The sequence below is a fragment of the Methylobacterium sp. J-076 genome, from assembly GCF_022829405.1.
Lineage (GTDB): Bacteria > Pseudomonadota > Alphaproteobacteria > Rhizobiales > Beijerinckiaceae > Methylobacterium.
The window spans coordinates 1-57671 of sequence record NZ_JAKSXW010000090.1 but is presented as its reverse complement, the minus strand read 5'-3'; the positions used below and the strand labels follow the sequence as shown (position 1 = coordinate 57671).

The window sequence follows — 57671 nt, the reverse complement described above, 5'->3', positions numbered from 1 at the left end:
CTGACGACAGATCACACTGAGCAACTCGCCGTTGAGCTTCAGCAGCTGGGTGATCTGATTGAGGTTTCGGTTCAGCGGACTGAACTCGCTGCTCTCGGCAGGAGCCGCCGCGGCCTTCAGCACCTGCTCCAGCATCTTGGTGTGATCTTCAGCGGTTTGAATGAGGGCGTCCATCGCCTGGGATAGCGCCGAGAGCTGGTCGCCGAGGCGCTCGAGTGTCCAGGGAGCGGCGGCACCCGGATGGATCGGTGTCGTCTTGCCAGGCATCGCGATCGCCTCCTTCGTATCTGCACCAAGGGGTGCCTTGGTCTGTGGGTGGAATTCTTGGGGTGGGTTTGGCGGGTTGGAAGCGGGTCGCGCACAGATCCGCCACCGGTCGCCTACGCCTCGCGGGCGGGTCCGAAGTTTGGGAGTGTCGTTTGGGGGGCGAGTGGCCGGCCGTTCAGAGATTGGTTTTGAACGGCCCGTGACGCCCGAGGCATCGCGCGTGGATCAGAGGTCGCCGAGAGGATCGTGACAGCGCACAGGATCGATCTCCAATGGCATGATTTGCCAAGGTCGATCGCTCTGTGTTCGATCGGGATGTCCGCATCTTTCGATGTTCATGGCATCGCAGGTGGCGGAAACACGAGGGTCACCTCGCAGACGCGACGCCCATCGGCGATCCGACGGTAGCCGCTTCTTATGCAGACTTGGACGAATGGGCGCGGGTCGTTTCACTCGATCAGAGGAGCCCAGGTCTGCGCCGAGAGCACGTCGATCCCGAAGGTCTGTCGCAATTGCTCGGCTTGTGTGAGCTGACTGCCGAAGGCCCGCCGGTCCCCCAACGCGTAACCGCCCAAGCACCCGATCAGCAGCGCGATGCCGCTGCTGAGGCAGGCAACGCCGGCCATAAGATAGCCAACGCGCCCGAGGAGAGACCGGAGATCCATCCGGGCAACCTCCTCGACCTGAGCCGTACAACGCTTGATTGCCCTCAAATCATCGGCGATCTGCGTCGCCGCGCCGGTGATGCTTTCACCGAGACTTTTGACGCCTCCGCTGTACACCCCCAAGAATTCTTTGAGAGCCTTAATGTCGGCCACAAACACGCGGCGCTGGTGGTCGACCACTCGCACGAGCGCGCTGGTCGAGACCAAGACGTCGTGGAGTGGCTCGCCAGCGACGACGCCAGCTCGCTCGAGTTGTGCCTGGATTCGGGCCAGCTGAGCCTCCAAAGGACTCGGGGGTAGCGGGGAGACGGCAGTCTGCTCACGATCGGTCACGGCGCGACCCTCCAGTGCGACCGGGCGGCGGCCTTCGCCGCCAGTTCCCTGTCGAGGACGGCAACGAGGTCGCCGATCGGTGCGAAGCTCATCCAGTCGGCGATGGGCGCGAACGCCTTGGGCAGTGCCCGCAGCCACTTGGCGGTGGCTGCGGCGGCGAACGGCGCCAGGCAACGACCGTTGGCGTTGGGCCGGCCCAACGCTGCGTCCAGGTATGTTAGCCCGAGCGTCTCGATCTGCTCAGCGGACGTCAGGCGCGGAAGCCGTACGAGGCGGCCACCCCGTTCGAGCGCAGCACGGATCTGTTGCGTTTCGAGATACGGATCGAACGCCGAGATCTCGCGACCGGGATCGGTCAATCCCTCGTTGCAGCAGATGACGAAGTCGGCTGAAGCCAGTGAGGGATGGTTCAGGTACGGTTCGATGTATGAGACATCTCCCCGTGCAGGACCGATCATGCTGAAGATAAGCAGTTGCTTGCCGTAGTCCCTCATTAGGCCAGAGAGATCGACCTCGTCGAGGATCCCTTCAAAAACCGGATTGCCTGCGCCGAAATCGATCAGGCTCGATCCGTTGCCTTCCAGCTGAGTTTCGAGTTTCCGTTGAACGAAGGTTCGTAGATCCTGCAGGCTGGCGCTCTCCGGGCCGTCGACAGGCTTGTGGACGTCTTTCAGACCTGCGTTGGCGCGATCGGCGTCGCTGAAGCTCAGGGGACGCCCTGCGACCATCGCGCACTCTACCATCAATCGGCTGACCAATGTCTTTCCCGACTTTCCTCGACCGTGAGGGATGGCGCATGTACTGCTGAGTAAATCCTCTTTGAGATCGAAATCGTCTCGCGCGACCCCCATCCCATCGAACTTACCATTCAGGCGCGCCGCGGCGGGATCGGAGATCTGGGTTGCAGCGCCGCTCTTGGCAGCGCCATTATTCTTGGTCATGATTACTGTCCTTTCGAGTACTTCTATCACTTGGTCGGAATTTCGATGGTGCCGGGCATCGGCCGAGTTCCGGCACGTTGATCGCGGCGGAACCTTGCGATCTGCTCGTCAGCGCTCAGACGCGGCGGAGCTTGATGTCTCACAGCGGGCTGGCTCGGCCCGGATCGGGAAAATGAGCTCAGTGTCGGCGCCTCATGCGGCGAGACGGGAGCCGGCACTGGCCGCGGGGCGATTGAGGGTCTGAAGACACCCCCGTGAGGGTCACTCCTCTTAGAAGCAGTTCTGCTCGAGGAGGCCAGCGCGACGATGCCGGGCGGGAACGTTGGTTTCGGGGCGGTTGGAGGTTTATCGCCCCCTGCTATTTGCTGTCGGACGCGCGCCCAGGTCTTCGAGATCGTCGCTTCGCTCAGCGGTCCGCCATGATCGTTGTTCAGTCCTAGCGTGCGCACGACCTTTGTGAGTTCACGCAGGTCCAGCCTGGCGGAGCCGTACTCCTTGATAAGGACGGGGAAGTTATCCACCATCCAGGTCGTCAGCCTGCGATCGTCGGCACGGATCATCTTGATGACCCTGCGGGTTTCTGAACGGCGGCTCATATGGCCGCCCCACCGTCGCCGAGAATGGCAGGTTTAGGACCTTGAGCAGCCACTCTGCATATCGCCGAGGGTGGCGCTTGAGATGGTATGGGCACACTTAAAGAAGCCGGTCTGGACCAGTTCATCAGGATTATCTCGCCGTTCTTGGCGGCGAATCGACTATTCGATTGCCGTCAGCCCATTTTTGGAACAGCACCGGATTGTTTAGCAAGTCATACGCCTGCTTTTTACCGAGGGCTTGACGAGATAACCATTTGTATGCGTCGGCAAATTTGGGCTTGTAGCGGCCTAAAATGGTCAAAAATCTACCGCGAATCGCTACTTAAGCACTTAATATCGGGTGCGCGGTCCTCGACAACGTTGTGAGTCGGCAACACTCGGTGTTGTGAGTCAGCAACGCTCGGGAGAGTCAGGTGGATCGAGCTCAGTAGTGGCTGCGTAGGCCACAGCCCATCGAACGGCCGGGGACTCTCACCGGTGAGAACGAAGGTCATCCACCGGTCATTCACATCATTGATCCGGCTTCAAAGCCTCGGAGGCATCAGCACGACTGCGCTTAAAAAAATTGGGCCGCACCCGCTCAGTCCAGCATGCTACGTCGGTGAAGCTGGCTGCCAAAACTCGGGTGTGAACCGCACCAAGCTGTTGCAAGGTTTGTAGTTTTGTAATTCAAGGCAGCCGTTTTGCGGCCTGGAGCTGGCGATGCCAGACCTGTTCTGGCTCTCGGATGAGCAGTGGGCGGTATCAGCGGCCGAGGACGGCGCCGGTGGCGATGTCGAGGGCGGCAAACAGCGAGGTCGTGCCGTGACGTGTATAATCGTGGCTCCGGCGCTCGATTTGACTGGGCCGCATCGGCAGGAGGGGCTGGGTCCGGTCCAGCGCCTGAATCTGGGACTTTTCGTCGACGCACAGCACCAGCGCCCGTCAGGCGGACTGAGGTAGAGCCCGACGATATCGCGCACCTTTTCGGCGAACAGCGGATCGGTGGAGAGCTTGAAGGTCTCGCTGCGGTGGGGTTGCAGACCAAAAGCCTGCCAAATGCGATGGATCGTCGAGGGGGCATAGCCCACCGCCTCGGCCATGAAGCGCAGTGATCAGTGGGTCGCGCCGGGCGGCTTCGTCTCCAGCGTCAGGCGAATGGTCTCGGCGATCTTTCGTCGCCAATCGTGCGCGGTGCGCCTGGACGGGGTTCGTCCAAGAGCCCATCGAGCCTGCGTTCAGCAAAGCGTCGCCGCCACTTCGAGACCGTGTCGGCATCCACACCGACCGCCGTGCAGATCGCCTTAATCTCAAGCCCCGAGGCCGCCGCGAGCACGATCCGCGCCCGCCGCGTCAGCGCCTGTTCGGTCTTCTGAGCCCGGGCCAGCGACTCCAGTTCGCGCCGTTCCGGCTCTGTTGGGTCGATGCCAACCGCGGCCTTACCCATCGCGCCGTCTCTACGATCATCATTCCAATGATCGTAGAAACTTCGCAATGAGGACACTAGGGCCGTGACAAGCCCTCGCTTAACGGCACAGTGCACAGAACGACCGCGGGTACGACAGGCGAAACGCTCCTGAGCGCACCGCGTAGTTCCGTACCGTCAGCTGAACAGCGGAATGCGGACAACTGACCCTAAGCGGAAGTCCGGGATGCCTGGTTTCGGGCAGGGGCTTAATAATAAGCGGCTTCGAGCTTGGCTGGGAGATGCATGCTCGGCGGCATGGGCTTTTTTGTACGTCAGGTCGCGCCCGTCGAGGAGGGTCCAAAGCCTGCGTACCTATGCTGGCAATTAGCCGGATTGCTTATTGTTGGATTCAGAACGCGCTGCTGCTTGGAGTTCGGCAACATAGGCCGGAGCTAAACGAACCCCGGTTGCATTGATGGCCGCAAGCAACAACGCAGCAGCGAATGCCTTATTATCAACTTTGTTGTCTAGAACCTCCATGATCGGCGGAACGGTACGCATTGGCTGGACCAGTAGAAAGCGCTGGGTATGCAAGGTGCGCGTCCATTCCTGCCGCAGCCACTGTGCACAGTAGGGAAAAAGCATCTGCCCAAAAGGGGACCTACTATGTTGCTCAAAGAAACGAAATCCATTGCGCCAAATTTCGGTTGGATCAGGCGCGATACCATTAAAATATGCGTCGATTATTGTCTTGACCGTGCGAGCTAGATCGGGCGCTATGCCAGTTGCTATAGGTGCGAAGACAGTATGGCCGGCATGGTCGTCACCCTGTTGACGGCGCAATTCCGCCTGAAGCTGTGCCATAGAGCCGGTGCGATTAGCGTAGACGGCACGCAATCCGAAAGCGAGGATGGCATCGCAGGCCAACTGTTCGACAATCTCCGATTGTAGATCGGCTGGTGTGATCGTTCCGCGTGGCGGTGATACGGCGGTGAAACTCGTTTTCAACTCATCCAATCGAGTATTTACGAAGAGGCCATCTCGAACGAAGCGTTCAAGATTGTCGGCAAATAATGCGTGATCAGTAAGTTCGATTGAGCGCCGCAGGATAGAATTGGATAGGCTCATCTCCAAAACGGGGATTTGTCCGTCGGTCAGCACCTGAGGCAGGGATTGCACGATACCTACATCAATTCCCGACGCGATCTCGCATTCGGCAAGCAGATACCAAGCCGTATCAATCGCGCTGAGAGGAAGTTCGCGGATTGATTCGACAGGATCAGGATTGCTGCAAGAACCCGGCGGCACATCAATGGGCGATCCTCCGATATCGACAGCCTCGTCTTCGCAAACGGCTTTGGCCCACAGGATCGCGTGCCGAACGACCCGATGGAGGTACGCGGCACGAAGCGATGCTTCCGGGTCGACACCATTCATGGCTTTTAGCGCGACTGCGAACCCGTCTAACGCCACGGCAAAATGGCCTTGTCGGAGTGCTGCAGCCGCAGCGTCGGCGCCAAGCCCGATCGCCATATGGCGCATATCGTCCGTTTGTGATGCGTCTGCAGCGACCTGAGCGTCACCAAACCAAGCCTCGGCCTGTTTCCAATCTCCGCAATTGGCCGCGCTGATGGCTGCTTGACGCATTGCGAACGCGCGCTCGACCGGGTTGTCGGCGCCCACCGTGTCAGCGATGCCCCGCATGATCTGCAACGCGGTAGGGTGATCACCGCGTCGCCAGAATATTTTCGCGCGCGCACGTGTGATCAGCTGATCGGTGCCAAGCCTCTCGGCGGCCTCGTCGAGAACGGCGAGCGCTCCGTCGCTATCATTCAGCTGCTCGTCGAGCAGCGTTGCGCGGGCAATCCACGGCTGGATCGCCAGTGCCGAGATGCCCCAGTCTCTCGTCTTTTCGGCGATCCGCGCGTACGCGTCAGCCGCGGCGGCTGCGTCGAAACCATCGGCTTTCTCCTGAGCTGCCCACGGCCCGTTGATGAGTACGGAGAAATCGGCACCCAGCGGATTGGCCGGTGACAACCAATTGGCTCGGTCAGCCGGCGCCAGAGCAGCGAGGTCGTCGATGATCTTTTCCAGACGCGCGACGGTCGACAGCCTACCCGTGCCTAGTGAGAATAGCATGGCATCGGATGCGGCCCCGCTTGCTTCGGCTGTACCCTCGAAAGCAGCATGCACCTCGCTGCCGATACCGGGCGATGCCATGGCAAGCTTCCAAGCCTGCAGCCACGCCAGCCACTCATCAAAGTAATCGGCGACATTAAGAGTCGTGAGTACGGCGCTGCGAACCAGTATTTCTAAAACTTTCTTCAGCTGTCCGTTGGAAATTTGCGCAACATCGCGCATCGCGGCGGCTGCTACAGCGTTTATTTTGCTCTTGTCAGGCGTAGCGCTGAGTATTTTAAATTGTGCTGCCCGGATCATAACGGCGATCGAAGGTTCGTCAGGATATGGAGACATCCCCGGGTCAAGTAGCGGCAGAACATTTGTATTCTCAGCAAGCGCTGCAAGTTTTTCGCTTTGCATGCTGATGACACTCATCGATAGCCTAAACAAACTTAATGCCGATTTTCCAAGCAGCGCATGCATGAAAAGTGAATCGAAGTCGCTCGCATTGACGGTGCCACTGCTGAGCATATTCGTGGCTATCGCGTCGTGAAGACGTTGCTGTTCGTTGGCCGACAGCATGTTGCGTCCGGCGCCGCCTGCCAGGGGCGACACGCGATACTGGTCCGCTCCCAAGGCTTCAACCCATGGCCCGATTAGCAGATCCATGGCCTCCCCTGCCTGCGCGATGGGAGGCGGTGTGTCCGCCAGCGTCAATGCAGTCGACCGGCTGAAGCGGCCGATTAGGAAACTCAACCGGTACAGCAGTCCACGCGCATTCTCGGGCAATGCGCTGATAAGGGCTCTGCGGGCAGCTTCCTTTTCAGCGTCGATATCGCCGCTTGTCAGGCCTCGCATGATGATGCTGGATATTTCTTCGCGGGGCCAACCACGCGCCGCGAGCCCAACGATGAAGGCGTGGGTGAGCTGCGGGTGGCCGCCGGCACCGGCAACATGCGCGAGAGGACCCCACAACTTTGCATCGCCGTCATACAAATGGACGAGTGATTGCGTCTCTTCTTCGCTGAAGTACGGGCATCCGACGATGCAACGCGGCTCCAATCCGGCCGTAGTAAGCGCGCGATTTCCAGGCGGACTATAGCAGGTGAGCAGCGCAACACGGTCGCGGCGGCGGATTGCCGCCATAACCCGACTGAGAGCGCGCGCGACGCTCGGGTCATCAAGGTGATTGAGATCTTCAAAGATTATGAGCGATGCGTCGAGGCCGCCGATACGGCCGAAAGCGATATCGAGACGTTGCCGGGTTTCCGCGGCATCCGCATCACGCAGATCGATCATCGCGAAAACGTCGGCGCGCGCTTCGGCGGCAACGCGCGCCATGTGCGATTTGCCAAGCCCAGTGGCGCCAAACAGGATCACCGCCCCCGTCGTGTTGATTGCTTCAGCGACGGCGTTCTGTACCGCAGGGCGCTGAATGAAGCGGCTCGGCGTTATCATCGTCCGGCTGGTGATCAACCAGCCAGGATCGCTTACTGCCAGGGCGGTCGCCTGCCCTACACCACCGGCAACCGCGCCGGTTAAGCCCGCAAACTGCGATATCATCGCGTTGAAGGCGGCCTGAGGCACCGAAACCTGCGCTACCTCATCGATTAGCTCATAGAGCTCAGCCCGTTTGAGTACTCGCTTTGCGGTATCGGTCAGGATGCTCTTGCGAAGGACATGGAATGCTAAAACGTCGGCGAACTGCCGGGCGGCTTCCGCGGGAAGGCTGAAGCGGTCCCGGCCGATTACGATTAGCCGCTCGACCAACTCCTCGCGCAGGGCCGTGAAATCCGGCTGTCCGGCGTCCCACTTAATCCGTTGCAAAAGCTCGGTGCGCAGAGCGACGTCGTCGCGGGCGCGGACGTACTCCCGCACCGACGCTGGGAAGGCGTCGCTGTCGAGAATGGTGCGCAGTGGCGTGACATCAGCTCCCATCGCCGCTTTGCGCCAGTATTCCAGCCCCGCGATTCCACCCGGGCGATCATCAAGCGCCTTTTCGGTGCCGATCTCCGAGGTGGTCAGATAGCGAAGCGAGACCGTGGCATTTTGATTGCGTGCCACCAGATCGACAAAAGAGGTAATGGCGTCGTGAACATTATTGTTGTTAAGCGTAATTGAGCCCGAGGCGGCGGTATCTTTAACCTGAACCGCCGAGAGATGATCGCGTGTCACTCGCGCATAATCTTCAGCGACTTCAAGATAGACGTGCTCGTTTTGTCCAGTGTCCACCCAGGCCAGCGCACTGGCTAAGATTTGATAGGCATATCCCTTCAGCGAGGCGACAGCTTGGCGTGCAGCATCTCCTTCGGGAGCTGCATTTTCGGCATTACCTGTTGTAAAATGACTGCGGCTGTTCATTTTTTCTTTAGTATTAGCCCTGTTGCCGACAATTCAGCCAAAATTTTCGGTTATAGAATCCGATCGATAATCGTTGATGCATCGTCGAAAACCACAAAATATATCAAGTAGCGACGGAAGCGATGAACGGCGACCCTAACAGTAACATTTCCCGCCCGCCCGGCATGTCGCGCCAGCGAAGCCGGCCATCACCGTAGACTTCATCGACCGCCTTTGCGATAGGCAGATCGTAATAGCCCATCGCTAAGTGGCGGGCCGTGCCATAGCTGACTGACGCCAACGCCCACGAATCCCAAAATCCTTCAACTCTTACTGCGAAGTTGATCGCTCCGTCTTGACGCCGGCTGGGGTAGGCTATGGCGCTGACATTTGGGTTTTTATTAAATACGCACAATGCTACATGCGACGAGATCGCATAGTCATCGTGGCCGACTAGACAATCGAGCAGAAATGCGTCCGCAATTAGAAAGGACTGAGCTTCGGGTAAGGAGCAGCTGTTAAGAAAATTCGACAAGGCCGCGGAGGCTTCGCCGGCCAGAAGCCCGCGTCCTGTCCGCTGCACTTGCGCAAACTCACCAATCGGAGCCACACGAATACTTTTGCTAGCCTGAATGACGAACTCGGCCAGCACCGCCGGATCTCGCGCTATGCGAGCCTCGTTTAGCGCCGTGTCGCGCCGGTCCGCGAGGTACAGAACCTCGTAGCCCTCGGGATTCGCTCGTCCAAGCTGGGCAGGTACACCCTTACGCCAAATCAACTCATCGACATGGGTAGGAACGACACCAGGATCGAGCTTGCGGCACCGCCTATAACGCCAACCCGGTCCCCATTCCATATTTAGCGTCGGATGCACCCGAACCAAGCGTTCAATCGACGCTTGTTTCTCGGCTAAGGTCATTCCACCAAAGTCATTTACAAGATCGACGACCTCCGTCAGCGGCAATGGAGGAAAAGCTTCGGTGACGGTCTGAACCATTCCCCCGATATAAGCGGTTCACGGCCCGTGTGCCATTCGTAGCAGGCTGTCGCTTCTGCCACGCAGGTGATCGACGGGACATTGAGAGCCAATCTTTCGAGTACGCATCCGGCTAGGCCGGACCGGGCTCTATGCGTTGCGCGCACCAAGCCGCTGCGCGTCTCGGCCGAAGGTAACGATCCCTTACGCTGAGGCGGGAGCGTCGCTGGCGCGACAGGTTGTTTCTCTGGTCGGGGATGGCAGGGCTCCGCCCCAACACCCCCGCAAGAACAAAATCGGCCTCCCGGCTCTTCACTCGCTGCGCTAGCTGCAGAGCGGGCGATCCCCTCCGATTTTCTTCTTGCACCCCTTACCCGGCCTCGGCGATGGCCAGGGGCCATGCACAACGCATGCCCCCAAAACCAAAGGAGACCAGTATGTTGACCGTTACCATCCTCCCCCTGAAAGCTTTCCTCTACCGACGAGCTGAAGTCTCTGCGCGCCCTTCTGCTGGGCTCCGCCCCGCAACCCCCCGGTCAGTGCCAGTCGAGAGCTTCCTTGAGCATTCCGGCGGGTCTGAACCGCTCCCTTTGCCCTCCGCGTCGGGTCCCCTCGGAAGCGGTTAGGCGACCTTAGCTAGACGCGTCTGCTTTCGGGCAGGCACCTGATGTCAGCTCATGGCGCTTTGCCGACGAAGACTCGTTCATATCCGAGGCTTAAAGCGAGCGTCCATTCCTCCGAGTTTCGGATCACTACGATCCCTTGTGGAGCAGCGGAATGCGCCCTTGGCACTGGGCGCAGGATCGTATCAACTGCCTGTTCGCACTAAGCTAAAGCGCGTGTAAAATCAATGACTTGTACTGAATGAATGGCCGTGTTCGTGCTGGGTGAGAATCCTGGCGCCCCAGCCAAAATTTCGCGCAAGTCGCTGATCTGATTGCACCCGAGCGTTCGCTGCCCCTGCGGCGGTGCCGGCGCCACGCCGCGGTGACGCACGTGCCCGTCCCCGGGGGCAGGCGGTCTACGCTGCGTGCCGACGTCGACCGATCGCGGCGTCTCGGGATGTCGGCGCGTCGCGGATGGCTCGGGCCGCGCCATCGCCGATCCGGCCCCCGCCCGCGGGCGGGGAGAGGAGGGCCTGCCCCCCGTCCGATCGGGGCCGCTCTCGGGACAACGACCGTCCGGCGGGACCTTCAGAACCGCGCCGGCCCGACCGCCCGAGGATCCACCCGGCCGAGGCGCTCCAGCAGGTACTCGACTTCGTTCCGCGCGGTGGCGGTGAGCGCCTGCGACGGCTTGCGCTGCGCGTCCGAGGTGAAGATGCCCCGTCGCCGGAAGACGTATTTGCGCACGGCCAGGCCGAGGGGGCCCTGCTGCTGCTCGTAGCGCAGGTACGGCAGATGCGCGTCGAAGAGATCGTGCGCGGCGCCGCGCTCGCCCGCCGCCGCGAGGCGCACGACATCGACCAGCATCTCCGGGAAGGCGTAGCCGGTGTTGGCGCCGTCCGCGCCGCGCTCCACCTCGAAATCGAGGAAGAGGCCGCCGTTGCCGACGAGGATGCCGATGCGGCGCATCGTGCCGTCCCGCTCGAACCCCCGCAGCGCCGAGATCTTCTCCAGGCCCGGCCAGTCCTCGTGCTTCAGCATCGCGCAGGACGGGATCTCGGTGACGATCCGCCGGATCACCGCCGGGGTCATCTGGACGGAGAAGGTCAGCGGGTAGTCCTGCAGGACGAACGGCACGTCCGGGCCGATGGCCTCGGCGGCGTTGCGGAAGTAGGCGACCACCTGATCGTCGGTGCGCAGGGTGTTCGGCGGGGCGATCATCACCCCGGCCGCGCCGATCTCCATGACCTCCCGCGTCAGCGCGCGCATGGCGGCGAAGCCCGGCGCCGACACCCCGACGATCACCGGAAGCGCCGTCCGGCCGATCACCCGCCGAGCGATCGCGACGCCCTCCGCGTGGTCGAGCTTGGGTGCCTCCCCGAGCTGCCCGAGGATCGTGAGGCCGTCCACGCCGGCCCCGACGAAATAGTCCGTCATCCGGTCGAGCGACGCCTCGTCGACCCGGCCGTCCTCGTGGAAGGGGGTGGGCGCGATCGGCACGACGCCGCGGAGCTGGCTCAGGCGTTCCATCAGGGGCGATTCCTCCGCGATCCGTCGATTCTGGCGCGTCGCCTCCCGCTCGTCCAGAACGGTGGTGGGGGCCGCGCCGGGGGTGGCCTCAGCTGCCGCGGTAGGTCGCGTAGCTCCACGGGGTGACGACCAGGGGGACGTGGTAGCGCCCGCCCGGATCGGACACACCGAACCGGACGGGGACGACATCGAGGAACGGCGGCTCCGCCCCCTCCCCCACCGCCTTGTCCGCCCCCGCGAAGTAGGCGCCGACATGGAACAGCAGCTCGTAGGTGCCGGCAGTCAGGGCGGTTCCCTCGAGCAGGGGGCCGTCGGTGCGGCCGTCGGCATTGGTGCGTGCGAAGGCGACGGGCTCCGCCGTCCCGTCGGCGGCGAGGCGGCGCAGCTCGATGGCGACCCCGGCGGCGGGCCGGCCCGATGCGGTGTCGAGGACGTGTGTCGAGAGATGGCCCATGGCGACGATCCTCCGGGATTCGGGCGCCCGCGGGCCCCGCCGGCCGCTGGGGCGGGGGGCGACCGGGACGCCGGAGACGAGCACGCGGCCCTCCCCCCGCGCAACCGGAAAAGGGGAGGCCCCGCCGGGGGCAGGCCGGCGCGGCAGCGTTCCTCGCAGGACGACCCCGCCCGCCCGGGGGGGCGTGCGCCGCGACAGCCGCGCCCATGTCGCGCGCTTCGGCCCGGCCATCCGCGGCCCGGCCGTCTTGACCCACGCGATGCCGCCGCACAACGTCACCGACATGCCGCCCGGGGCGCGGGACGCGCCCGCCCGGCGGCTGGCCCCGCGGTGAGCGCCCGGGCGGCCCACCATCCCGCCGCAGACGAGGGGACGACCGCCATGATCGCCATCGCCGCACTGAACGGGTTGCCCCAGGACGCGTTCGTGTCCCTCCTCGGCGAGGTCTACGAGCACTCGCCCTGGGTCGCCGAGGCCGCGGCCGGGCGCCGGCCCTTCGCCACCCGGGCGGATCTGCACGCCGCGATGGAGGCGGCGGTGGCCGGCGCGGACCGGGGGCGGCGGCTCGCCCTGCTGCGCGCCCATCCGGAGCTCGCCGGGCGCGCCGCGATCCAGGGCGACCTCACCGCGCACTCGAAGAGCGAGCAAAGCGGCAGCGGCCTCCTCGACGCCCCCGCCGCATCCGTGGAGCGGCTGCAGGCGCTCAACCGGGCCTATGCGGATCGCTTCGGCTTCCCGTTCATCATCGCCGTCCGGGGCCTCGACCGGGACGCGATCCTCGCCCGCCTGGAGGCGCGCCTCCGGAACGGGCCAGAGGCGGAGGAGGCCGAGGCCCTGCGACAGGTCGGGCGGATCGCGGCCCTGCGCCTGGAGGCCCTGGTCGAGGGCTGACCGGGCGGGCCGCCCCCGCCCGCCGCGGGGCGCCGGTCCCGACCGGGGGGCGCGGTGGATTTCGCCGGCCGCCCCATTGGCGGAACGGGGCGGTCCTCATACAGTCATCCACATGAATCCCCGCCCTGCCCCCGAGCCCGACCTCCGCCTGCCGCTCTATCAGCGGCTGAGGGACGAGATCGCCTCCCAGATCGCCCGCAAGGCGTGGCGGTCGGGCGAGCCGATCCCCACCGAGGCGGAGCTGGCGGCGACGCATCGCGTGGCGGTGGGCACGGTGCGCAAGGCGATCGACGCCCTCGTCGCCGACGGCCTAGTGGAGCGGCAGCAGGGCCGCGGCACCTTCGTGCGGCGGCCGCGCTTCGACCGGTCCCTGTTCCGGTTCTTCCGGCACCTCGGCCCGGACGGGACCCAGGCCGTCCCCGAGGGGCGGATCCTGCTGCGGGAGGCGCGGCCCGCCCCCGGGCCGGTGCGCGAGGCCCTGGGCCTGGGGGCCCGGGCCGAGGCGGTCCACCTGATGCGAAGCCGCCTCCTGGACGGACGCCCCATCCTGTCCGAGGAGATCTGGCTCCCCGCGGCGCGGTTCGCGGCCCTGCTGGAGGCACCCCTGACGGAGATCGGCGACCTGCTCTACCCGGCCTACGAACGCCTGTGCGGCGAGATCGTCGCCCGGGCGGAGGAGACGCTGACGGTCGGCGCGGCGAACGCCGCCGACGCGGAGGGCCTGGGCATGGCGGAGGGCGCCCCGGTGGTCGTCATCGAGCGCCTCGCCTTCGGCTTCGACAACCGCCCCGTCGAATGGCGCCTGACCCGCGGCGCCGCCACCGACTTCCGTTACCGCATCGACATCCGGTGAGGGCCTCCGCGCCTTGACGCCTGGGCCGGATCGTGCTCCCTTATTCATATAAATGACTAGTCCTCTTAAGGGGACGGAGGAAAGCCCGTGTTCCGCTGGTACCGTGAGATCGGTCCGGCCGAGCGTCGCACCTTCTGGGCCTGTCTGGGCGGATGGTCGCTCGACGCCCTGGACGTGCAGATGTTCAGCCTCGCGATCCCCGCCCTCATCGCCACCTTCGGGCTGAGCCGCGCGGATGCGGGGCTCATCGGCACGGTCACCCTGTGCACGGCGGCCCTCGGGGGCTGGGCCGGCGGCGTCCTGGCGGACCGGATCGGCCGGGTCCGGGCGCTGCAGGCCACGGTGCTCTGGTTCGCGGCGTTCACCTTCCTGGCGGCCTTCGCGCAGAGCTTCCCCCAGCTCCTCGCCCTCAAGGCGCTCCAGGGGCTCGGCTTCGGCGCCGAGTGGGCGGCCGGGGCCGTCCTGATGGCGGAGGCGATCCGGCCCGGCCACCGCGGCCGGGCGCTCGGGGCGGTGCAGGGCGGCTGGGCGATCGGCTGGGGCGGCGCCCTGCTGCTCTCGACGGCGGCCTTCTCCATCCTGGGGCAGGAGACCGCGTGGCGCGTCCTGTTCGCCTTCGGCCTCGCCCCGGCCCTCCTCGTCCTGTTCATCCGCCGCTCGGTCCCGGAGCCGCACAGGTCGGCGGCCATCCCTGCGCCGGCGCGCCCGTTCGCGATCTTCTCGCCCGGCCTGCGACGGGCCACGGTGATCGGGACGCTGCTCGGCCTGGGGGCCCATGGCGGCTTCCACGCCCTGTTCACGTGGCTGCCGGCCTATCTCAGCCTCGAGCGCGGCACCTCGGTCCTCGGCACCGGCCTCTCCCTCGCGGTCATCATCGCCGCCTTCGGCCTCGGCTGCCTCGCGGCCGGCGGCCTCGTGGACCGCCTCGGCCGCCGGCAGACGGTGGCGCTGTTCGCCGCATCCTGCATGGCGTTGGTGGTCCTCTACCTGCTGGTGCCGGTGGACGGCACGGTGCTCCTCCTCCTCGGCGCCCCCCTCGGTTTCTGCGCGGCCGGAATCCCGGCGAGCCTCGCGGCCCTGTTCAGCGAACTCTTCCCCACCGGCCTGCGGGGGACCGGGATGGGCTTCTGCTACAATGCCGGCCGCCTCGGCTCGGCCGTCCTGCCCCTCGGCGTCGGCCTCCTCAGCGAGGTCTGCGGGCTCGGCCCGGCGATCGGCCTGTCCGCCCTCGCCGCCTACGGGCTCGTCCTCCTGGCCGTCGCGCTCCTGCCCGGCCAGGGCGGCGGCGCGCTGCGCCCCCATACCGCGAGTTGATCCGATGAACCGGCGCACCTTCTGCCGCGACATGATCGCGGGCGGCCTCGCCCTCGCCCTGCCCCACCGGAGCCGCGCGGCCGGGGACGAGGCCGGCCCGGCGCGGGTGGACACCCACGCCCACGTCTTCACCCGCGCCCTCACCCTCGCGGGCGAGCGGCGCTACGCCCCCGACTACGACGCGAGCATCGCCGACTACCTCGCCATGCTGGACCGGAACGGCATGACCCACGGGGTGCTGATCCAGCCGAGCTTCCTCGGCACCGACAACGGCTACATGGTCTCGGGCCTGCGCCGGGAGCCCCGGCGGCTGAGGGGCATCGCGGTGCTGGCGCCGGAGGCGGAGGCCGGGGCGATGCGCGACCTGGCCGAGGCCGGCGTGGTCGGCCTGCGCCTCAACCTGATCGGCCGGCCGGACCCGGCCTTCGCCACCCCCGTCTGGCGGGCCCATCTGGCGCGGGTGAGGGACCTGGGCTGGCAGATCGAGGTCCAGGCCGAGGCCCGGCGGCTCGCCGGCCTCCTGCCGCCGCTGATCGAAGCGGGTGTGCCCGTGGTGGTCGATCACTTCGGCCGCATCGACCCCGCCCTCGGCCTCGCCGATCCGGGCCTCGCCGCGCTCCTCGGCTTCGGCCCCGGGGGCCGCGTCTGGGTGAAGCTGTCCGGCGCCTACCGCAACGGCGGCGGCGAGGCGGGCGGGCAGACCGCCCTTGAGGCGGCCGGGCGCCTGCGGGCCGCCTTCGGGGCGGAGCGCCTGCTCTGGGGCAGCGACTGGCCGCACACCCAGTTCGAGACGACGGCCAGCCCCGCCGGGGCCCTGCACGATCTCGACGCCTGGGTTCCGGACGCGGCCGAGCGCCGGATCGTCCTGGGGCGGACGCCCCTGCAGCTTTTCCGCTTCGACCGGTAACAGGGCCGCCCGGCCCCGGCGCTTCCGATTCCAGACGAGGACAGGACCATGGCGACACCCACCACGCCCCCCGCGACACCCGCGGCCGCGTTCGAGGCCCGGACCATGCGCAAGGTCGGGCTCCGGCTGATCCCGTTCCTCGTGCTCTGCTACTTCATCGCCTATGTCGACCGGGTGAATGTCGGCTTCGCGGCGCTGACCATGAACCGCGACCTCGGCCTCTCCACCGCGGCCTTCGGCCTGGGCGGGGGCCTGTTCTTCGTGGCCTACGTCCTGTTCGAGGTGCCGAGCAACCTCGCCATGGAGCGGGTCGGCGCCCGGATCTGGATCGCCCGGATCATGATCACCTGGGGGCTCGTGGGCATCGGCTCGGCCTTCGTCACCGGGCCGGTGAGCTTCGCCGCCGCCCGCTTCCTGCTGGGCGCGGCGGAGGCCGGGTTCTTCCCCGGCGTGATCCTCTACCTGACCTACTGGTTCCCGAAGGCCTACCGGGCGCGGATCGTGGCGATGTTCATGGTCGCGATCCCGCTCTCCAGCTTCTTCGGCTCGCCGCTCTCGGCCGCCCTGCTCACCCTCGACGGGGCGGCCTCCCTGCGCGGCTGGCAATGGCTGCTGATCATGGAGGCCGTGCCGGCGATCCTGCTCGGCCTCGGCGCCCTCGTCCTCCTGCCGAGCCGGCCGGCGGAGGCGGCGTTCCTCCGTCCGGAGGAGCGGGCTTGGCTGGCCGGGCGCCTCGATGGGGAGCGGCTCGCCGCCGAGGCCGCGAGCCCCCACCGCGCCCACGGCCTCGCCGCGGTGCGGTCGGTGCTCACCAACGGCCAGGTCTGGCTGCTGGCCGTGATCTATGCGGGCAGTTCCGCCACCAGCAACACCCTGTCCCTGTGGATGCCGCAGATCCTCAAGGGCTTCGGCCTCACCAACCTGGAGACCGGGCTGCTGAACATGATCCCCTTCGGCATCGCCTCGGTGTTCATGATCTTCTGGGGCCTGCGGGCGGACCGCAGCGGCGAGCGGATCTGGAGCACGGCCCTGCCGCTCGCCCTCACCTCCCTCAGCTTCGCCCTGACGCTGCTCACCGGTTCGCTCACGGTGACGCTGGTGCTGCTCTCGCTGGTCCTGCTCGGCAACTACGCCATCAAGGGGCCGTTCTTCGCCCTGGCCACCGAGACGCTTCCGCCGGCCGAGACCGCGGCGGGCATCGCCGCCATCAACACCATGGCCCATCTCGAGACGGGGGCGATCACCTCGCTGATCGGCCTCCTGCGGGAGCAGACCGGCAGCTTCCCCGTCGCCCTGCTGCCGCTCTGCGCCCTCACGGGCCTCGGCTGCGCCCTGGTCTTCCTGATCGGCCGGCGCCAGGCCCGGGGGCCGGCGGCGCGGGCCGGGGCGCTGGCCGCCCGCACCTGAGGGCGGCCCCCGCCGGGCTTGACGGGGGCGAAGACCGGCCCCGATAAGGGCGTTCACCGGGTTCTCGGAAATCGAACGGCGACGGGGCGGGCCGTGACGGGGTGGGCCATGCCGCAGGGGCTTGCGACGCCGTCGATCCTGAACCGCCTGGACCTCAAGACCCTGCGCCTGTTCGTGGCGATCTGCGAGGACGGGACGCTGAACGGCGCCGCCCGCCGGGCCGCCATCGCCCCCTCCGCGGTCAGCAAGCGCCTCGCCGAACTGGAGCGGGCGCTGGGCTGCGCCTTGCTCGTGCGGGAGCCCAAGGGCATGCGCCCGACGCCCGCCGGCGAGACGCTCCTGCACCACACCCGCCGGATGCTGGCCAGCGCCGAGCAGATCAGCCTCGAACTCGCCGAGCACGCCCGCGGGGTGCGCGGCTTCGTCCGGGTGCTCGCGAACCTCTCCGCCATCGTCCAGTTCCTGCCGGAGGACCTGCAGGCCTTCCTCGCGGCGCAGGGGGGAATCGGGATCGACCTGGAGGAGCGCCCGAGCACGGGGGTCGTGGCCGGCATCGAGGAGGGCGCGGCCGACCTCGGCATCTGCGCCGGGGGCACCGACACCCGCTCCCTCGACGCCTACCCCTATCGCCGCGACCGCCTCGTCCTCGTCGTGCCCGCCGGCCATCCCCTGGCCGGCCGGGGCTCCGTCGCCCTCGCCGACACCCTCGACCACGACCATGTCGGCCTGCACCGGGAAAGCTCGATCTACGCCACCCTGCGCGACGAGGCCCGCCGCCTGGGCCGGCCCCTGAAGCTGCGGATCCACGTGCCGAGCTTCGACGCGATCTGCCGGATGGCGCAGGCGGGGATGGGGCTCGGCGTCGTGCCGGAGCGGGTCCACGCCCTCCTCGGCCCGCAGATGCACGTGGTCGCCGTGCCCCTCACCGATCCCTGGGCCTCCCGCACCCTGACCCTCGTCGTCCGCCCCGGCGCCCTCACCCCCGCCCCGGCCCTGCTCTTCGCCCACCTGCGGGCGGCGGGGTGAGAAGGACCCCTCCCCGTCATGGCGGGCGCAGCGAAGCGATGACCGAAACTGGCGGCCTGCGTTCTCTCCCCGCGAACGCAGGCTGACGCATCGCGTTTAGGCCGTCGGCGCGCGATGAATTATTATGCCTTCAAAATCAACGGAGGGAGCGCTCATGCCAAGCTCAACCACAGCTCCGGCCCAGGGTCCGCTCAGCGGGATCCGGGTCCTCGAACTCGGCCAGCTGATCGCCGCGCCGTTCGCCACCAAGATCCTCGGCGAGTTCGGCGCCGAGGTCATCAAGGTGGAGCCGCCGAACGACGGCGACCCCCTGCGGAAGTGGCGCAAGATGCACGAGGGCACCTCGCTCTGGTGGTACCTGCAGTCCCGCAACAAGAAGTCGATCGCGATCAACCTGAAGTCGCCGGACGGCCTCGCCGTGGTCAAGGACCTCGTGCGCAGCGCCGACGTGGTGGTGGAAAACTTCCGCCCCGGCGGCCTGGAGAAGCTCGGCCTCGGCTGGGACGTGCTCTCGGCCCTGAACCCGAAGCTCGTGATGGTCCGCATCTCCGGCTACGGTCAGACCGGCCCCTACCGCGACCGGCCGGGCTTCGGTGCCATCGGCGAGTCGATGGGCGGCATCCGCTTCACCACCGGCAGCCCGGACAGCCCCCCCGCCCGGGTCGGCGTGAGCATCGGTGACACGCTGGCCTCGCTGCACGGGGTGATCGGCGCCCTGATGGCGCTGCTGCACGTCAAGACCGGCGGCGGCGCGGGACAGGTGATCGACGTGTCGCTCGTGGAGAGCGTGTTCAACGTCATGGAGAGCCTCGTCCCCGAATACGACCTGCTGGGCGAGGTCCGCACCCGCACCGGCGGGGCGCTGCCGGGCATCACCCCCTCCAACACTTACCCCACCAAGGATGGCGGCTTCGTCGTCATCGCCGGCAACTCGGACCCGATCTTCCGGCGCCTGATGACCGCCATCGGCCGCCCGGACCTCGCCGAGGACCCGGCCCTGCGTGGCAACGACGGCCGCAGCGCCGTGGCCGCGATGCTCGACGGGGTGATCGCCGACTGGACGAGGACGCGCACCGTGGACGAGGCGCTGCAGGCCCTCGACGCGGCCGACGTGCCGGCGGGCCGGATCTACTCGGTGGCCGACATCGTGGCCGACCCGCACTACGCCGCCCGGGACATGATCCTGGAGGCGGAGCTGCCCGGCGGCACCAAGGTGAAGATGCCGGGCATCGTGCCCAAGCTCTCCGGCACGCCGGGTTCGGTGCGCTGGCAGGGGCCGGCGCTGGGCGCCCATACCGACGCCGTCCTGGCCAATCTCGGCCGCGACCCCGAGACCATCGAACGCCTGCGCCGCGAGGGAGCCGTCCAATGACCGGGAGCGCCATGCTGATCCAGGAGGTCGCCACCCGCGACGGGTTCCAGATCGAGGCCGCCTTCGTGGAGACGGCGGACAAGATCGCCCTGATCGACGCCCTCTCGGCCGCGGGCTTCTCCCGCATCGAGGTGTCGTCCTTCGTCTCGCCCAAGGCCGTGCCGGCCCTGCGCGACGCCGCCGAGGTCTTCGCCGGCATCCGCCGCCGGCCCGGCACGGTCTACGTGGCCCTGGTGCCGAACCCCAAGGGCGCCGAGCGGGCGCTCGCCGCCGGGGTCGATGAGGTCAACCTCGTCGCCTCGGTGAGCGAGACCCACAACCGCGCCAACATGGGCATGACGCCCGCCGCCTCGATCGAGGGCTTCGGCCGGATCATGGAGGCGGTGAAGGGGTCGGGCGTCTCCACCAACGCCACCGTCGCCACCGCCTTCGGCTGCCCGTTCGAGGGCGAACAGCCGGCGGACAAGGTGATGGCGCAGGTGGAGCGCTACCTCGCGCTGGGCATCGAGGGGGTGACGCTCGCCGACACCACCGGCATGGCCAACCCCCGGCAGGTGGAGGCGCTGGTCGCGCGGGCGCTGACCCTCGTGCCGGCCTCGAAGCTGACGCTCCACTTCCACAACACGCGCGGCCTCGGCCTCGCCAACGTGCTCGCCGCCTACGGGGCGGGCGCGCGCCGGTTCGATGCGGCGCTGGGCGGGCTCGGAGGCTGCCCCTTCGCGCCGGGCGCCACGGGCAACATCTGCACCGAGGACCTCGCCAGCATGGCCCACGAGATGGGGATCGAGACGGGCCTCGACCTCGAAGGCCTGATCGGCCTCTCCCGCGACCTGCCGCGCCTCGTCGGCCACGACGTGCCCGGCCAGGTCGCCAAGGCCGGTCGCCCCTGCGACCTGCACCCGGTGCCGCAGGCCGCCTGACGTCCCGTCATGCCTGTGGGGATCGTCGCTGAATCCGGGCGAGGTCCGACACCCTCGCCGTCTTCGCCCGCGAGGACGGGGTGGCAGACGGCGACGGTCATGGACGCCCCAGTTCGCACCGATCCCCGCCAGGGAGAGTGAGAGCGCGATCGAGGTTTGACGGACGCCGCTGCGGCGAACCGCAAGAACCCTTCCCCGGACGTCGCCACGAGAAGCGGTGCCGGATGCCCGAAGTCTTGGAGGAAACGAAATGAGCGCCGTCACCACCAGCCCGCTCGCGGGCGCGGCCGAAGTCACCGAGAGCAGCGTGGTCCGCAAGGCCGCGTGGCGGCTGATGCCGCTGATCATGGTCTGCTACATGTTCGCGTTCTTCGACCGCATCAACATCAGCTTCGCCAAGTTCCAGCTCCAGAGCGACCTCGGCTTCAGCAACGTCGCCTACGGGCTCGGGGCGAGCATGTTCGTGGTGGGCTACGTGATCTTCGAGGTGCCCTCCAACCTGTTCCTCTACAAGGTCGGGGCGCGGCGCTGGATCGCCCGGATCATGATCTCCTGGGGCATCGCCACGGCGATGATGGTGTTCATCAGCACCGAGTGGCACTTCTACGTGCTGCGCTTCATCATCGGCGCCATGGAGGCGGGCTTCGCGCCGGGCATCCTGTACTACCTGACCCTGTGGTTCCCGGCCTCGTTCCGGGGCCGCGTGACCTCGTTCATGTTCGTTGCCTCGGCCTTCTCCGGCATCTTCGGCGCGCCGGTGGCGGGCCTGATCCTCGGCGGCCTCAACGGCACGGCGGGGCTCGCCGGCTGGCAGTGGCTGTTCCTGGCCGGCGGCCTGCCCTGCCTCGTCCTCGGCGTGCTGGTGTTCCTGCGCCTCGACGACAGGATCGCGGACGCCCGTTGGCTGACGCAGGCGGAGAAGGACCTCCTGGCCTCGAAGATCGCCCACCACAACCGCGACATCGGCGACCACTCCCTCTGGGGCGCGATCAGGCAGCCGGGCTTCCTCCTCATCGCCCTCGTGTACTTCCTCCTGCAGATCGGGTCCTACGGGCTGAACTTCTGGGGGCCGGACCTGATCAAGACCGCCACCGGCGGGACGGCGGCCTCGGTCGGCTTCCTCACCGCGATCCCCTACATCTGCGGCGCCATCAGCATGATCGTGATCGGGCGCCTGTCCGACGCCTCGGGGGAGCGGCCGAAATTCGTCGCCGGCCTCGCCGTCGCGGCGGCCCTCGGCTTCTTCGCCGCCGGCCTGTTCGACAAGCAGATCGTGCCGCTGATGATCGCCCTGGCGCTGGTCGGCTCCGGCATCGTCGCCTCGATCCCGACCTTCTGGACCCTGCCGGCCAAGCTCGTCACCGGCGTCGGCGCGGCGGGCGGCATCGCGCTCATCAACACCCTCGGCCAGTTCGGCGGCATCGTCAGCCCGGTGGCGGTGGGCTGGGTGAAGGACCTGACCGGGTCCACCACCCCGGCCCTCTACGGCATCGGCACCCTGTGCCTCGTCGCGGCGGCCCTGCTCGTCTTCGCGACGCCCGCGAGCCTCCGGCGGAACGACCGGGAGGCCTGAGCCCCCGGCGTTCGGCCGCCCCCTCCCTCCCCCGCGGAGGGGGAGCGGGCAGGCCCTCACGCCGCGTAGCGGGCCACCGCGAGGTCGTCCCCGGCGATCTCCGGGGTCCTGCCGGTCACGAGGTCGGCGAGCAGGCGGCCGGAGCCGCAGGCCATGGTCCAGCCCAGCGTCCCGTGGCCGGTGTTGGTGAACAGGTTCGCCACCCGCGTCGGCCCGACCACGGGCGTGCCGTCCGGCGTCATCGGCCGCAGGCCGGTCCAGAAGGTCGCCCGGGTGAGGTCGCCCCCCGCGGGGAAGAGGTCGGTGACCGAGCGGGCCAGGGTCTCCCGGCGGGGCTCGCGTAGGAGGCTGCTGAAGCCCGCGAGCTCGGCCGTGCCGCCGACGCGGATGCGATCCCCGAGGCGGGTGATGCCGACCTTGTAGGTCTCGTCCATGATCGTGGAGACCGGCGCGGCCTCCGGGTCGGTGACCGGCAGGGTCAGGGAGTAGCCCTTCACCGGATAGACCGGCACGTCGATCCCCAGCGGCCGCAGCAGGGCCGGGGTGTAGCTCCCCAGCGCCGCCACGTAGGCGTCCGCCCGGAGCCGTTCGCCCCCGGTCGTCTCGACCTCGCTCACCCGGCCGCCCGCGTGGTGGAGGCGGGCGATGGAGACGCCGTAGCGGAAGGTCACGCCGAGCCCCTCGCAGAGGACGGCGAGGGCCTTGGTGAACAGGTGGGCGTCGCCGGTCTCGTCGCCGGGCAGGCGCAGGCCGCCGACGAACACGCCGCCGACCCGGGCCAGCGCCGGCTCGGCGGCGATGCAGCCCGCCGGGTCGAGCACCTCGTAGGGCACCCCGTAGGCGTCGAGGACGCGGGTGTCGTCGCCCACATGGTCGAGCTGCTTCTGCGTCCGGAACAGCTGGAGCGTGCCCTTCTCCCGGTGGTCGTAGGCGATGCCGGTCTCCGCCCTCAGGTCGCGCAGGACGTCGCGGCTGTATTCCGCCAGCCGCACCATCCGCCCCTTGTTGCGGGCGTAGGCGTCCTCGGTGCAGTTGGCGAGCATCCGCGCCAGCCAGCCGTAGAGGCGCGGCTCCAGGCGCGGCCAGAGGACCAGGGGGCGGTGGCGCATCATCAGCCACTTCAGCGCCTTCACCGGGACGCCCGGCGCCGCCCAGGGGGCCGAGTAGCCGGGCGAGACCTGCCCCGCATTGGCGAAGCTGGTTTCCAGCCCCGCCCCCGGCTGGCGCTCCAGCACCGTCACCCGGTGACCGGCCTTGGCGAGGTAATAGGCCGAGGTGACGCCGACGACGCCGCCCCCGAGGATCATGACGTGCATGGCGCGGCTCAGGCTCCGAGGTAGCTGCGGTGGAAGCGGTGGCCGAGGCGCGTCAGCACCTCGTAGCCGATGGTGCCGGCGGAGGCGGCGAGGGCGTCGATGTCCTGATCGGGCCCGAGGAGGTCCACGAGGGAGCCCGGCCCGATGGCGCCGGCCGGCAGGTCGGTGGCGTCGAGGACGAGGCTGTCCATCGACACCCGCCCCACCACCGGCAGGCGGTGTCCCGCGCACCATGCCGCCCCGGCCCCGGCCCCGGCGCTGCGGGGGAACCCGTCCGCGTAGCCGACGGCCACCGTGGCGAGGCGGCTGTCCCGGGCGAGCACGGCCGCGTGGCCGTAGCCCACCGCCCTCCCCGCCGGGACGGCGCGCAGCTGCATCACCCGCGCCCGCAGGCCCACCACCGGCCGCAGCGGGTTCGGGAGGCCCGCCTGCGGCGCGATCCCGTAGAGGGCGGCGCCGGGGCGGACCATGTCGAAATGGAAGCCGGGCCCGAGGAAGATCCCCGACGAGGCCGCGAGGCTCGCCGGCACCTGCGGCAGGCGGGCGCGCACCGCCGCGAAGGCCGCCCACTGCGCCGCGTTGGCGGGGTGGTCCGGCGTGTCGGCGCAGGCGAGGTGGCTCATCACCAGGCGGAGGGAAAGGCCCCCGAAGGCGTCCGCCGCGTCGAGGAGGGCCGACAGCTCCGCCGGATCGAAGCCGAACCGTGCCATGCCGGAATCGACTTGGAGGATCGCGGGCAGGCGCCGCCCGAGCCGCGAGGCGAGGTCCCGCCAAGCCCGGAGCTGGGCGCGGTCGTTCAGGACGGGGACGAGGTCGCAGGCGGCGCAGGCGCCCTCGCTGCCGGGCGTCGTCCCGTTGAGCACGCCGATCACCGGGCCGCCCCCGAGGATGGCGCGCAGGGCGACCCCCTCCCCCACCTGGGCCACGAAGAAGTGCCCGCAGCCCGCCGCCGCCAGGGCCGGCGCGACCCGCCCGGCGCCGAGCCCGTAGGCATCCGCCTTCACCACGGCGGCGCAGGCCGCCGTCCCGGCCCGGCCGGCGAGGAGGCGGTAGTTCTCCACCAGGGCGGACAGATCGACCGTCAGGAACGAGGCGGCGGTGCCGGTTTCCTGCCGGATGTCCCGATCGAGAATGCCCATGCCCGAACCCCCGCGGCGTCGAGGGACAAGCTACAGGCAGGATCGCCGAATTTCCCGCGGATCTGCGGAAGGTGTTTGCGTTCGAAGCGTGGCAGTGCAAAATCCTTCGACGATTCCGCATGTCCTTCGACGGACCGCCATGGACGACATCGACCGCCGGATCCTTCAGGCCCTCCGGGCCGACGGGCGCATCAGCAATGCCGACCTCGCCGCGGCGGTGGGCCTGTCGGCCTCGGCCTGCCACCGCCGGGTCCGGGTGCTGGAGGAGGCGGGCATCATCCGGGGCTACACCGCGATCATCGGCGGCGTCACCGACGCCCCGGGGCTCGTGGTGCTCACGCAGTTCACCCTCGACCGGCAGACGGAGGACTACCTCAACCGGTTCGAGGCGGCGGTGCGGCGCTGCCCCGAGGTGCAGGATTGCTACCTGATGACCGGCTCGGCCGACTATCTGGTGAAGATCAAGATCGCCGACGCGGCCGATTACGAGCGGCTGCACAAGGAGGTGCTGTCGCGCCTGCCGGGGGTCGCCCGGCTGCAATCGAGCTTCGCCATCAGGACCGTCGTGGCCGGGGGGCGGACCCCGTGACCGGCCCCGCCTGCGACCTGCGCCTCCTGCGCGCCACCCTCGCCGACGGGCGGAGCGCCGCCATCGACGTCACGGGGGGCAGGATCGCCGCCCTCCACCCGCCGGGCGCGCCGATGCCGGGGGCCGGGCGGGTGATCGACCTCGCCGGGGCCCTGGTGCTGCCCGGCCTCGCGGACGCGCATGTCCACCTCGACAAGTGCCTGCTCGGCCTGGGCTGGCGACCGCACCGGGCGCAGCCCTCCGTCCTCGCGCGGATCGAGGACGAGAAGGCGTTCCGCCGGGGGGGCCGCACCCCCCTCGCCGAGCAGGGCGCCGTGGCCCTGCTGGAGCGGATGCTGCGCGGGGGCACCACCAGCCTGCGGACCCATGTCGACATCGACGACGTGACCGGCCTCGACCACCTCGCCCAGATCCTCGACCTGCGGGCGCAATGGTCCGGCCGGGTGCAGATCCAGATCGTCGCCTTCCCGCAGAGCGGGATCCTGCGCTGCCCGCCGGTGGCGGGGTATCTGGACGAGGCCCTGCGGATGGGGGCCGACCTCGTGGGCGGCCTCGATCCGGTCGGCATCGACGGCGACCGGGACGGGTCCCTCGGCACGGTCTTCGCCCTGGCGGAGCGGCACGGACGCGGCATCGACATCCACCTCCACGACGGGGGCGAGGCCGGGCTCGGGGAGATCGAGTCGATCATCGCCCGCACCCGCGCCGCGGGCCTCGGCGGGCGGGTCGCGATCAGCCACGCCTTCGCCCTGGCCGATGCCGACGACCTGCGCCTCGGCCGGGTGGCGGAATCCCTGGCGGGTGCCGGGATCACCCTCGTCAGCAGCGTGCCCGGCGGGCGGCGATGCCCGCCGCTGCCGCGCCTGCGGGACCTCGGCGTCGCCGTCTGCCTCGGCACCGACAACGTGCGCGACTGCTGGAACCCGTCCTCGGTCACGGGCATGGTCGAGCGGGCGATGCTCGCCGCCCACCGGTTCGATCTGCGGGGCGACGGGGAGATCGCCGGGCTCCTCGACACCATCGCCGGGGTGCCGGCCCGGGCGCTCGGCCTCGGCCCCGGCGCGGTGGCGCCGGGCCTGCGGGCCGACCTCGCCGTCTTCGAGGCGGCCTGCCTGCCGGAGGTGATCGTGGAGCGGTGCCGGCCCTCCCTCGTTATGGCCCGGGGCGCGGTCGTCCTGGACCGGGGGGTGTCCCCGGCGGCCTAGGGCCGTTCCGACGAGGCCGGCCGGCGGATCGCGCGAGGGGGGACGGGCCATGGGGATGATCGCGATCGTCGGGGCCGGGATGGCGGGGCTCGCCTGCGCCCGGGCCCTGGAGGATGCCGGCCACCGGACGGCCCTGTTCGACAAGGGCCGCAAGGCGGGGGGCCGAATGTCCTGCCGGGAGGGCACCTCGCCCGCCGGCCCGGTCGCCTTCGATCACGGCGCCCAGTACATGACGGGCCGCGATCCCGCCTTCCTCGCGCAGCTGGCCGCGTGGCGGGCCGCCGGGCTGGTGGCGCCCTGGCCGGCGGCCGGCCCGGAGGCGTGGGTCGGCGTGCCGGGCATGAACGCGCCGCTCCTGGCCCTGGGCCGGGATCTGCCCGTCCGCTGGGGGACGCGGGTGGAGGCCCTCGTCCGGGAGGAGGCGGGCTGGCGGCTCACCGGCGAGGGACTCGACGAGGGCGGGTTCCGGGCGGTCCTGACCGCCATCCCCGCCGAGCAGACGGCCACGCTGCTGCGCGACTGCGCCCCCGACTTCGCCGGGATCGCCGGGCGGACGCCCTCCGCCCCATGCTGGACCGCCATGGCGGCGTTCCCGGCGCGGCTGCCCATCGGCGGGGACGTGCTGCGGACGGAGGGCGCGGTCGCCTGGGCCGCGCGCAACTCCGCCAAGCCGGACCGCCCGGCGACGGAGGCCTGGGTGATCCAGGCGAGCCCGGGCTGGTCCCGCACCCACCTCGAACGGGAGGCGCCCCCCGTGGCCGACGCCCTCCTGGCGGAGTTCTTCGCGGCGGCGGGCATCGCCGCCACTGCGCCGTCGGCGCTGACGGCGCACCGCTGGCGCTACGCGAAATCGGGGGCGGCCGAGCGCGCCACGATGTGGGACCCGGAGCGCGGCATCGGCGCCTGCGGCGACTGGCTCACCGGGCCCCGGGTGGAGAATGCGTGGCTCTCCGGCCGTCGCCTGGCGGAGGCGGTGGCGGGGTCGGTGGGCTGAGCCCCGTCAGGGTCTGGCCAGGACGAGCCCCGGCAGCACCAGCGCCAGCCTCAGGCCGGCGCCGTCCTGCTCGCGCTCCATCGAGGCCTCGAGCTGGCGCAGCGACATCTCCACCAGCAGGGAGCCGAAGCCCCGGCCCGGGCTCGGCCCGGCGGTGCGGGCCGTGCGCTCGCTCCAGGTGAGGGTGAGGCCGTCCTCCACCCGCTCCCAGGTCACGGAGAGGGCGCCGTCGTCGGAGCCGAGCGCCCCGTACTTCACGGAGTTCGTGGCCCATTCGTGCAGGATCATCGCCAGCGACGAGACGTGCCGCCAGTCGATGGAGACGAGGGGGCCGTCGATCGCCGTGGGGACGTGGTCGCGGTAGGGCCGCAGGGTCGCGTTGACGAGGCCCGCGAGGTCGCTCGCCCCCTGCCCGCCGCTCGGGTCGGCGAGGGAATGCGCCCGGCCCAGCGCCGAGATGCGGTCGCGCATGTCGGAGGCGAAGACGCCGATGTCCCGGTGGGTGCGCGAGCCCGCCGAGATCATGCCGCCGATGATGGCGAAGAGGTTCTTCACCCGGTGGTTCATCTCCCGCAGCATCAGGTCGCGGGTCTCGGCCAGGGCGTATTCGGGCGAGACGTCGATGCAGACGCCCACCACCCGCTTGCTGTCGCCGCTGCGGGTCAGGCGGCCGTAGCTGCGCACGTGCCGGGAGGCGTGCTTGCCCGTCCGCACGCGCAGGCGGGTCTCGAACTCGTCGAGGCCGTGCGCCACCTCGGCCAGGGCGGCATTCAGGCCGTCGCGGTCCTCCGGGAACACCCGGGCGGCGAAGGTCTCGGCGGCGTGGGGCGTGTCGGGGGCGAGCCCGAACATCGCCCCCGCCGTGCTGTCGAACATGATGCTCGCCGAGTCCGGGCTGTATTCCCACACGCCGATCCCCCCGGCCTTGACCGCGAGGTCCAGCCGCTCCCGCTCGGCGGCGAGCTGGCGCTCCAGGGCGAGGGCGTCGGTGATGTCGGTGAGGACCAGGGTGGCGCCGTCGATGCTGCCGTTCTGCAGGCGGTAGGGCAGCACCCTGAGGGACAGGGTCCGGTCCCCGTCGCGGGTGACGATGCGGCGCTGCACCGCCGCGCCGCCCGCGCAGATCTCCGCGGCGTCGCGCAGGTAGTCCTGGCTCGCGAGGCGGCTCGACACGTCGGCGAGGGGCCGCCCCCGGTCGCCCGGCTGGAGGGGGAAGATCGCCGTCGCGGCGGAGGTGAAGCTGCGCACCCGCAGGTCGCGGTCGAGGACGATCACCCCGAGGTCGGTCGATTCGAAGAAGTTGCGCAGGTCGGCGTTGGCGACGGTCAGCTGCTCGACCTTGGTCTTCAGCTCGTCGTTGACGGTGGACAGCTCCTCGTTGGTCGATTGGAGCTCCTCGTTCATCGACATCATTTCTTCGTTGGAGCTCTTCAGCTCCTCGTTGGTGGTCTCCAGCTCCTCGACGGTGGAGCGCAGCTTGTAGCGGGTGCGCAGCAGCTCCTCTTCCAGGGCCTCGACGTGGTCGCCGCCGGCATCCATCTCCATCAGGTCGAGGTCGTCGGCCGGCTGGAAGGCGCCGACGTCCCGCAGGATCAGCAGCATCGAGCCGTCCGGCAGGGGGTCGCAGACCACCTCCACCTTCTGGACCCCGTATTCCGATTGGACGCTCACATCCCGCACCACCACGCGCTTGCGCACGTCGCGGGTCTGGCGCAGCAGCGGGCCGAGCACGTCGCGCAGGCCCGGCCGGGCGAGGGTGATGGCGCTGGTGCCCCCGGTCCGGCTGACGGGAAAATCGAAGTAGCGGCTGAGCCGCCCGTAGGCGGCGATGATGCCGCCGTCCTCGTTCAGGACCATGCTCGGCGGGGCGTAGCGCTCCACCATCCGCCGCACGGCGACGGTCTCGTCGGAGATCGAGGGCTCGCCCCGGCGCTCCTGGCGTTCGCCGCGCGGGCTCTCCCCCCGGCGGGCGCTGCCGGGCAGGTCGATCGGGTATTTCGGGGCGCCGGGCGGGCGCTCGAACAGGCGCGCGTGCGCGTCGATGGCCGGGAAGAGCTGCTCGAAGCGGGTGACGCTCTCGGAGGGGCCGAGGAACAGGTACCCGCCCGGCCGCACCGCGTAGTGGAACAGGGGCACCACCGATTGCTGCAGCCGGTCATCGAAATAGATCAGCAGGTTGCGGCAGGAGACGAGGTCGACCCGGGAGAAGGGCGGATCCTTCACGAGGCTGTGGCTGGAGAAGCGGATCAGGTCGCGGATCTCGGGCCCGACGGTGAAGCGCTCGGCGTGGAGCACCACGTAGCGGTCGCGCAGGGCGGGCGGGATGTCCGCGAGGGCGGCAACCGGATAGGCCGCCTCCCGGGCGATCTGGAGCATCCGCTCGTCGATGTCGGTGGCGAAGATCTGGACGGCGCAGGGCACGTCGAGCCGCCGGGCGGCGTCGGCGAACAGCATGGCGATGGTGTAGGCCTCCTCGCCGCTGGAGCAGCCCGGGATCCAGACACGGATGTCCTCGTCCGGGTTGCGGGTGCGCAGCAGGGGCTCGATCGCCCGCACGCGCAGCACCTCGAACATCTCGGCGTCGCGGAAGAAGCGGGTGACGTTGATGAGCAGGTCCCGGAACAGGGCCTCGCACTCGTCCTTGTCGGCCCGGACGCGGGCGAGGTACGCCCGGCCCGAATCGAGGCCGAGGACGTGCATGCGCCGCTCCACCCGGCGCACCAGCGTGGTCCGCTTGTAGCCCGCGAAATCGTGGCCGACGGCGGCGCGGATGACCCGGCACAGGTCGTCCACGTGGTTGCTCACGTGGTCCGCCTGCGCCCCGTCCCCGGCGGCCCGGCGCCGGAAGAAGGCGGCGAGGCAGTCGACGATCTCCCCCGGCGGCTGCACGAAGTCCACGAGCCCCGTCCCCACGGCGGAGAGGGGCATGCCGTCGTAGCGGGCCGAATCCGGCTGCTGCACGACGCAGACGCCCCCGTTCTCCTTCACCGCCCGCAGGCCCGTGGTGCCGTCCGCCCCCGTGCCCGAGAGGATCACGCAGGCGGCGTTGGCCTGCTGATCGACGGCGAGGGAGAGGAAGAAGTCGTCGATGGGCCGGCGCAGCCCCCGCGGCTGCACGAAGGTGGTGAGTTCGAGGACGCCGTTCTGGATGGCGAGCCCCCGGCCGGGGGGGATGATGAAGACCGTGTCGCGCGCGATCCGCTCCCCGCCCTCGCATTGCCGCACGGCCAGCTCGGTGTGCCGGTCGAGGAGCTGGGCCAGCATGCTCTCGTGGTTGGGGTCGAGGTGCTGGACGACGACGAAGGCCATGCCGGTGGGGAGGCGGGCGCGGGCCAGCATCTCCCGCAGGGCCTCCAGGCCCCCGGCCGACGCGCCGATCCCCACGACGGGGCCGCTGAAGGGGGCGGGCACGGTCCGCTCGGGTCCGTCCAGGACCTCGGAGGCGCCCCCCGCGGCGTCGTCAAGGAAATCCTGGTGCATCGAGATCCGCGAGGGTGAGCTTCGCCTGCGCCACGGTGGCGAGGGAATTGGCGATCGTCATGAGCGAGCCCTCGATGACGATGCCGCTCTCGGCCAGGGCAGGGCCGAGCCGGGAGATGGTCTGTCCCAGCTCCGCATCGTAGGCAGAAAGCAGCTCCGGTTGCGAGCGGCTGACATCGAATTGAGATGCGAAAAGAAAGCGCACCTCCCCCGATAGGGACTTCAACTTGGACATATAAAGAAGGTTCACGAACGGACGTCCGTCCTTGCGGAAATTGAGGATCGTCGTCCGCACGGAGGCTTGGCGTCCGCCCTCCAGGAAGGCGCGGATCTTGGCGCGCGGCTGCTCGTTCGCGGCGTCGCGCTGGAGCATGCGGCAGTTGCGGCCGAGAACATCCTTGTCCTCGTAGCCGGTGAGGGCCCGGAACGGCTCGTTCACCAGCAGGAGGGGGTTGTCCTCGGTGATGTCGGCCAGCGCCAGGGCGATGTTCGAGGCCTCGAAGTAGCGCTGGAGTTCGGCCGGGATGTCTTGCCTGTGCACGGTCGTTCCCCCCTCGCCACCGCCCAGTCGCCCCGCGCGTCCGCGGCTCCGATGCGCCGTCGGGCGACGGTCGGCCTGCCCCGCCGCTGCGGGCGGGGCACGCGGACGGGCGCCGTCATGCGAGCGCCCCCCGGATATGGCAAGCGCCGCCGCATCTGCCAGCCCGGGCGGGAGCGCCCTGCCTCCCCCATGACGCCGGGGCGGGGCCGCGCGAGGGCGCGCGCGACGGACCGGGGGGGCGGAGAAGGGGCCGCCATTCCGCAGGGTGGGAGGGGGTGGGGGCGCCCCCCGGGGAGGGCCGCCCCCTTCGGATCAGAACTTGTAGGTGATGCCCGCGCCGACGATCCACGGGTCGATGTCGACGCGGCCGCGGACGGCCCCGGCGTTCAGCTTCACCTTGGTGTCGAGGAAGAGCTTCTTCACATCGACGTTCAGGCCCCAATGGGAATCGATCATGTAGTCGAAGCCGGCCTGCAGGGCGGGGGCGAAGCCGCTGGTGAGGCGGAAGCTCGTGAAGCCGCCCCGCTCCGTCTCGCCGAAGAAGGCCGAGTAGTTCACGCCCGCGCCGACATACGGCTTGAACGCGCCGAGCCCGTCGAAATGGTACTGGAAGGTGAGGGTCGGCGGCAGGATCCAGGTCTCGCCGATCCGGGTGCCGGCCAGGGTGCCCGCCCCCCTGACGCTGTGCCGGGTGACGCCGAGGATCAGCTCCGCGGCGATGGTGCGGGTGAAGAAGTAGGAGATGTCGAGTTCGGGGATCACCGAATCGCTGATCGACACCTTCGCACCGGTGAGGGGCACGCCCCCGGCGCTGAGCGCGGCGCCCGGATCGGGCAGGACGCCGAGGACGCGCACCCGGACCAGCCAGGGCGACCACTCGGCCGGCATCGGCGGGGCGGCGGGGGCGGCGGCGAAGGACGGCAGGTCGGCCGCCCCCGCGGCGGTCGTTCCGAGGCTCAGCGCGGCGACCGCGGCGAGGAGGGCTTTCCGTAGGGACATGGTGACGGCCGTTCCGAGAAGGGTTGTGCGGGCACCGGGCGAACCGGCCCTCCCATCAAGCCGCCGGGGCGACCGCCTTCCTTGATCGGGATCAAAAACCGGCTACGCGGCGCGGCTGTGGAGCGCGGCCGCGGTGCCGAGATAGGCGTCGAAGGCCGCCGCCACGGCCCGGACCAGGGGGCGGGCGTCCCCGGGGACGAGGAGGACATCGCCCTCCCGCCGGACGAGGCCGTCGGCGAGGAGCGCGGGCAGCCGCGGCAGCGCGGCGAGGAAGGGGCCGGCCTCCCGCCCGTGCGCCCGGCAGACCTGCCCCGCATCGACGGCGAAGCCGCACATGATCGCCTCGATCAGCCCGGCCCGCAGCCGGTCCTCCGTGGTGAGGGCGTGGCCCCGCACCGTGGCGAGGCCGCCCGCCGCGATCCGGTCGGCATAGGCGCGCAGGGCGGGCGCGTTCTGGACGTAACCCTGCGGCAGGCGCCCGATGGACGAGGCGCCGAACCCCAGCAGCAGGCCGGCGGGGTCGGTCGTATAGCCCTGGAAGTTCCGGTGCAGGCGCCCCGCCCCGTCGGCCAGCGCCATCGGGTCGCCCGGCAGGGCGTAGTGGTCGAGGCCGATCCTCCGGTAGCCGGCGTCGGTGAGGGCGTCGGCGATCGCCTCGGCCTGGGCGCGGCGGTCCCCGCCTTCGGGGAGGGCGGCGGGGTCGATCCGGCGCTGGTGCTTCTTGAAGGCGGGGACGTGGGCGTAGCCGAACACCGCCAGCCGGTCGGGCCGGAGCGTCAGGCATTGCCGCACCGTGTCGAGGCAGCTCCCCACGTCCTGATGCGGCAGGCCGTAGATCAGGTCGAGGTTGATGCCCCCCACCCCCGCCGCCCGCAGCCCCTCGACGGCGGCGGCGGTGACGGCAAAGCCCTGCCGACGGCGGATCGCCTCCTGCACCCGGGGATCGAAGCTCTGCACGCCGAGGCTCGCCCGGGTCACCCCCGCCCGGCCCAGCGCCGCGACCATGGCCGGGGCGAGGGTGCGCGGGTCGATCTCGACGGCGATCTCCGCATCGGGCTCCAGGGGGAAGCGCGCCCGCAGGGCCGCCACCAGGCCCTCGAAGGCGTCCGGCGCCATCACCGTCGGCGTGCCGCCGCCGAAATGGACGTGCCGCACCGGCGGCGCCCCCGGCAGGTGCCCGGCCACGAGGTCGATCTCCCGCCGGAGCAGGGCGACATAGTCGGCGATGGGGGCGTCGTGTTGGGTGATGGCGGTGTGGCAACCGCAATACCAGCACATCGACCGGCAGAACGGGACGTGGAGGTAGAGCGAGGCGCTGGCCGCCCCCGCCCCGTCCCCGAGCCAGTCCGCATAGGTCCCGGGGCCGACCGCCCCCGAGAAATGCGGGCTCGCCGGATAGCTGGTGTAGCGCGGCAGGCGCTCGTCGGCGTAGCGCGCCCGCACATCCTCCCGCATGACGCGTCCCTCCCCGGCCCTCTCGGCCGCCGCCCGGGGTAGGGCGGCCCCGCCCTCCCCTCCTTGACCTGGCGCAAATCCGGCCGGGACCCCGCGTCAGTCGTCGTCCAGCACCCGGTGCTCGGCGCCCTCCATGTCGTCGTACTGGCCGTTGCGCAGGGCCCAGAGGAAGGCGGCGAGGCTCAGCCCCCCGAAGGCCAGGGCCAGGGGGATGAGCAGCAGCAGGACAGTCACGGGCGGCCTCGCCCGCGCAGGGCGTTCAGGGTCACGACCACGGACGAGCCGGACATGGCCAGCGCCGCGATGAGCGGGGTGAGCAGCCCCGCCGCCGCCAGGGGGACGGCGAGCAGGTTGTAGGCGCCCGAGAACCACAGGTTCTGCAGCATGAGCCGCCGCGCCCGCTCCCCGGCGGCGAGCACCGCCAGGACCGGCGCGAGGTTCCGGCCCAGGAACAGGGCGTCGGCCGCGGCCTGGCTGACATGGGCCGCCGTGACGGGGGAGAGGGAGGCATGGGCCGCCGCCAGCGCGGGCGCGTCGTTGAGGCCGTCGCCCACCATCAGCACCCGCCGCCCGTCCCGCTGCAGGGTCTCGATCCGGGCGATCTTGTCCTGCGGGGTGAGCCCCGCCTCCCATTCGGCCACCCCGAGCCGCCCGGCCACGGCGGCGACGGCGGCGGCGCGGTCCCCCGACAGGACCAGCACGCGCCGGCCGGATTTCCGCAGGGCCGCCACGACGAAGGCCGCATCGGGCCGGAGATCCTGCCGCACGGGGAAGGCGACCGGCGCGGCCTCGCCCGCCCGGAAGCAGATCACCGAGGCGTCGGGATGCGCGGCCAGCGCCGCCGCGGCCTCGGCCTCGGCGCCGCAGAAGGCGGGGGAGCCGAGGCGCAACGCGACGCCCCCGTCCACGGCCCGGACGCCCAGGCCCGCCGCCTCCTGCGCCCCCGGGAAGGGCGCCGCCCCCCCGGCGCAGCCGGAGAGGGCCATCGCCATCGGGTGCCGGCTCGACAGGGCGAGGCGGGCCGCCAGGACGACGTCCCGCGGGTCGTGCTGCGCCCCGGCCAGAACCGGCTCCGGCAGCGTCAGCGTGCCGGTCTTGTCGAACACCACCGTGTCGATGGCGGCGAATCGCTCCAGGGCGGTCCCGTCGTTGAGGAGCACACCCTCCCGGAACAGGGCGCCCGCCGCCACGACCTGCACCGCCGGGATCGCGAGCCCCAGGGCGCAGGGGCAGGTGACGATCAGCACCGCCACCGCATTGAGGAGCGCCGCGTGCCAGCCGGCCCCCGAGGCCAGCCAGAACCCGAGCGTCAGGAAAGCCGCCGCGTGGACCAGGGGCACGTAGAGGCGCGTCGCCCGGTCGGCGAGGACGAGGGTGCGGGAGCGGGCCTCCAGCGCCCGGCCCATCAGCCCCTCCACCTCGTCCAGCAGGCTCGCCCCGGCGGCGGCCGTCACGCGCACCGTCAGGGCGCCGTTGCCGTTGAGCGCCCCGGCGAAGATCCGGGCGCCCCCGCGCACGGTGACGGCGGCGGTCTCCCCGGTGACGAGGCTCTGGTCGAGGTCGGAGATGCCCTGCTCCACGACGCCGTCGGCGGGCACCCGCTCCCCCGGCCGCAGGAGGATCCGCATGCCGGGGTCGAGGTCGGAGACCGGCACCTCCCGCAGGCTCCCGTCCGGGGCGACGAGGGTCGCGCTCGCGCTGCGCAGGGCGGCGAGGTTCTCCGCGAAGGCGCGGGTGCGCCGCCGCATCGCCTGATCCAGCACCCGGCCGATCAGCAGGAAGAACAGCAGCATCACCGCGCCGTCGAAATAGGCGTGGGTCGCCCCGGAGAGGGTCTCGGCCACCGACATCGCCAGGGTGAGGACGACCCCGAGGGTGATCGGGAAATCCATGGTCACGCGCCCGGCGCGCAGGCCCCGCAGCGCCCCCTCGTAGAAGGGCCGCCCGGCATAGGCGGCGGCCGGCAGGGCGATGACCGCCTGGATCCAGTGGAAGAGGTCCCGGTTCTCCGGCGTCATGTCCGAGACGTTGCCGGCCCAGACCGAGACCGCCAGCAGCATCACGTTCATGGAGGCGAAGCCCGCCACCGCCAGGGCGCGGATCAGGCGCCGGGTCTCGGCGGCCTCGGCCTCGGAGACCCGGCCGGGATCGAAGGGCCGCCCCTCGAAGCCCAGCCCCTGCAGCGCCGCCAGGACCGCCGGGATGTCGGGCTCGGCCTCCGGCGCCCAGGTCACGGCCAGGCGCCGGTCGGAGAAGTTCAGCCGTGCCCGCACGACGCCGGGCAGGGCCCCCAGCCCGCGCTCGATCGTGCCCATGCAGCCCGCGCAGCGGATTCCCTCCACCGCGAAGGATGCCCGGGCCGCGCCCTCCGCATCCCGGCCGAGGAAGGCGGCGTAGTCGCGCCCGAGGGAGGGCTTGGTGTTCGCCTCGCTCCACGAGGCATGCGCCTCGATGTAGGCGAGGGCCATGTCGGTGCAGCACATCGGACGCCTCCCCTCCTCAGTCGAGGATGATTCGGTGCCGGCGCCGGAACGCGACCCCGTCCTCGCCGAGGACTTCCACCACGAGGTCCCACTGGCCGCGGGCGACGGGGCCGGCCCGGGCCGCGTAGGTGCCGGCGCTCACCTCCGGCAGGTCGATGCCGACGTCGAACCGCTTGTCCGTCGGCCGCTCGAGCCGCGCCCGGAGCGTCCGGCCCCGGAGCGCCCTGCCCTCCCCGTCGGACAGGGTCGCGGTGATGGCCGCCTCCGACGCGAGGCGGGCGGCCGAGGCGGCGAGGCGCCAGCCGAGGGCGTCCTGCGCCCGCGACCGGTCGAGCTCCGCGTTGTAGCGCTGGCTCGCCTGGTAGGGCGACGCCTCCTCGAGCCCGGACCACGTCCGCAGGGCCGAGGTGACGAGCACCGCGTCTGCGGAGGCCACCGTGCCGAAGAAGGCGGCCAGGAGGACCAGGATCGTCCGGCCGGTGAGGGGGGCGGACATGGTCAGCGGGCCTTGAAGTGGTCGTGGGCGGTGGCGTCCTCGCCGGAGGCCGCGTCCACGATCCGGAAGGTCAGGGGGATGGCCGGCGCCTCCAGGCCGGGCGGGGCGAAGACGAGGATGCGGAATTCCTCGGTGGAATCGGCCGGGACCGGCAGGGCGTCGGGCGTGCCGCCCACCACCTCGACCCGGGCGCCGCCCACGCCCTCCACGTCCAGGGCGAAGGCCCGGGCGGCCGGGCGCTTGTTGGCGATGCGCAGGGTGTAGCCGTTGCGCACCGAGCCGTCGGAGAGGGTGACGAATTGCGGGTTGCGGTCGTGCAGGACGCTGACGCCCGTGAAGGTCCGCGTGAGGAGGCTGTAGAGCATGAACCCGCCGACGCCGGCCACCAGCGCCGCGTAGAGGATCGTCCGCGGCCGGACGATGCGGCTGACCGGGCCGTGGCCGGCGGCCCGGCTCCGCCGGTTCGCCTCGGTGTCGTAGCTGATCAGCCCCGTGGGCCGCCCGAGCTTGCCCATGGTCGTGTCGCAGGCGTCGATGCACAGGCCGCACTGGATGCTGTCCATCTGCAGGCCGTCGCGGATGTCGATGCCCGCCGGGCAGACGGTGACGCAGGCGAAGCAGTCGACGCAGTCGCCCGCCGGCTGGCCCGCGGCCCGGAGCCCGTCCGTCTTCTTCGCCGAGATCCGCGGTTCGCCCCGCTCCTCCCGGTAGAGGATGGCGTAGGCGTGCTCGTCCGTCAGCGCCGCCTGGATCCGCGGCCAGGGGCACATGTAGGTGCAGACCTGCTCCCGCATGTGGCCCGCCAGCAGGTAGGTGGTGGCGGTGAGCGTCAGGATCGCGGCGTAGGCCACCGGCGGGGCCTGGAAGGTCGCGAGGCGCACGACCAGGGTCGGTGCGTCGGCGAAGTAGAGCACCCAGGCGCCCCCGGTCCACCACGCGATCAGCAGCCAGATCGCGTGCTTCATGGTCCGCAGGGCGATCTTCTCCATGGACCAGGGGGCGGCGTCGAGCTTCAGCCGCTCCCGCCGGTCCCCCTCGATCATCCGCTCGACGACGAGGAACAGGTCGGTCCAGACGGTCTGCGGGCAGAGGTAGCCGCACCAGACCCGCCCGGCGACGGCGGTCATCAGGAACAGGATCAGGGCCGCGAGGATCAGGAGACCCATCACGTAGGTCACGTCCTGCGGCCACAGCTCGATGGAGAAGAAGTAGAACCGGCCCTTGTCGAGGTCGAGCAGCACCGCCTGGGACGGCTCGCCCTCGCCCCGGTGCCAGCGCAGGAACGGCACGAGGTAGTAGACGCCGAGCGCCACGACCAGCAGCACCCACTTGATCCGCCGGAAGGTGCCGTGGGCCAGCTGCGGCTGGACCTTCGTCCGCGCCACGTAGAGCGACCCGTCCTCGACCGGGATGGCGGAGCGCGTCGCCGCGGCGGCGAACTTCTTGGCACGGCGGGGGGCGGCCGGCGGGGCGGCGGCGGAGTCCTGCGGGGGCATGTGGCGCTGGGCGAGGGGCATCGGCGGACCATCCTCCGTCCGTTGAAGGGACGGTGTGCGGAGGCCCTAGGTCCCCCCCGCAGGGGCCGCCTTGATCTGGCTCAAACGGCGTCGAAGCCCCGCGCGGCGCGGGGCCCCCTCGGCGGTGGGCTTTGCCAGTCCGGACTCCGACCTGTCCGACGGTCGGCGGGCCGGGGTGCCGTTGGGCGCGCCACCCCCTACCGCCCGCCCCCGAAGCCGTGGACGTAGACGGCGAGGGACTTGATCGTCGCCGGGTCGAGGCGGCCCTCCCAGGCGGGCATCACGCCCTTGCGCCCGTTGGTGACGGTGGCCACCACCTGCTCGGGGGCGGAGCCGTAGAGCCAGATCGCGTCGGTGAGGTTGGGCGCCCCCAGCTCGGGATTGCCCTTGGCCTCGGGGCCGTGGCACGCGGCGCAGGTGTTCGCGAACACCTCGGCGCCCTTCTCCGCGCTCGCCCCGGCCACCCCCGGCTTGCCCGAGAGGGAGAGGACGTAGGTCGCCGCCGCCTCCACCTCGGCGGGCTGGAGGATGCCGTCGCGCCCGAAGGCCGGCATGTCGCCGAGATGCGCCTCCCCGTGGCCGGAGCGGGCGCCGTAGCGGATCGTGCGCTCGATCTCTTCGGGCGTCCCGCCCCAGAGCCAGTCGTCGTCCTGCAGGTTCGGGTAGCCGATCCGGCCGGTGGCCGCGCTGCCGTGGCAGGCGGCGCAGTTGTCGCCGAAGGCCGCCTTGCCGGTGGCCAGCGCGAGGCGCAGCAGCGCCGGGTCCGCCCGGATCTCCGCCACCGTGGCGCTGGCGAGCTGCGCCCGGCCCCGGGCGTCCCGCTCCTTGCGCACCGCCTCGACCTCCCCCAGCACCGTGGCGCGCTGGGAATAGCCGAGCAGGCCCGCCGTGTAGCCCGTCGCCATCGGCCAGGCCGGGTAGAGCACCCAGTAGCCCATGGACCACACGATGGTGGCGTAGAGCCCGTAGAGCCACCAGCGCGGCAGCGGGTTGTTGTATTCGCAGATGCCGTCCCATTCGTGCCCCGTGGTCTGCGGGGCTGCGGGGGGTTGGCCTGTGGGGCTCAGCTCGGCCACGGATCAATCCTCGATCAGGGGGAGATGGGCGGCCGCGTCGAAGCGGGTGCGGTTGCGCGGCCAGAAGGCGTAGAGGGCGCCGGCGACGAACAGGCCGACGAAGTAGAGCAGGCCGCTGGTCTGCGCGAAGGCGGCGGCGCTTTCGTAGGTCATGCCGTCACCTCAGGCTCTTCTTGTCTTCGTAGATCTTGAAGTCGACCATGGTGCCGAGGACCTGGAGGTAGGCGACCAGGGCGTCGATCTCGGCGACCCGCCCCTTGTCGCCGCTGACGTCGTGGACGACGGCGCCGGGGTAGCGGCGCTGGAGGTCGGCCGCGCCGGGCCCGTCGGGGTCGAGCTGGGCCTTCAGGTCGGCACCGGCCAGCGCCACCATCTCGTCGCTGTAGGGGACGCCCAACGCCCGGTTGGCCTTCAGGTCGTCGGCGATGGCCTCGCCGTCCAGGGGCCGGTCCAGGAAGGCGTAGGGCGGCATGATCGAGGCCGGCACCACGGCGCGGGGGTCCCGCAGGTGCTCCCGGTGCCACTGGTCCGAATACTTGGCCCCGACCCGGGCGAGGTCCGGCCCGGTGCGCTTCGACCCCCATTGGAACGGGTGGTCGTACAGGCTCTCCGCCGCCAGGGAGAAGTGGCCCTAGCGCTCGATCTCGTCGCGCATCGGCCGGACCATCTGGCTGTGGCAGAGGTAGCAGCCCTCGCGGATGTAGATGTTGCGGCCGGCGAGCTCCAGCGGCGTATAGGGGCGGACGCCCTCCACCGTCTCGATCGTGCTCTTCAGGTAGAAGAGCGGCGTGATCTCCACGAGGCCGCCGATGGCCACGACGATCAGCGCCCCGATGAGCAGGACGATGGAGTTCTTCTCGAAGATCTCATGCCTCTTCCAGAGGCCGGGCTGGGCGGTGGCCATCGGCGTGTATCCGTGATGCGACGCGGGGGGTGGGGGCCGCCGCTGCGGCGGCCCCGGTCGGGTTCACTCGGCCGGGGCGAGGCCTGCGGGGCCGGGGAGCGCCTCCCCTGAAGAGGCGGTCCGCCCGGCGATGGTCATGGCGAGGTTGTAGGCCATGATCAGCGCGCCGATCAGGAACAGCACCCCGCCGAGCGCCCGCACGAGGAAGTAGGGATGCATCGCCTCCACCGTCTCCACGAAGGAGTATTCGAGGAAGCCGAGGGAGTTGTAGGCCCGCCACATCAGGCCCTGCATGATCCCGGCGACCCACATCGAGGAGATGTACAGGACGATGCCGAGCGTGGAGATCCAGAAGTGCCACTCCACCAGCTTCAGGGAGTAGACCTCGCGGCGGTTCCACAGCCACGGGATCAGGCAGTACAGGGCGCCGAAGGAGATGTAGGCGACCCAGCCGAGGGCGCCGGAATGGACGTGGCCGATGGTCCAGTCCGTGTAGTGCGAGAGGGAGTTGACCGCCTTGATCGACATCATCGGCCCCTCGAAGGTGGCCATGCCGTAGAAGGCCAGCGACACCACCATGAAGCGCAGGATCGGGTCGGTGCGCAGCTTGTCCCAGGCGCCCGACAGGGTCAGCAGCCCGTTGATCATGCCGCCCCAGGAGGGCATCCACAGCATGATCGAGAAGGTCATGCCCAGCGTCTGCGCCCAGTCGGGCAGCGCGGTGTAGTGCAGGTGGTGCGGCCCCGCCCAGATGTACATGAAGATCAGCCCCCAGAAGTGGATGATCGACAGGCGGTAGGAGTAGATCGGCCGCTGGGCGCGCTTCGGGACGAAGTAGTACATGATGGCCAGGAAGCCGGCGGTGAGGAAGAAGCCCACCGCGTTGTGCCCGTACCACCACTGGATCAGCGCATCCTGCACGCCCGAGAAGAGCGAGTAGGACTTGGAGCCGAACACCGTCACCGGCAGGGCGAGGTTGTTGACGATGTGCAGCATCGCGATCGTCACGATGAAGGCGATGTAGAACCAGTTCGCCACGAAGATGTGGGGTTCGGTCCGCTTCCGGACCGTGGCCAGGAACACCACCAGGTAGACGACCCAGACGATGGTGAGCCACAGGTCGGCGTACCATTCCGGCTCGGCGTATTCCCGCGACTGGGTCACGCCCATCAGGTAGCCGGTGCCGGCGATGACGATGAACAGGTTGTAGCCGAGCACCACGAACCAGGGGGCGAGCTCCCCCGCCAGCCGCGCCCGGCAGGTGCGCTGGACCACGTAGAGCGAGGTCGCGATCAGCACGTTGCCGCCGAAGGCGAAGATCACCGCCGAGGTGTGCAGCGGCCGCAGGCGCCCGAACGTCGTGTATTCGAGCCCCAGGTTCAGGGCCGGCGCCCAGAGCTGGAAGGCGATGATGCAGCCCACCGCGAAGCCGGCGATGCCCCAGCCCATGGAGGCCAGGGCCGCGAACTTGATCGGCCCGAGATTGTAGTTCGGCCGCCCGTCGATCGCCTGCGGCGGCGGCGCCGCGGGCCGGCGCTCGTAGCGCTTCAGCAGGGCGGCGAGCCCCCCCGCCCCGGCCAGGGCGAACACCGCCATGTGGACGGCGAAGGGCGTGTCGACCGCACGGGCCGAGGCGAAGGCGCACAGGAACGCGCCGACGATCAGGGCGAGGCCGAGCCCGGCCTCCCCCTCCGTCATGTATTTCCGACCGGATATGGCGGCCATGGCTCGCTCGTGACGCCTCGCGCAGGGAATCGATGCCGCTGCGTTAGGCGCCGGGCCGGAGCCCCACCTTGACCTGAATCAAAAGCCCCCGGGGCCGCTTAGGCGCCGGTGAACAGGCGCACCACCATCATGGCGAGACCGGCCATCGAGACGACGTAGACCAGGGTGCGCCAGACGGGGATGCCGGCGAGGTAGAGGGGGATGTAGACGAGGCGGGCGGCGAGCCAGACGAGGGCCCCCACCGCACCGACCCCGCCGGTGCGCCCCGTGACCGCCAGGGCCAGGGCCATGGCGATCAGGGCCGGCCACGTCTCCTTGTAGTTGTCGAGCGCCCGCGAGGCCCGGCCGGCCAGCACGCCGAGCGGCGCCCCCGCCCCGTCCCGCGCGCCCATGTTCCAGTCCGTGCCGCGCTCCCGGGTGACGGTGGCGCCCTGGAGCGCGATGTGGACGACGAGGAGGACGACGGACAGGCCGAGGACGATCATCTCCGTGGAAAGCATCGTGTCCTGTCCTTGCGACGGGTGGGGATCGCCGCCACAACCCATCCGGCCCCGGCGGGGTTGCACAGCCCGGCGGAACGGCCCGGCCCCTCCCCCGCCGTACCACGGAACCGGCCGCCCGCGCCCGCGTCCGTGGCGGGGAATGTGCCCTATGATCCCTGCGGTTACGATGTTTGGGGGGAAATCGATGGCGGACTTGCTCCCGGCGGACACGCACCCCTTCGTCCGCAAGATCGAGAGCGTCTCGTTGTTCGCGCTGTCGGGCCCGGAGCGGGAGGCGCTGGCGACGCTGCCCCTGCAGGTCGCGGACTACGCCGCCCAGCAGGACGTGGTGCTGGAGCACGACCGGCCGAACCGCTGCTTCGCCGTGCTGAGCGGGCTCGCCGCCACCTACAAGACCACGAGGGACGGGCGCCGGCAGGTGCTGGCCTACCACGTCCCCGGCGACCTGCCGGACTTCCAGAGCCTGAACCTGGAGGTGCTCGATTTCAGCATCTGCGCGGTGAGCGCGCTGCGCATCGGCTTCGTCGGCCACGACGCGCTGCGGGCGATGTTCCACGCCCATCCCCGGCTCGTGGACGCCTTCTGGCGGGCCACCCTGATCGAGGGCTCCCTGTCCCGGGAGTGGATGCTCAACAACGGCCGTCGGGAATCCTACCCGCGCATGGCCCACCTGTTCTGCGAGCTGATGGTGCGCCTGGAGATCGTGGGCCTCGCCAGCGACCACTCCTGCCACCTGCCCATCACCCAGTACGAGCTGGGCGACGCCCTCGGCATCTCCTCGGTCCACGTGAACCGGATCCTGAAGGAGCTGCGCGAGGGCGGGCTGATCACCCTGAGCGGCGGCCGGCTCAAGGTCCACGATTGGGCCGCCCTGCGGAAGGCGGGGGAGTTCGACCCGACCTACCTGCACCTGCGCAGCACGGATTCCTGATCGGCCTCAGCGCCCGCCCGCGGCGAGCCGCACCGGAGGCGCCGGGCCGGGCTCCCGGGGGGCCCCCTCCCGGGCGAGGCAGACCCGGTCGCGGCCCTGGCGCTTGGCGGCGTAGAGCGCCTCGTCGGCCTCATCCATCCAGTCCTGCAGGCTCGCCTCCGGCGCCCAGGCCCCGTGGGCGAGGCCGACGCTGAGGGTGAGGATGCCCCGGGGATGGTCGGCATGAGGCAGGGCGAGCGCCGCCACCCCCGCCCGGATCGACTCCGCGAGGCGCAGGGCCTCCTCGGGGCCGCAGGCGACCAGCAGGGCGAATTCCTCGCCGCCGACCCGGAACGCCTCCCCGCCGGAGGCCGCCGCCCGGGTGATCAGCACCGCCGCGACGCTCCGGAGCGCCCGGTCGCCGGCCGGGTGGCCGTAGCGGTCGTTCAGCCATTTGAAGTGGTCGGCGTCGATGGCCATCAGCGCCCAGTCCGGGCGGGTGGCGGGGTCGGCGCAGCGGGCGATGGTCCGCTCGAAACGCCGCCGGTTCCACAGGCCGGTCAGGGCGTCGGTGGCGGCGAGGCGTTCCAGTTCCGTCTGGGCCGCGAGGGCCTGGCGCTCCGCCTCCTCCCGGCGGCCGAACTCCCGGTGCAGCAGGACGAGGACCCCCAGGATCGCCGCGCTGAGCAGCAGGGCGATGGTGAGGATCGGCCGGGTCTGGGGCATCCACGCCTCGTCGATGGCCGATTCCGGCAGAAAGACGCTGAGGTGCAGCGGCCAGGGCAGCACCTCCCGGCTCTCCCGCAGGCCCGGCCCCTTGAGGTCGACGGCGGTCGCCTCCGTGGTCATCGTCGTGACGCCGTCGCGGAACGTGAGGGCGACGGTGAAGGCCGAGTCGCCCTTCAGCCGGTCGAAGATCTCCCGGATGTAGGAGAGCTGGATGGCGCCGACGATGACCCCCGCGAACTTTCCGTCCGCGTAGCTGAAGCGGCGGCTCAGGGGGATCACCTCCTGCCCGGTGATCCGCGAGGACCGGGGCGCCCCGATGAACAGGCCCCCCTCGGCGTCGTCGCGCTGGACGGTGAAGTAGGGCTGGTCCGTCCCGTTGAGCCGGCGGGGCACCACGGCGCCCGATTCGAGGAAGGAATCGCCGTTGCTGTCGAGGACGAAGATCGAGCCGTAGCCCCGCGCCCGGGACAGCCGGTCGAACAGGCTCAGGTGGCGGACCTCCGGCGAGACCCCTTCCAGCACCGACAGGTTCATCAGGTCGGCCACCGTCCGCAGGGACATGTCGTAGAGTTCGATGTCGCGGGACAGGGCGCGCTCGCTGGTGCTCAGCAGGCTCGCCGCGTCGTGGCGGGCGTTGGCCCACGCCTGACGCCGCAGGTCGAGGATCATCCAGCCCGCATAGGCCCACATGCCGCCGATGACGACGATGGCGACGATGGCCAGCAGACGGCGCGGCTCGCCCAGCAGGCCGCCGCTCCGGCCGCCGGGGGCCTCCCGCCGCACCGCGCCTGGCCCCTCCCCGGGGGGCCGCCTGTCGTGGATCGGACTCACACTCATGGCCACTCGCCGAAGACGACCCGGTCTTCCCCGCCTTGGCCATCATGCCGGCCTGCCGTTAGCGAAGTCTTTCAGGCACCGGTCGATGTGGTGTAGGATGCTCGATTAACATGAACTGGAACCGGTTTTTATTGATCATCCAATCAAGAACACTGAGAAGCCGATCGTTCATTTGTACAATTCACGACTTTCTCCCGGCGCCGGGGGCCTGCCGAAGCGGGCGTAGAGGGCGGGCAGCACGACCAGGGTCAGGATCGTCGCGCTGATCAGCCCGCCGATCACCACGGTGGCGAGGGGGCGCTGGATCTCGGCCCCGGTCCCGGTGGCGAGCGCCATGGGCACGAAGCCGAGGGAGGCGACCAGCGCCGTCATCGCCACCGGCCGGAGCCGGCTCGCCGCCCCCTCCAGGATCGCCTCCCGGCGCGGGCGGCCCGCGGCGGCGAGCTGGCGGATCGCGGTGAGCATCACGAGACCGTTCAGCACCGCCACGCCCGACAGGGCGATGAAGCCCACCGCCGCCGGCACCGAGACCGGCATCCCCCGCAGCCACAGGGCGAGGATGCCCCCGGTCAGCGCGAGGGGCACCGCGCTGAACACGAGGAGGGCGTCCCGGGCCGAGCCCAGGGCCGAGCAGAGCAGCAGGAAGATCAGGACGAAGCAAGCCGGCACCACCGCCGCCAGCCGCCCCTTGGCCGAGGCGAGGTTCTCGAACTGCCCGCCCCAGGTGAGGGAGGAGCCCGCGGGCAGGGGCACCTCCCGCCCGACCTTCGCCTGCGCCTCGGCCACCACGGAGCCGATGTCCCGTCCGCGGACGTTGGCCGTCACCACCACCCGGCGCCGTCCGTTCTCCCGGCTGATCTGGTTCGGGCCCTCCGTGACGGAGAAGGACGCCACCTGCTTGAGCAGGACCGAGCCCGCCCGCCCGTTGGCGCCCGGCGGCAGGGGCACGGGGATGTTCTCCAGGGTCTCCCGGTCCTCGCGGACCCGGTCGGTGAGGCGCACGACGATGGGGAAGCGGCGGTCGCCCTCGAAGACGACGCCCGCCTCGCGCCCGCCGATGGCCGCGCCGATCACGTCCTGGATGGCCCCGGTGCTGAGGCCGTAGCGGGCGGCCTCGCCCTTATCGATGCGGATGTCGAGGATCGGCAGCCCCGCGATCTGCTCGACCTTCACGTCCTCGGCGCCCGCGATGCCGCGCAGCACCCCGGCGATCCGGTTGGCGGTCCTCAGCATCGGCTCGAACTCCTCGCCGAACACCTTCACGGCGAGGTCGCCCCGGGTGCCGGCGAGGAGTTCGTTGAAGCGCAGCTGGATCGGCTGGGAGAACTCGTAGACGTTGCCGGCGAGCTGCCCGACCGCCGCCTCGATCCGCTCCTGGAGCGCGGCCTTGGGCAGGGCCGGGTCCGGCCACTCCGCCCGGGGCTTCAGGATCACGAAGGTGTCCGAGGAGTTCGGCGGCATCGGGTCGGAGGCGACCTCGGCCGTGCCGGTCTTCGAGAACACCGTGGCCACCTCCGGGGCGGCGCCCACCGCCTTCTCCACGTTCAGCTGCATCGCCTGCGACTGGGTGAGGGAGGTCGAGGGGATGCGGGTGGCGTTGAGGGCGATGGCCTCCTCGTCGAGCTGCGGGATGAACTCGGTGCCGAGCCGCGTCGAGAGGGCGGCGGCCCCGGCCAGCAGCAGGACGGCGAGGCCGATGAAGGGCCGCGGCGTCCGGGTCGCCGCGCCGAGCACCGGCCGGTAGAGCGCCTTCAGCCCCCGGACGAGCCCGTTGTCGCCCTCGGCGATCCGGCCGGTGAGCACGAGGGCGATGAGCGCCGGCACGAAGGTGAGGGACAGGACGAAGGCGCTGGCCAGCGCGATGATGACGGTGAGCGCCATCGGCTCGAACATCTTGCCCTCGACCCCGGTGAAGGTCAGCAGCGGGACGTAGACGAGGATGATGATCGCCTGCCCGTAGAGCGAGGGCGCCACCATCTCCCCGGCCGAGCGCCGCACCGTGGCGAGCCGCTCCCCGGTGTCGAGGGGCCGGCCCAGGGCGTGCTGCCGCTCCGCGAGGTGGCGCAGCGCGTTCTCGGTGATGATCACCGCCCCGTCCACGATGAGCCCGAAATCCAGGGCGCCGAGGCTCATCAGGTTGGCCGAGATCCCGGCCTGGACCATGCCGGTCATGGTCATCAGCATCGCCACCGGGATGACGAGGGCGGTGACCAGCGCCGCGCGGATGTTGCCGAGGAGCAGGAACAGGACGAGGACCACCAGGGCCGCCCCCTCGGCGAGGTTCCGCGCCACCGTGCGCACCGTCGCCTCCACGAGGTGGGTCCGGTCGAGGACGGTGCGGATCGCGAGGCCGGGCGGCAGGGACCGGCGGATCTCCCCCAGCCGGGTCTCGACGGCGGCGGCCACCGTGCGGCTGTTCTCGCCGATCCGCATGAGGGCGGTGCCGATCACCGCCTCGCTCCCGTCCTCGCTGCCCGAGCCGGTGCGCAGGTCGCGCCCGATCCGCACCGCGGCCACGTCGCGGATCCGCACCGGCACGCCGCCGCGGGTGGCCACGACCACGTCGCGGATGTCCTCCATGCCCTCCAGGCGCCCGGCGGCGCGGACCACGTAGCTCTCGCCGTGATCCTCCAGGTAGCGGGCGCCCTGGTTGGCGTTGTTCGCCTCCAGCGCCCGGGCGACGTCGCCGAAGGAGAGGTCGAGGGAGGCGAGCAGGGTCGGGTCGGGCTGGACGTGGTACTGCTTCTCGAAGCCGCCGATGCTGTCGACCCCGGCCACGCCGGGCACGGTCCTGATCTGCGGCCGGACGATCCAATCCTGCACCGTGCGCAGGTAGGCGATCCGCTCCAGCTCCGTCGCGAGGCGCTGGCCCTCGGGGGTGACGTAGCTCCCGTCCGCCTGGGGGCCGGGCCTGCCCGGCGGCGCGGCGGCGCCCTCCCCCGGGCTCGCGTAGCGCACCGACCACATGACGATCTCGCCGAGCCCGGTGGAGATCGGGCCCATGGCGGGCTGCGCGCCGGGGGGCAGGTCCTGCTTCACCTGGGACAGGCGCTCGGCCACCTGCTGGCGGGCGAAGTAGATGTCGAGGGTCTCCGCGAACACCGCGGTGACCTGCGAGAAGCCGTTGCGCGAGAGGGAGCGGGTGTAGTCCAGCCCCTTGATCCCGGCGAGGGCCGTCTCGATCCGGTAGGTGACCTGCTTCTCGATGTCGACGGGCGAGAGGGAGGGCGCCAGCGTGTTGATCTGGACCTGGTTGTTGGTGATGTCCGGCACCGCGTCGATGGGCAGTCGGGTGGCCGCGTAGCCCCCGAGGGCGGCGGCCATCAGGGACAGGAGCAGCACCAGCCAGCGGCGGCGCACGGAGAAGTCGAGGATGCGGGCGATCATGGCCGGACCCTCAATGGTCGTGGTCGGCGTCGCTCTTTCCGAGCTCGGCCTTGAGGAGGAAGCTGTTGCCGACGGCGACCGCCTCGCCCGCCGCGAGGCCGGAGACCACCTCCACGGCGTCGTCGTCGGAGCGCCCGAGGGTGACCTCCCGCCGTTCGAATCCCTCCGGGGTCCGCACGAAGACGACGCGTCTGCCCTCGATCGTCTGGAGCGCCGGCTTCGGCAGGCGGACGGGCACGGCATCCTCCGCGATCCCGACCTCGGCGGTGACGTAGGTCCCCGGGCGCCACGCCATGTCCTCGTTCGGCAGGGCGACGACGACCCGGGCCGAACGGGTCTCGGCGTTGAGGAGCGGGCTCACGAAGACCACCCTCCCCCGCCCCCGGCGCTCCCCCGCCCCCTGGCCCTGCGTCACCGCCACGGGGGCGCCGTCGCGGATCTCGGCGAGGTCGGCGGTCGGCACCGCCAGCTCGATCCAGACGCTGGAGAGGTCGGCCACCGTGTAGAGGTCGGCCGGGTCGCCCTCCTTGCCGACCGCCGTGCCGACATCGACCTTGCGCTCCACGATCCGCCCCGCCAGGGGCGTGCGCAGCTCGTACTGGCGCAGGGTCGAGGTGTTCGGCGTCGCCTCGTCGCGCTTCTGGGCGGCGGCCACCTCCGTGGCGCTGAGCCCGAGCGCCGAGAGCTTCTGCCGGGCGAGGTCCAGGCGCAGCTGGTTCTCCCGGAACTGGGCGCGGGCGTTCTGGAACGCGGCCTCCGAGACGGCGCGGGAGGCCAGCAGCTTCTCCTGCCGGTCGAAGTTCACCGTCTGCAGCTCGGACTGGACCAGGGCCGTCAGGTACTCGCTCTTGGCGTCGGCCACCTCGCGGCTGTCGAGGAGGGCGACCACGTCGCCCTTGGCCACCGTGTCGCCCAGGCGCTTGCGCATCTGCGAGACGGTGCCGACCACCCGGGCCGGGACCCGGGCGATGCGGTCGGCGTCGGGCGTCACCGTGCCGGGGACGAGGACGTGCCGGGACAGGGTTCCGCCCGCCACCGGCGCCACCACGATGGCCTGGCGGCGGACCTGGTCGGCGGTCATCGCGATCCGCCCCTCCCCCTCCTCCGCAGGGCCACGGCCGTCGTCGTGATCGTGCCGGCCGGCCGCCGCGGGCGCCGCCAGGGGCGCGCAGGCGAAGGCCGAGCGGGGGAGCCCGGCGGCGATCAGGGCGTCCCGGACAGGGCCGGACAGGGCGGGGACGGCGGCGCCCGCGAGGAGCCCTGCGGCCAGGAAGGCCGCGTTCGAAAGGATGCGCATGGTGCCTGCTCGGCCGGGATCGCGCGCCCGGGGGGCCGGCGCGATCGGTTGCGGTGAGGTGAGGGAGACGGGCCGCGCGGGGGCGGCGTCACCTCAGGCGCGGGGAGGCCGGGGACGCAGGTCGGGGGCGATGGAGGCGGCGGCCTCGGACAGGCGGGCGTAGCGCGGCCGCGCGGCGCCGGAGGGCGGTGCGAGACCGGCCGTGCAGGGGCTCGCGGTGACGTGGCAGCCGCAATGGACGTGGCAGGCGAGGCCCGGATCGGCCGGCTGATGCCCCGTCTCGCCCGCGGGCCCGACGGTGAGCGCGGCCACGCCGTGGCCGTGATGGCCCTGGTGGAAGGCGAGGTCCGCGGCGAGGCCGGCCGCCGGGAGGGCGAGGACCAGCGCCAGGACGAGGGCCAGCACCCGGGCGGCGGAAGCCCACCACCCGTTCCCCGCCCCGAAGGCCGTATGCCGCCGCGCCGCGCTCATCCCGGCCCTTATGGGCGATTTCCGGCCCCGGCGACAAGCGCCGCCGCCGCGCGGGCCTGGCGGCCTCGACTGGAACTGATCACGCCAGCAGACCCTTGGATGTCGATATTTCTACGTCCTTGAAGAAACAATTCCATTTTGACGATGGTTGTTCTGTGCTTTGCCGGTAATGTGTCGGCGCATTAAGACACCCTTAATGGCTACTCAGCCTCGCGCTGTATAGAATTTATAAACAACAACCGGGCATTGTGCTGTTCCGACGCCGGCGACGGCGTGTCCCCTCGTGCCGCCCGCGGACGGACGAACCGCCGCCCAGAGGTTCCACCGATGTCCAGCAGCCCGGGATTTTCCTGCGAGCCCGACCTCACGGCCCGCCTCGGCACGGTCGCGTCCATCGAAGGCCTGAAGGTCAACGTCCTCCTCGAGGCCCGGGACGGCCGTCTCGGCGTCCGGGTGACGGTCGGCAAGTTCGTGCGCGTCCATGCCGGGGGCGCCATCCTCGTGGGCATCGTCACCACCCTGTCCTCCCGCGGCGACGGGCCGAACGGCATGAGCGCCCTGGCGGGGCTGGACCTGCTGGGCGAGATCCTCCCCGAGGGCGAGGGCCAACGGTTCCGCCGGGGCGTGGCGCGGTATCCGGCGATCGGCGATGCGGTCGACCTGCTGCCGCCCTCCGACCTGCGCACCGTGTATCAGGTGTCGGGCACCGACACGGTCTCCGTCGGCACGCTCTACCAGGACCCGGACACGCCGGCCTCGATCAAGATCAACGACCTCCTGTCCAAGCACTTCGCCGTGCTGGGGGCGACCGGCGTCGGCAAGTCGAGCGCCGTGGCGGTGATCCTCGATCAGGTCATGGCGGCGCAGGAGGCGGTGCGGGTCTTCCTCCTCGACGTGCACAACGAGTACGCCTCGTGCTTCGGCGACCGGGCGAACATCGTGAACCCGCGCAACCTCAAGCTGCCGTTCTGGCTGTTCAACCTCGAAGAGATCACGGACGTGATCTACGGCGGGCGCCCGCCCGTCGATGAGGAGATCGAGATCCTCGCCGAGGTCATCCCCCTCGCGAAGACCAAGTACCTCCAGTACAAGGATTCCTCCGACAGGCAGGTGGTCAAGCGGGGCCTGGGCAAGAACGCGGGCTTCACCGTCGACACGCCGGTTCCCTACACCCTCCAGGACCTGACGCTGCTCATCGACGAGCGGATGGGCCGCCTGGAGAACCGCGCCTCGCGGATGCACTACCACCGGCTGATCTCGCGGATCGAGACGATCCGCAACGATCCGCGCTACGGCTTCATGTTCGAGAACGCCAATGTCGGCGGCGACATGATGGGCGAACTCCTCGCCCACCTGTTCCGGCTCGACCCGGACGGGCGGCCGATGACGATCATGCAGCTCGCCGGCCTGCCCACCGAGGTGGTGGACGCGGTGGTCTGCGTGTTCTGCCGCCTCGCCTTCGAGTTCGGGATCTGGAGCGAGGGCGCCGTGCCGCTGCTCCTCGTCTGCGAGGAGGCGCACCGCTACGCCTCGGCGGACCGCTCCGTCGGCTTCACGCCCACCCGCCGGGCCCTGTCGCGGATCGCCCGGGAGGGGCGCAAGCACGGGGTGTTCCTCGGCCTCGTCACCCAGCGCCCGGCCGAGCTCGACCCGGCGATCATCTCCCAGTGCAGCACCCTGTTCGCCATGCGCATGACCAACGAGCGCGACCAGGCCTTCCTGTCCGCGGCGGTGACGGATGCGGTGAACCTCCTGGCCTTCGTGCCGTCCCTGGGCACGGGGGAGGTCATCGCCTTCGGCGAGGGCGTGCCGGTGCCGGTGCGCATGACCTTCCGGCAGCTGCCGCCGGGGCGCCAGCCGCGCAACGACATGAGCGGGCGCGGGATGGAGGAGGCGAAGGCCTCCGCCGGCGCCCCCTTCGTCGGGGCCGTGGTCGAGCGGTGGCGGGCCGCCACCATGAGCAAGCCCGCGGGCCTCGAGGCGGAGGGCGCCGTGGCCGCCCGCCTCGGCCGCGAGGGGGGCTCGGAGCTCGGCAACGGCCCGGCCCTGGACCAGGCCCACCGCCGGCTGCTGCGGCGCTCCCTGGAGCCCGGCGACGGGCCGATGCCGGTTCAGGCCGAGCCGGCCCACCGCCTCGCCCGGTCGCTCTGGCAGCAGGATTGAGCGTGAGCGACCCGGCCCATCCCAGCCACCGGCGCACCCTCCTCGAGGCGGCCATCCAGGTCCTGCCGGTGGGGATCGTCGTCCACGACGCGCAGGGCCATTGCATCCTGGCGAACGCCGCCGCCCGCGCCCTCGCCCCGGACACGACGCAGGACCTCCCGGCGGAGGCGGTGCGCCCGATGGTGGGGACGGTGGTGGCGGAGGTCGCCGACCACGTGGTCGAGGCGCAGGCGCGCGCCCTCGCCGTAGACAGCGACGCGTTCACCCTCACCACCCTCCTCGACGTCACGCAGCACCACCGCATCCAGCGCGACCTGATCGGCCGGGCCTATATCGACGCGCTGACCGGCCTGCCGAACCGGATGATGTTCGAGCAGAGCATCGAAGAGCTGATCGCCGCCGCGTGCCTGTCGGACCGCTTCGCCCTGGCCTTCATCGACCTCGACAACTTCAAGCACATCAACGACTATTACAGCCACGCGGCCGGCGACACGCTGCTGCGCAAGGTCGCCGACCGGATCCGCGGCGCCCTGCGCCCGAGCGACATGCTCGCCCGCCTCGGCGGCGACGAGTTCGTGCTGCTCCTGAACCCGGTCTCGGACCGGGCGGCGACCCTGGCGGGGGTTTCCGACATCTCCGACCGGCTGAAGCACCCCTTCTTCATCGACGGGCACGAGATCTTCGCCTCGGCCTCGATCGGCCTGAGCCTCTACCCGGAGCACGGCACCACCTACGAGACCCTGCGCCGGCAGGCGGACAGCGCCATGTACCGGGTGAAGGGCAGCGTGAAGGGGGGCGTCAGCGTCTTCGAGGAGACGATGAGCCACGCCGCCACCGCCCGCATGGCGGTGGAGCAGCGGCTGCGGCTGGCGATCCGCGACCGGTGCTTCTGCTGCGCGTTCCAGCCCAAGGTCGACATGCGCAGCCACGCCGTGAAGGGGGTGGAGGTGCTCCTGCGCTGGCGGGACGAGCTCGGCGTGATCCAGGCACCGGGCGACTTCGTGGGGCTCGCCATCGAACTCGGCCTGATCAACGAGATCACCCTGCAGGTCCTCTCGGAGACCGTCCGGGCGATCCCCGAACTCGACGACATGTTCGGGCCGGACGTGTCCCTCAGCCTGAACATCGCGGCTAAGCAGGCCTGCGACGTGCCGTTCATGACGGCCTTCTGCGAGGCCCTGGGCCGCACCGGCGTCGCGCCCCGCTTCATCCTGGAGCTGACCGAGGAGGCGTTCTTCACCAAGGGCCGGTTCCAGCGGGAGGTGCTGCCGCGCATCCGCGAGATCGGCGCGCGGGTCTCCATCGACGATTTCGGGGTCGGCTATTCCTCCCTCGCCGCCCTCGCCGAGATCACCGCCGACGAGCTGAAGATCGACCGCTCCTTCATCACCGACATCCACAAGCGGCCGCGCAGCCAGATCGTGCTGAAGGCGATCGAGTCCTTGGGCCTGGCGCTCGGCATGTCGGTGGTGGCCGAGGGCGTGGAGACCTCCGACGAGGTCGCCTACCTGCTGGCGGCCACGCAGATCCGCTGCGCCCAGGGCTACTACTTCGCGAGGCCGATGCTCATCGAGCAGATCCGGATGGAGGAGAACCGCGCCAACGGCGAGCGCAGCGTCGAACGCCAGCGGCGGGCCACCACCCTCCGCTCGCCCCGGATGCTGCGGCACGGGTGAAGGGGGCGCCCGCCGAAACCCGGCGCCGGGATGATTGATTGGGTCAAACGGTCCCGGGCGCCTTCCGTCATCCATGGATCACGGAAGGCGCCCTGTCTTATCCCTGGTATCGCCGTCTTGCCCCGTGCCGCACCGTCGTCCGGTTCGGGGTCGGACGGGTCAGTTGGTTAGGCCGGAAGGGGGGTTTCCGGCCATCTCTGCGCAATTTCGTCGTCGACTTGTTGTTTGGTCATCCCGCCACGGATGTCGTATTTACCGAGGTAGCTGCCAAGCATCTCTCCGAATTTCTGATCATTGTGATCGATTTTCATCCCCTTGCGGATATCCAGGGCGACGGCGAAGCCGAGTGAGACGAAGGCCGATATCCCTGCGACGGCTCCGGAGATCGCGGCCACCGTCCCTGCGACACCCGCGCTGACTCCCAGCCCCGGGATGAACGTGATCGCCGCCTCAGCTGTCGAAAGAACACCCGAAGTCAAGCCAAGCGTACCCGTGGTGATGCTGGCGGCACCCTGGAGCTTATCGCCCCGGCGAATGGATTGGACGCCATCATAAATTGAGTAACCGGCTGAGACGAGGCCCGCGACGGCGCCGACCGCGGATGCAGCTTTCCCCATTTTGTCGAGACTGCCCATCAGTTGATTGGCCTTAGCCTCGTCTGCGGCGAATAGTTTCTTCGTTGCCTCAGACATGTTTGCTCCGCCTGCCTCTGCCCTTCCCGCATCCAGGCCCTTCTTCACCAGCGCCTTGTAGGCTTTTAAGCCGCCCTCCGTGATAAGGGTAGTCGTCTGGACGGACCCGGCGGCGATTGAAATACTATCCTTCGTATTTGGATGTCCGCCGCTCTGGATCGCCTTCGAGATGGAGATGCCAGCCAAAATCATCCCGCTGATCATGTGCATGGTACCATTGTCGTACCCTGCAATCAAATTTCCTGTTGTTGTATTTGCCGCTGGCTTTATTCCAAATTTCTTGAAGATTTCCTTGACGGTCTTCGTTCCTTGGCGCATTTCATCCCACGCCTGCCGGAATTTGGTAAGAAATTGATCGGGCTTCATACTAGACCCGTCGCCATTGACTAAATATTCTGGATGATCTTTTGCAACCTCTGTCATCAGAGATGTGACTTTGTCTTCATCCAGCTTGTCCGAGCCATCGATACCGAACGCCCTTTTCATATCGTCGAACGTAGCGTCCTTTGTGAGCTCGTCCGCCGCGGCGTTGCCGAAGTTCGCGGTGATCTGGTCCTTGTATGGATCGGTGACGTCCGACCTCAACACAAGGTTCATCATTGAGGCTTCTGAGATGTATGCAGCACTTTTCTGCAAATTGGATGCTTTGCCAGCATCCGCCGGGTCGTCCCCCATCTCATTCAAGCGTTTGCCGGAGGCGATTTCATCGACGTAGTAGGTCTCCAGATCCTTCCCGTGACCGGACTTGGAAACTCCATCCTGAAGATCGACCGCGGCCTGATTCGGATCGATGTCCAACGCGTCTTGGTACAACTGAGCAGTCTGCGTGTATTCAGCGACTACGTTCGGAATGCTTGTCTTCCCGTCTTTCGTATTGGCATCCCAAGCCGTGTCGATCAGGTGGCCGGATTTAGTGTCATCGTATCCCGCTTGGAATGCATCCCGCAGTCCTGGGTTGCTTTTCAAAATATCTTTGACCTTACCGTGACGGCCCTCGCTCAGGATTTTGGAAACATCCGGATCTTTGGTGAGTGTGGCGATGTGATCGCCGATATCCTTAAGGATCGCTTCCGGATCTGGATTTGTTTTGGCCGCCGTCGTGATGATCTGTCTGCCACCTTCGATTTCCCACATCTTGTTTGTTATACCATTGCTGACCAGAGACTGGGCAGTCATCAGCTCCTCTACTACCGCCGCCTTCACTTCCGGTTTGTATTTTTCCGGATGTTCGAAGACGTCGCTGGTCAAGCCGTCGGTCGATGTCTCCGCGACGGCATCGTGGCCGGCCACGTTGTTGAGGAACGCCAACGATTCCGCCGCGTTCGTGGGCGCCTGGTCTTTGATCCAGTGCGAGATGTCGTTCTTGCTGAGCCTCTGATCGGGTTTCTTCGTCATGAGGTCTTCGGCGCTCTCCAATTTCGAGAACGCCCCGGGCCGCGACCAGAAGTCGATCGCTTCTTTCACATCCTGGCTGGCCTCGGGATGTTTTTGCGAATAATCCTTCAGATCCTGGGCGGTAAGATCTCCTTTCTCGCCGACATCGGCTTTGATGCGATCATAATTCTTTTCGAGAATGGCGGCATACCCGGTGATCTTCACCGACCCTGCATCGGCATTGGGATTTTTTTCAATGTATTCTCTATAGTTACTGGAGTATTCAGATTGGGAACCTCCCTTTAGCGAGGAGAAACCAGTTTTCCCGAAATTTACTAAGCGTTCTGATTCGGATCCATCGATAGGGGTTTCGCCCTTGAATCCGTGAATATATCCATCCTTCGATTCTTTTGTATTGATTGACCTTCCGCTTTTGTCGTATGACTTGACGTGCTCAAGGACTTGTTTGGCGCGATACGCTGCACTGGGATCGGTTTCGTAGTCGCCGACCTGCTCCTTCAGCATCTCGCTGATTTGGCTCTGGTTGCCGAGCTGCTTCAGCACAGGGGTTTGGTTGATGATGTCCTGCGCCGAGCGGTTGTCCCCCTTCGGCAGCTCCCACTCGATACCGATCGATTCTGCAACCCTGCGGGCCTGTGTGTCGCCGGCAGCCGATGCTGGATCTCTCAGCCGCCCCTTGAGCGCTGAGAAGCCGTCTTTGCCGAATGCCTCGAGACGCTTTGCTTCGGATCCCTTCCCGGCGTGACCTTTCTTGTCGAACCCGTCGATGTGACCGTTGACGGATTCACCGCCAGTGTATCGGTTACCATTGTAATCGATCTTCTCAATATGTTCGAGGACTTGCTTGGCGCGATACGCCGCATTCGGATCGTTTTCGAAATCGCCGACTTGCGCTTTCAGCTGATCCTTTGTTCCGTTCTGGTTTTCCAAGCTCATGAGGGCTGGAGAGCTGGCGATTATATCCTGCGCCGTGCGCTTGTCATCCTTCGGCAACTCCCACTTGATGCCCTTGTCGGCTGCCGCTTTGCGCTTCGCTGCGTCCGGCAGGGGCGGAACCGGGGTCGTCGCCGAGTTCGCCTTCGGTCCTTCCGAGGTGGAGTCGGTCCCGGTCTGGGACGCGCCGGTCGAAGAGCCGGAACCCTGGCCGCCGTTAGTCTGGGACGCGCCGGTCGAAGAGCCGGAACCCTGGCCGCCGTTAGTCTGGGACGCGCCGG

General features: G+C 69.5%; 44 protein-coding genes and 1 pseudogene (1 of these 45 running past the window's edge). 17 read left to right on the top strand and 28 right to left on the bottom strand.

Annotated elements, in window-relative coordinates; translation table 11 throughout:
• The 3 genes from MKK53_RS07880 to MKK53_RS07870 form a co-directional block, all read right to left on the bottom strand.
• Positions 1 to 267, bottom strand: partial view of a hypothetical protein gene (locus tag MKK53_RS07880; protein WP_243928143.1) — the 5' portion only. It extends 30 nt beyond the left edge of the window; only the first 267 of its 297 coding nucleotides appear in the window; its start codon is at positions 265 to 267; the stop codon falls past the left edge of the window.
• Positions 268 to 716: 449 nt separating this feature from the next.
• A complete protein-coding gene (locus tag MKK53_RS07875) occupies positions 717 to 1265 on the bottom strand; it encodes a hypothetical protein (RefSeq protein ID WP_243928142.1) in 549 nt (182 codons plus the stop codon).
• Positions 1262 to 2206 carry a hypothetical protein gene (locus MKK53_RS07870; protein WP_243928141.1) on the bottom strand — a complete coding sequence of 315 codons (945 nt, stop codon included), beginning with the start codon at positions 2204 to 2206 and terminating at the stop codon, positions 1262 to 1264. Before MKK53_RS07870 ends, MKK53_RS07875 begins: the two co-directional genes overlap by 4 nt.
• A 1298-nt stretch (positions 2207 to 3504) precedes the next feature.
• Here MKK53_RS07870 and MKK53_RS25705 point away from each other — a divergent pair.
• On the top strand, positions 3505 to 3744 hold the full coding sequence (locus tag MKK53_RS25705) for a hypothetical protein (RefSeq protein WP_409564291.1): 240 nt from the start codon (positions 3505 to 3507) through the stop codon (positions 3742 to 3744).
• A 187-nt stretch (positions 3745 to 3931) separates the two neighbouring features.
• Here the strand turns inward: MKK53_RS25705 and MKK53_RS25700 are convergent, their stop codons facing one another.
• From MKK53_RS25700 to uraH, 5 genes are all read right to left on the bottom strand, one after another.
• Positions 3932 to 4228 carry a helix-turn-helix domain-containing protein gene (locus MKK53_RS25700; protein WP_409564290.1) on the bottom strand — a complete coding sequence of 99 codons (297 nt, stop codon included), beginning with the start codon at positions 4226 to 4228 and terminating at the stop codon, positions 3932 to 3934.
• A 345-nt stretch (positions 4229 to 4573) separates the two neighbouring features.
• A complete protein-coding gene (locus tag MKK53_RS07860) occupies positions 4574 to 8671 on the bottom strand; it encodes a hypothetical protein (protein ID WP_243928140.1) in 4098 nt (1365 codons plus the stop codon).
• A 103-nt stretch (positions 8672 to 8774) separates the two neighbouring features.
• A complete protein-coding gene (locus MKK53_RS07855; RefSeq protein WP_243928139.1) occupies positions 8775 to 9647 on the bottom strand; it encodes an RES domain-containing protein in 873 nt (290 codons plus the stop codon).
• 1172 nt (positions 9648 to 10819) lie between these two features.
• Complete coding sequence (locus MKK53_RS07850) at positions 10820 to 11761, bottom strand: dihydrodipicolinate synthase family protein (protein ID WP_243928138.1); 942 nt, start codon at positions 11759 to 11761, stop codon at positions 10820 to 10822.
• Between the two features lie 88 nt (positions 11762 to 11849).
• Entirely contained in the window at positions 11850 to 12215 is a 366-nt protein-coding gene (uraH, locus tag MKK53_RS07845) for a hydroxyisourate hydrolase (protein WP_243928137.1), read from the bottom strand.
• A gap of 184 nt (positions 12216 to 12399) precedes the next feature.
• Between uraH and MKK53_RS07840 the strand changes: the two genes are divergently transcribed.
• The 10 genes from MKK53_RS07840 (at position 12400) to MKK53_RS07795 (ending at position 22478) form a co-directional block, all read left to right on the top strand.
• Positions 12400 to 12549 (top strand): hypothetical protein, encoded by a 150-nt coding sequence (locus MKK53_RS07840; protein WP_243928136.1) that lies wholly within the window; start codon positions 12400 to 12402, stop codon positions 12547 to 12549.
• Positions 12550 to 12596: 47 nt separating this feature from the next.
• Positions 12597 to 13106, top strand: coding sequence for a 2-oxo-4-hydroxy-4-carboxy-5-ureidoimidazoline decarboxylase (gene uraD / locus MKK53_RS07835; RefSeq protein WP_243928135.1), 510 nt, complete (start codon positions 12597 to 12599; stop codon positions 13104 to 13106).
• A gap of 112 nt (positions 13107 to 13218) precedes the next feature.
• On the top strand, positions 13219 to 13959 hold the full coding sequence (locus MKK53_RS07830) for a GntR family transcriptional regulator (protein ID WP_243928134.1): 741 nt from the start codon (positions 13219 to 13221) through the stop codon (positions 13957 to 13959).
• 87 nt (positions 13960 to 14046) lie between these two features.
• Entirely contained in the window at positions 14047 to 15273 is a 1227-nt protein-coding gene (locus MKK53_RS07825) for an MFS transporter (RefSeq protein WP_243928133.1), read from the top strand.
• Positions 15274 to 15277: 4 nt separating this feature from the next.
• Complete coding sequence (locus MKK53_RS07820) at positions 15278 to 16180, top strand: amidohydrolase family protein (protein ID WP_243928132.1); 903 nt, start codon at positions 15278 to 15280, stop codon at positions 16178 to 16180.
• Between the two features lie 48 nt (positions 16181 to 16228).
• Positions 16229 to 17587, top strand: coding sequence for an MFS transporter (locus MKK53_RS07815; protein ID WP_243928131.1), 1359 nt, complete (start codon positions 16229 to 16231; stop codon positions 17585 to 17587).
• Positions 17588 to 17695: 108 nt separating this feature from the next.
• A complete protein-coding gene (locus MKK53_RS07810; protein WP_243928130.1) occupies positions 17696 to 18613 on the top strand; it encodes a LysR family transcriptional regulator in 918 nt (305 codons plus the stop codon).
• Positions 18614 to 18767: 154 nt separating this feature from the next.
• Positions 18768 to 19985 (top strand): CaiB/BaiF CoA transferase family protein, encoded by a 1218-nt coding sequence (locus MKK53_RS07805; RefSeq protein ID WP_243928129.1) that lies wholly within the window; start codon positions 18768 to 18770, stop codon positions 19983 to 19985.
• Positions 19982 to 20905 carry a hydroxymethylglutaryl-CoA lyase gene (locus MKK53_RS07800; protein WP_243928128.1) on the top strand — a complete coding sequence of 308 codons (924 nt, stop codon included), beginning with the start codon at positions 19982 to 19984 and terminating at the stop codon, positions 20903 to 20905. Before MKK53_RS07805 ends, MKK53_RS07800 begins: the two co-directional genes overlap by 4 nt.
• A 250-nt stretch (positions 20906 to 21155) precedes the next feature.
• Entirely contained in the window at positions 21156 to 22478 is a 1323-nt protein-coding gene (locus MKK53_RS07795; RefSeq protein WP_243928127.1) for an MFS transporter, read from the top strand.
• A gap of 56 nt (positions 22479 to 22534) precedes the next feature.
• On the opposite strand, the gene MKK53_RS07790 is transcribed toward MKK53_RS07795, so the two are convergent.
• Positions 22535 to 23794, bottom strand: coding sequence for a D-amino acid dehydrogenase (locus MKK53_RS07790; protein WP_243928126.1), 1260 nt, complete (start codon positions 23792 to 23794; stop codon positions 22535 to 22537).
• An 8-nt stretch (positions 23795 to 23802) separates the two neighbouring features.
• On the bottom strand, positions 23803 to 24933 hold the full coding sequence (alr, locus tag MKK53_RS07785) for an alanine racemase (RefSeq protein ID WP_243928125.1): 1131 nt from the start codon (positions 24931 to 24933) through the stop codon (positions 23803 to 23805).
• Between the two features lie 139 nt (positions 24934 to 25072).
• Here alr and MKK53_RS07780 point away from each other — a divergent pair, with 139 nt between their 5' ends.
• The 3 genes from MKK53_RS07780 to MKK53_RS07770 are packed head-to-tail and all read left to right on the top strand — an operon-like array spanning position 25073 to position 27721.
• Complete coding sequence (locus tag MKK53_RS07780; RefSeq protein WP_243928124.1) at positions 25073 to 25522, top strand: Lrp/AsnC family transcriptional regulator; 450 nt, start codon at positions 25073 to 25075, stop codon at positions 25520 to 25522.
• Complete coding sequence (locus MKK53_RS07775) at positions 25519 to 26727, top strand: amidohydrolase (protein WP_243928123.1); 1209 nt, start codon at positions 25519 to 25521, stop codon at positions 26725 to 26727. The genes MKK53_RS07780 and MKK53_RS07775 overlap by 4 nt, the downstream gene beginning before the upstream one ends.
• Positions 26728 to 26782: 55 nt before the next feature.
• Positions 26783 to 27721 carry an NAD(P)/FAD-dependent oxidoreductase gene (locus MKK53_RS07770; RefSeq protein ID WP_243928122.1) on the top strand — a complete coding sequence of 313 codons (939 nt, stop codon included), beginning with the start codon at positions 26783 to 26785 and terminating at the stop codon, positions 27719 to 27721.
• 6 nt (positions 27722 to 27727) lie between these two features.
• Here the strand turns inward: MKK53_RS07770 and MKK53_RS07765 are convergent, their stop codons facing one another.
• The 13 genes and pseudogenes from MKK53_RS07765 to MKK53_RS07705 all read right to left on the bottom strand — a co-directional run bounded on the left by MKK53_RS07765 (position 27728) and on the right by MKK53_RS07705 (position 42897).
• The gene (locus tag MKK53_RS07765; RefSeq protein ID WP_243928121.1) at positions 27728 to 31201 is read right to left on the bottom strand and encodes a chemotaxis protein CheB; all 3474 of its coding nucleotides are present in this window, start codon (positions 31199 to 31201) and stop codon (positions 27728 to 27730) included.
• Positions 31182 to 31742, bottom strand: a complete 561-nt coding sequence (locus tag MKK53_RS07760; protein WP_243928120.1) for a PAS domain-containing protein — start codon at positions 31740 to 31742, stop codon at positions 31182 to 31184. Before MKK53_RS07760 ends, MKK53_RS07765 begins: the two co-directional genes overlap by 20 nt.
• Positions 31743 to 32054: 312 nt before the next feature.
• Complete coding sequence (locus MKK53_RS07755; RefSeq protein ID WP_243928119.1) at positions 32055 to 32741, bottom strand: OmpW/AlkL family protein; 687 nt, start codon at positions 32739 to 32741, stop codon at positions 32055 to 32057.
• 102 nt (positions 32742 to 32843) lie between these two features.
• Positions 32844 to 34196 (bottom strand): oxygen-independent coproporphyrinogen III oxidase, encoded by a 1353-nt coding sequence (hemN, locus tag MKK53_RS07750; RefSeq protein ID WP_243928118.1) that lies wholly within the window; start codon positions 34194 to 34196, stop codon positions 32844 to 32846.
• Between the two features lie 96 nt (positions 34197 to 34292).
• A complete protein-coding gene (ccoS, locus tag MKK53_RS07745) occupies positions 34293 to 34430 on the bottom strand; it encodes a cbb3-type cytochrome oxidase assembly protein CcoS (protein ID WP_243928117.1) in 138 nt (45 codons plus the stop codon).
• Positions 34427 to 36679, bottom strand: a complete 2253-nt coding sequence (locus MKK53_RS07740; protein WP_243928116.1) for a heavy metal translocating P-type ATPase — start codon at positions 36677 to 36679, stop codon at positions 34427 to 34429. Before MKK53_RS07740 ends, ccoS begins: the two co-directional genes overlap by 4 nt.
• A 16-nt stretch (positions 36680 to 36695) precedes the next feature.
• Positions 36696 to 37175, bottom strand: coding sequence for a FixH family protein (locus MKK53_RS07735; protein ID WP_243928115.1), 480 nt, complete (start codon positions 37173 to 37175; stop codon positions 36696 to 36698).
• A gap of 2 nt (positions 37176 to 37177) precedes the next feature.
• On the bottom strand, positions 37178 to 38692 hold the full coding sequence (gene ccoG / locus MKK53_RS07730) for a cytochrome c oxidase accessory protein CcoG (protein WP_243928114.1): 1515 nt from the start codon (positions 38690 to 38692) through the stop codon (positions 37178 to 37180).
• Positions 38693 to 38889: 197 nt separating this feature from the next.
• Complete coding sequence (ccoP, locus tag MKK53_RS07725; RefSeq protein WP_279598895.1) at positions 38890 to 39759, bottom strand: cytochrome-c oxidase, cbb3-type subunit III; 870 nt, start codon at positions 39757 to 39759, stop codon at positions 38890 to 38892.
• 12 nt (positions 39760 to 39771) lie between these two features.
• Positions 39772 to 39921 (bottom strand): cbb3-type cytochrome c oxidase subunit 3, encoded by a 150-nt coding sequence (locus MKK53_RS07720; RefSeq protein ID WP_243928112.1) that lies wholly within the window; start codon positions 39919 to 39921, stop codon positions 39772 to 39774.
• Between the two features lie 4 nt (positions 39922 to 39925).
• A pseudogene (gene ccoO / locus MKK53_RS07715) lies at positions 39926 to 40672 on the bottom strand (cytochrome-c oxidase, cbb3-type subunit II).
• Between the two features lie 63 nt (positions 40673 to 40735).
• Positions 40736 to 42397: a cytochrome-c oxidase, cbb3-type subunit I gene (gene ccoN / locus MKK53_RS07710; protein WP_243928111.1), complete on the bottom strand. Its 1662-nt coding sequence runs from the start codon at positions 42395 to 42397 to the stop codon at positions 40736 to 40738.
• 98 nt (positions 42398 to 42495) lie between these two features.
• Positions 42496 to 42897, bottom strand: coding sequence for an MAPEG family protein (locus MKK53_RS07705; RefSeq protein WP_243928110.1), 402 nt, complete (start codon positions 42895 to 42897; stop codon positions 42496 to 42498).
• A 187-nt stretch (positions 42898 to 43084) separates the two neighbouring features.
• On the opposite strand from MKK53_RS07705, the gene MKK53_RS07700 reads away from it, so the two are divergent.
• Positions 43085 to 43831: a Crp/Fnr family transcriptional regulator gene (locus MKK53_RS07700; protein ID WP_243928109.1), complete on the top strand. Its 747-nt coding sequence runs from the start codon at positions 43085 to 43087 to the stop codon at positions 43829 to 43831.
• Positions 43832 to 43837: 6 nt separating this feature from the next.
• Here MKK53_RS07700 and MKK53_RS07695 read toward each other — a convergent pair whose 3' ends face one another.
• The 4 genes from MKK53_RS07695 to MKK53_RS07680 form a co-directional block, all read right to left on the bottom strand.
• Complete coding sequence (locus MKK53_RS07695; protein ID WP_243928108.1) at positions 43838 to 45376, bottom strand: diguanylate cyclase domain-containing protein; 1539 nt, start codon at positions 45374 to 45376, stop codon at positions 43838 to 43840.
• A gap of 168 nt (positions 45377 to 45544) precedes the next feature.
• Positions 45545 to 48763 carry an efflux RND transporter permease subunit gene (locus MKK53_RS07690; protein WP_243928107.1) on the bottom strand — a complete coding sequence of 1073 codons (3219 nt, stop codon included), beginning with the start codon at positions 48761 to 48763 and terminating at the stop codon, positions 45545 to 45547.
• Positions 48764 to 48773: 10 nt separating this feature from the next.
• Positions 48774 to 50060, bottom strand: a complete 1287-nt coding sequence (locus tag MKK53_RS07685) for an efflux RND transporter periplasmic adaptor subunit (RefSeq protein ID WP_243928106.1) — start codon at positions 50058 to 50060, stop codon at positions 48774 to 48776.
• Between the two features lie 93 nt (positions 50061 to 50153).
• Positions 50154 to 50531, bottom strand: coding sequence for a hypothetical protein (locus MKK53_RS07680; protein ID WP_243928105.1), 378 nt, complete (start codon positions 50529 to 50531; stop codon positions 50154 to 50156).
• A 327-nt stretch (positions 50532 to 50858) separates the two neighbouring features.
• Here MKK53_RS07680 and MKK53_RS07675 point away from each other — a divergent pair, with 327 nt between their 5' ends.
• Entirely contained in the window at positions 50859 to 52694 is a 1836-nt protein-coding gene (locus MKK53_RS07675; protein WP_243928104.1) for an ATP-binding protein, read from the top strand.
• Between the two features lie 2 nt (positions 52695 to 52696).
• The gene (locus MKK53_RS07670; RefSeq protein ID WP_243928103.1) at positions 52697 to 54370 is read left to right on the top strand and encodes a putative bifunctional diguanylate cyclase/phosphodiesterase; all 1674 of its coding nucleotides are present in this window, start codon (positions 52697 to 52699) and stop codon (positions 54368 to 54370) included.
• Positions 54371 to 54537: 167 nt separating this feature from the next.
• Here the strand turns inward: MKK53_RS07670 and MKK53_RS07665 are convergent.
• On the bottom strand, positions 54538 to 57671 hold a 3134-nt coding region (locus MKK53_RS07665), incomplete at its 5' end, for a type III effector HrpK domain-containing protein (protein WP_243928102.1).

Bases quoted from the DNA above. Each gene is read 5' to 3' on its own strand.
- MKK53_RS07860 (WP_243928140.1), bottom strand. From the start codon at position 8,671: ATGAACAGCCGCAGTCATTTTACAACAGGTAATGCCGAAAATGCAGCT.
- MKK53_RS07685 (WP_243928106.1), bottom strand. From the start codon at position 50,060: ATGCGCATCCTTTCGAACGCGGCCTTCCTGGCCGCAGGGCTCCTCGCG.
- MKK53_RS07720 (WP_243928112.1), bottom strand. From the start codon at position 39,921: ATGACCTACGAAAGCGCCGCCGCCTTCGCGCAGACCAGCGGCCTGCTC.
- MKK53_RS07855 (WP_243928139.1), bottom strand. From the start codon at position 9,647: ATGGTTCAGACCGTCACCGAAGCTTTTCCTCCATTGCCGCTGACGGAG.
- MKK53_RS07780 (WP_243928124.1), top strand. From the start codon at position 25,073: ATGGACGACATCGACCGCCGGATCCTTCAGGCCCTCCGGGCCGACGGG.
- MKK53_RS07705 (WP_243928110.1), bottom strand. From the start codon at position 42,897: ATGCTTTCCACGGAGATGATCGTCCTCGGCCTGTCCGTCGTCCTCCTC.
- MKK53_RS07735 (WP_243928115.1), bottom strand. From the start codon at position 37,175: ATGTCCGCCCCCCTCACCGGCCGGACGATCCTGGTCCTCCTGGCCGCC.
- MKK53_RS07790 (WP_243928126.1), bottom strand. From the start codon at position 23,794: ATGCACGTCATGATCCTCGGGGGCGGCGTCGTCGGCGTCACCTCGGCC.
- MKK53_RS07680 (WP_243928105.1), bottom strand. From the start codon at position 50,531: ATGAGCGCGGCGCGGCGGCATACGGCCTTCGGGGCGGGGAACGGGTGG.
- MKK53_RS07830 (WP_243928134.1), top strand. From the start codon at position 13,219: ATGAATCCCCGCCCTGCCCCCGAGCCCGACCTCCGCCTGCCGCTCTAT.
- MKK53_RS07770 (WP_243928122.1), top strand. From the start codon at position 26,783: ATGATCGCGATCGTCGGGGCCGGGATGGCGGGGCTCGCCTGCGCCCGG.
- ccoG (WP_243928114.1), bottom strand. From the start codon at position 38,692: ATGCCCCTCGCCCAGCGCCACATGCCCCCGCAGGACTCCGCCGCCGCC.
- MKK53_RS07740 (WP_243928116.1), bottom strand. From the start codon at position 36,679: ATGTGCTGCACCGACATGGCCCTCGCCTACATCGAGGCGCATGCCTCG.
- alr (WP_243928125.1), bottom strand. From the start codon at position 24,933: ATGGGCATTCTCGATCGGGACATCCGGCAGGAAACCGGCACCGCCGCC.
- MKK53_RS07690 (WP_243928107.1), bottom strand. From the start codon at position 48,763: ATGATCGCCCGCATCCTCGACTTCTCCGTGCGCCGCCGCTGGCTGGTG.
- MKK53_RS07755 (WP_243928119.1), bottom strand. From the start codon at position 32,741: ATGTCCCTACGGAAAGCCCTCCTCGCCGCGGTCGCCGCGCTGAGCCTC.
- MKK53_RS07815 (WP_243928131.1), top strand. From the start codon at position 16,229: ATGGCGACACCCACCACGCCCCCCGCGACACCCGCGGCCGCGTTCGAG.
- MKK53_RS07765 (WP_243928121.1), bottom strand. From the start codon at position 31,201: ATGCACCAGGATTTCCTTGACGACGCCGCGGGGGGCGCCTCCGAGGTC.
- MKK53_RS25705 (WP_409564291.1), top strand. From the start codon at position 3,505: ATGCCAGACCTGTTCTGGCTCTCGGATGAGCAGTGGGCGGTATCAGCG.
- MKK53_RS07810 (WP_243928130.1), top strand. From the start codon at position 17,696: ATGCCGCAGGGGCTTGCGACGCCGTCGATCCTGAACCGCCTGGACCTC.
- MKK53_RS07805 (WP_243928129.1), top strand. From the start codon at position 18,768: ATGCCAAGCTCAACCACAGCTCCGGCCCAGGGTCCGCTCAGCGGGATC.
- MKK53_RS07695 (WP_243928108.1), bottom strand. From the start codon at position 45,376: ATGAGTGTGAGTCCGATCCACGACAGGCGGCCCCCCGGGGAGGGGCCA.
- MKK53_RS07850 (WP_243928138.1), bottom strand. From the start codon at position 11,761: ATGGAACGCCTGAGCCAGCTCCGCGGCGTCGTGCCGATCGCGCCCACC.
- uraH (WP_243928137.1), bottom strand. From the start codon at position 12,215: ATGGGCCATCTCTCGACACACGTCCTCGACACCGCATCGGGCCGGCCC.
- MKK53_RS07675 (WP_243928104.1), top strand. From the start codon at position 50,859: ATGTCCAGCAGCCCGGGATTTTCCTGCGAGCCCGACCTCACGGCCCGC.
- MKK53_RS07795 (WP_243928127.1), top strand. From the start codon at position 21,156: ATGAGCGCCGTCACCACCAGCCCGCTCGCGGGCGCGGCCGAAGTCACC.
- hemN (WP_243928118.1), bottom strand. From the start codon at position 34,196: ATGCGGGAGGATGTGCGGGCGCGCTACGCCGACGAGCGCCTGCCGCGC.
- MKK53_RS07700 (WP_243928109.1), top strand. From the start codon at position 43,085: ATGGCGGACTTGCTCCCGGCGGACACGCACCCCTTCGTCCGCAAGATC.
- ccoN (WP_243928111.1), bottom strand. From the start codon at position 42,397: ATGGCCGCCATATCCGGTCGGAAATACATGACGGAGGGGGAGGCCGGG.
- MKK53_RS25700 (WP_409564290.1), bottom strand. From the start codon at position 4,228: ATGGGTAAGGCCGCGGTTGGCATCGACCCAACAGAGCCGGAACGGCGC.
- MKK53_RS07870 (WP_243928141.1), bottom strand. From the start codon at position 2,206: ATGACCAAGAATAATGGCGCTGCCAAGAGCGGCGCTGCAACCCAGATC.
- MKK53_RS07820 (WP_243928132.1), top strand. From the start codon at position 15,278: ATGAACCGGCGCACCTTCTGCCGCGACATGATCGCGGGCGGCCTCGCC.
- uraD (WP_243928135.1), top strand. From the start codon at position 12,597: ATGATCGCCATCGCCGCACTGAACGGGTTGCCCCAGGACGCGTTCGTG.
- MKK53_RS07800 (WP_243928128.1), top strand. From the start codon at position 19,982: ATGACCGGGAGCGCCATGCTGATCCAGGAGGTCGCCACCCGCGACGGG.